The sequence below is a fragment of the Kineococcus sp. NPDC059986 genome, assembly GCF_040702905.1.
Taxonomy (GTDB): Bacteria; Actinomycetota; Actinomycetes; order Actinomycetales; family Kineococcaceae; genus Kineococcus.
On sequence record NZ_JBFBND010000010.1, the window covers coordinates 114,008 to 155,758 of the forward strand.

Here is a 41,751-nt window from a genome sequence, read left to right on the forward strand (position 1 = left end):
CCGGAACTGACGTGGTCGAGCGTCGCGAGCGCCTTGGAGACGTGGAACGGTTCGGTGTGGGTCGTCGTGACGGTGGGGACCAGCCCGATGCTGGTCGTCACCAGAGCCAGCCGGGCCGCGACGAGCAGCGCGTCCAGGCGACCGGCGACGCGGTCGGTGCGGTCGTCGGACGGCCCGAAGTGGCTGCCCTGGAGTCCGAGGGCGTCCTCGATGGTGACGAGGTCGAACAGCCCCCGTTCGGCCTCGCGGACGGTGTCGCGCCAGAACGCGGCGGTGAACAGCTCGTCGGCGCGGGCGCCGGGTTCGCGCCAGGACGCGGGGTGCCAGCCCGTGGACTCCAGGGCCACGGAGAGGTGGAGTTCGGACACGGTTCTCCTCCTGCTGTCATGACGACACGCAGGCGTCCGGCGGGTCATCGCGCTTGCCGTTCCCGTTGCGGGAACGGCCAGGTCGTCACCCGGGGCACCCCACCGCGGAGGAGGGTTGCCGGCCAGCGAGCCGGGGCTTGTCGCTGACGCTCTTGACCTGGGGAGAGACTGCCACGCACGACCACCCGGAATCAAGGACCGGGCCGCGGTGCTCTCGGGGGGCCACCGACCGCTCGTCCGCGACGTCGGCGGGCCCCGACCGCACCGCGGTCGGGGCCCGGGGAACTGTCAGCGAGGCTCGGCGGGTCTCAGCCGCCGCCCATGCCGGTCTCGGCGACCCCGCGCACCAGCCAGCGCTGCAGGACGAGGAACACGAACAGCACCGGCAGGAGCGAGAGGAGGGCGGCCGCGAACAGGCCTGAGTAGTCGAACGTCTGGGCCGTGAGGAACGAGGACAGGTACACCTGGACGGTCACCGCGCCCGATCCGCCGCCGGCGACGACGAGGGGCCACAGGAAGGCGTTCCACGACCCGACGAACCCGAGCACGGTGAGCGCCGAGGCGAAGGCCAGCGTGTTGGGGACGACGATGCGCCGGAACACCCCGAAGTACCCCAGGCCGTCCAGTCGCCCGGCCTCCTCGAGCTCCTTGGGGAAGTTGAGGAAGAACTGCCGGAACAGGAACACGTTGAACGCGCTGAACAGGCCCGGGATGATGAGCCCGCGCAGCGAGTCCACCCAGCCGAGGCGCGCCACGATGAGGAAGTTCGGCAGGAACGTGGTGGCGGCGGGGATGAGCAGCACCACGATGGTCGCCGAGAACAGCGGCTTCGCCGCCCGGTTGGGGATGCGGGCCATGGCGTAGCCGGCCATCGCCGCCAGGACGATCTGCCCGCCCGTCAGGACGACGGCCATGACGGCCGTGTTGAGCATCGCCCGCGGGAACGTCGGGTCCTGCAGGACGCGGGAGAACGACGACCAGTCCGGGTCCGAGGGCCACAGCACGAAGGTGCGGCTCGCGACGTCGGCGGCGGGGGAGACGGCCGTCTTGACCATGATGTAGAAGGGCAGCAGGAACAGCAGCGCCACGAGGGTGACGGCGAGGTACCGGGCGACGTTCACGCCCGCACGGGCGGCCTGGCGCCGTCCGGCCCCTGCAGCCCGCGGGACCGACCGGGTCAGTTGCGCGGTGCTCATGCTCGAACCCCTCCTCGACGGCGCCGGGGCGCCTTGGTGCGGTCCTCCGCGGCGCCGAAGCCGAAGAAGCGCGTCTGCAGCAGTGCCACCACGACCATGATCGCGGTGAGGATGAGCGCCCCCGCCGAACCGAGCCCGAAGTCGCGCTGGGAGCCGAGGGCCACGTTGTAGAGGTAGACCAGCGGCGGCCGCGTCGAGGGGTTGGTCGGGACGAGGTTGATGAACTCGTCGAAGGCCTGGAAGGCCGCCACGAGCAGGAGCAGCAGCACGGCCGCGACCGTGGGTCGCAGCTGCGGCCACGTGATGTACCGGAACCGGCGGAACCCGGCGGAGACGCCGTCCAGCATCGCCGCCTCGTACAGGACCGGCGGGATGCGCTGCAGCCCGGCGAGGAACAGCACCATGTAGAACCCGACCTGCAGCCACAGGCGGACGCTGACGAGCACGATCCACCAGAAGGGCGAACTGCCCAGCCAGGAGATCGAGGAGATCCCGACCGCGCCCAGGACGCTGTTGGCGACCCCCGAGGGCAGGCCCGAGAACAGGGCCAGCTTCCACACCAAGGACCCGACGACGTAGGAGCAGGCCACGGGCAGGAAGAGGGCGGAGCGGTAGAACGCCTGGAAACGGGGCAGGCCGTTGACGAGGACGGCCAACCCCAGGGACACCGCCATCGTCACCGGGACGATCAACAGGGCGTAGACGAAGAACGTCACGAGGCTGTTCGTGAAGGCGTCGTCGGTGAGGAAGTGCGTGAAGTTCCCCAGCCCGACGAACCGGGTCGGGGTGAGGGTGCCGCGGGCCTCGAAGAAGCTCAGGCCCGTGCTCCAGACGATCGGGACGAGCGTGAAGACGACGAGACCGACGAGGAACGGGGTGACGAACACCCAGAACGCCAGCCGGCTGCCCTTCACCGTCGTGCCCCGCGAGGGGGTTCCCGACCCCGCCGGGCGGGACGGGACCGGCGAGGTCCCGCCCCGTCCCGGCGCGGACGCGGTGCTGCTGCTCACGACGCGAGGGAGTCGAGGGTCTGCTGGCAGGTCTTCTGCGCGGCCGCCAGTTCCGACGCCACGTCGGCGCCGTTGGTGAGCATGCGGGTGGCGGCGTCGGTGAGGGCCGTCCCCATCGCCGGAGCCCAGAACGGCCCGGCGGTGTAGCCCCACTGGCCGGTCAGGTCGACGACCTGCTTGGCCAGACCGTCCTGCAGTTCGGTCGTCGATGCGGCGGTGGCCGTCTTCGGCGGCACGTGGAAGCCGAAGCCGACGGCGAACTTCTTCTGGAAGTCGGCGTCGTCGATCCACTGCGCCTTGGCCATCGCCTTGCCCGCGTCGACGTTCGAGGCCTTGGCGGCGACCTGCTCGTTCCACTGCGACACCAGGACGGCCTGCTTGCCCGACCCGCCGACCTGGGGGACGGCCATGACGCCGAGGTCGTCGCCGAGGGCCTTCTTCATGGCCGGCAGCGCCCACATGCCCTGCCAGGTGATGGCGGCCAGGCCGGCGTTGAAGGAGGTGGGGTCGGTCCAGTCGGTCGGCGACCCCGTGAGCATGGCGCCCGCCTTGTAGGCCTTCTGCAGCGCCGTCAGACCCGCGACCACCTCGGGCGTGTTGAACGTGACCGTCTTGTTGTCGGCGCTGAGGAAACCCGGGCCGGCGGCGACCGCGATGGCCTGCGAGAACACGCCCGCGCCGCCGTCGTTGCCGAAGAACAGGCCCTTCTGGTTGCCGCCGGTGAGCTCGACCCCCGCCTGCAGGAGCTCGTCGAACGTCGTCGGGACCGCGATGCCGGCCTTCTGCAGCATGCTCGGGCGGTACCAGAGCAGCTGCGGGTCGGTGATCATGGGGATGCCCCAGATCTTCCCGTCGATCGTGACGGGTTTGAGCGCGACCTCGCTGAACTGGTCCTTGATGGGCTCCATGACGTCGGACAAGTCGGCGTACAGGCCCTTGCGGGCCGAGGCCGGGTCGATGGCGTTGTTCTCGAAGACGTCGACACCGCTGCCGGACAGCAGCCGCGAGGACAGCTTGGAGGCGTAGTCGCCGAGGGTCCACTCCACGGTGACGGTGGCCGGCTTGTAGCTCTTGGCCCAGTCCGTCACCGCCTGCTGGACCCCCTGCTCGCCGTACTGGTGGTACCACTGCGACAGCGACGTGCCACCGCCCCCGCCGCCGCCCCCCGTGCCGCCGTCGTTGCTGCCGCAGGCGCTGAGGGCGAGCGTCGTGGCCCCGGCGCCGAAACCGGCGAGCAGGCTCCGGCGGGAGAACCGGGAGGAGGTGGTGGGCGCCATGTCGTGCTCCTTCGCGAGGGCGCGCCGAGGCGACGCGCGATGTCGGAGACGGTCACCGGTGACCGCCCTCGTCGGTGCCGGCGACCCCGCCGGAAACCTCTGTCGGCGATGTTAGCGCGAACAGGGACCGCGTCAACCCGCCGCGGCGATCGTCACCGAACCGCTACGCTTCTGCGGTCCCCGGCCCTGGTGCACCTCCGGTGCGTCCCGGCGTCCACGACTGCACGCGGGATCGGGCAGGGGCAGACGAGGAAGGGGCCGGCGATGCCCGGTGAGGTGTCCGCTGAGGTGCTGCAGGTGACGTCAGCCACGTCACCACCCGCGTCGCCGCCGCGCCGCAACCCGTCGCTGGCCGACGTGGCCAAGGTCGCGGGGGTCTCCTCCCAGACCGTCTCGCGCGTGGTCAACGGCCACGGGAACGTCGTCGCGGCGACCCGCGAACGCGTCCTGGAGGCCCTGCAGGCCGTCGGCTACCGGCCCAACGCGGCCGCCCGCGCCCTGGCCACCGGCCGCTCCCGCGCCCTCGGCGTCCTCACCTTCTCGGTCTCCCGGCTCGGCGACGTGCGCTCGCTGTCCGGCATCTCGGCGGCCGCGTCGCGGGCGGGCTACTCCATCAGCCTGCTCAGCCTGCGCGAGGCGACGACGACGGGCGTGGACGCCGGCATCGCCCACCTCACGGGCCAGGACGTCGACGGCCTCGTCATCATCGAGGCCGAGGTGCTGGACTCCCCGGTCTTCTCCGTGCCCGCCTCCGTCCCCCTCGTGGTCACCGATGCCGTTGCCTCGCAGCGCTACCCGAACGTCGACACCGACCAGGCCGCCGGGGCGGCGCTGGCCGTGGACCACCTCCTGCGGCTGGGGCACCGCACCGTGCACCACGTGACCGGCCCCGGCAGCTCGCGCGCCGCGCGGGAGCGTCGGCGCGCCTGGGAGGGGGCGCTGCGCTCCCAGGGGCGGCCCGTGCCGTCGGTCCACGTCGGCGACTGGAGCTCGGCTTCGGGGTACCGGATCGGTCGCGTCCTCGCGCACCGCCCGCCCGGGGAGGTCACGGCCGTCTTCAGCGCCAACGACCAGATGGCGCTGGGGGTGCTGCGCGCGTTCCACGAGGCCGGCGTCGACGTCCCGGGGGACGTCTCCGTCGTGGGCTTCGACGACACGGCCGAGGCGGGTGACTACTGGCCGCCGCTCACGACCGTCCGGCAGGACTTCGAGGGGGTGGGGGAGCTGTGCGTCTCGCTGCTGCTCGACCAGATCCAGCACCCCGGCCCGGTCTCGACGCGGACGCACCGGGTGCCCGTGCAGCTCGTCGTCCGGGCCTCCACGGCCCCACCCAGGGCCTGACCGGGTGGCGCGAACCATGTTCGCGCGAACATCTGAGGGGGTAGCGTGCCGCGCGTGACGCTCGCTCCCGCCACCCACCCGCTCGCGGTGGGACCCGACGGTTTCCTCCGTGACGGCCGCCCGCACCTGCTGCTGTCCGGCGCCCTGCACTACTTCCGCGTGCACCCGCGGCAGTGGGCCGACCGGCTCGCCCACGCGGCCGCGCTGGGTCTGAACACCGTCGAGACCTACGTCCCCTGGAACCTGCACGCCCCCCGGCGGGGCGAGTTCCGCACCGACGGTGCCTGCGACCTCGGGGGTTTCCTCGACGCGGTCGCCGCCGCCGGCCTCGACGCCGTCGTCCGCCCCGGGCCCTACATCTGCGCCGAGTGGGACAACGGTGGCCTGCCGGTCTGGCTGACGCGCTCCGGCGTCCGGGTCCGCACGGACGACCCCGGCTACCTCGCGGCGGTCGACGAGTTCCTCGGCGCGGTCTACGACGTCGTCCGCCCGCGCCAGGCCGACCGCGGGGGACCGGTCGTCCTCGTGCAGGTGGAGAACGAGTACGGCGCCTACCCCACGGGGACGGACGCGGCGGCGCGCGCGGCGCACCTGCAGCACCTCGTCGACGTGACGCGGGCCGCGGGCATCACCGTGCCGCTCACGACGGTCGACCAGCCCACGGACGAGATGCTGGCCGCGGGGACACTGCCGGAACTCCTCACGACCGGGTCGTTCGGGGGCCGCGCCGCCGACCGGCTCGAGACCCTGCGCCGGCACCAGCCGGACGGGCCGCTGGTCTGCTCGGAGTTCTGGATCGGGTGGTTCGACCACTGGGGTTCGCACCACGGGACGACGTCGGTCGCCGACGCCGCGGCCGAACTCGAGGCCATGCTCTCGCGCGGGGCGGGCGTCAACGTCTACATGTTCCACGGCGGGACGAACTTCGGGTTCACCAACGGCGCGAACGACAAGGGCACCTACCAGCCCACGATCACCTCCTACGACTACGACGCCCTCCTCGACGAGGCGGGGCGACCGACGCCGAAGTTCCACGCGTTCCGGGACGTCATCGCGCGGTACGCCGAGGTGCCCGCGCCGGTGCCGGTCTCGCACCCGGAACCCGCGCCGGTCCTGGCGGCGAGGTTCTCCGCGGCCCGCCCGCTCGCCGGCCTGCCGACCGGGCCGGAGCTGGCCTGGACCGGGACCGAACCCCCGGTCCTGGACGACCTCGAGGTCGCCTCCGGGGAGGTCGTCCGGATCGCCTGGATCAGCGGGACCTCCTGCGGTGCGCAGGGTCCGACGTTGTTCGAGGTCGGTGAGGTGCGGGACCGCGTGACGGTCCTGCTCGACGGGGTCCGCCTCGGCACGCTGTTCCGCGAGCACCACGACCGCTCCCTCGTCCTGCCCCCGCACGCGGCCGGTGCGCGCGTCGACCTGCTCGTCGAGGACGCCGGCCGGGTGAACTACGGAGCCCGGCTGGGGGAGACCAAGGGGCTCGTGGGTCCGCTGCTGGTCGCGGGGGAACCCCTGCGGGACGCCGTCGTGTGCCCCGTCGACCACGAGGCGTTGGCGGCTCTCGTGACCCCCGACGCCGGGGCGGACGTCGACCGGCTCGTCGGCCCCGTCCTGGCGGCGGCCGAACTGCAGGTGGCCGGACCCGTCGACCTGTTCCTCGACACTTCGCGCTGGGGGCGGGGGGTGGCGTGGTTCAACGGTTTCGCCCTCGGCCGGTACTGGCGGCACGGGCCGCAGCGCAGCCTCTACGTCCCGGCACCCGTCGTCCGCGCGGGCCGCAACGTCGTCACCGTGCTGGAGTTCGACGGGGCGCCGGACGCCGTCGTGACCACCCTGCCGGACCTCGCGCTCGGCCACACGGAGGCCTGACCCGCCCACGGCCCCGGGCGGGAACCGCCCTCACCAGCGCCAGGGGCGGACGGTGAGGGCGTCGGGGGACACGTCGACCTCGTGGAACTCGGCGCGGACCGTCGGGGTCCCCATCCCGCGGTGCAGGACGAGGGCCGTGCGGCCGTCGAAGGTGTCGAGCAGCATCCCGTGGCCGGCGCCGCCGCCGACGAGCACCTCGCGCTGCTCCCAGGGCCCCGTCAGGTCCCCCGAGCGCGACAGCGCCCACGTCTGCACGTACTCGGTGCCCCGCCCCCGGTAGGAGGACCACAGGCAGGCGAGCGCGCCACCGGGGAGCCGGCGCAGTTGCGGCCCGTCCGTGACGTAGGGGGCGAGCGCGGTGTTCCCGGGTGTCCGGTCCGCCTGCCAGGACGCCTCGGACCCGCGGAAGAGGTGCACGGGCGGCCCCGCGGCGCCGGACAGGTCCGGCTGCAGCGGAACGGCTTCGACCGTCCCGTCGAGGAGCTGCACCCACTCGTGGGCGTAGACCATCCACGGCCGGCCGTCCCGGTCGGTGACGAGGGTGCCGTCGAGCGTCATGGCGTCGGCCGGCGGGACGGGCGCGGCGGGGTCGACGAGCGTGAAGGGGCCGTCGGGGTCGTCGGCCACCGCCACGACGGTGCCGCGGGCGGCCGGGGTCAGCCGCCACCGCGCGTCGTCCGAGCGCAGCAGGAAGGACGTCCCGCCCTGCCGGGGGGCCGGCAGTTCCGCCGCGGGCTGGTGCAGCGTCGTGAAGAGGTGGAACCGTCCGCCCCAGGCGTGGACCTCGGGCGCCCAGGGGGAGGACGTCGGATCGGCCCAGCACCCGTCGGGGACGGAGAACACCCGTCGCGGGGCCGACCACGTCCGCAGGTCGCGGCTGTGCCGGACCTCGACGCCGGCCGGGTCGCCACCCACCCCCTGGTAGAGGCGGTACGTCCCGTCGTGCGCCAGGGGCAGGACGTACGGGTCGTGGACGGGCAGGGACGCGAGGGGGACCTGTGGGTCGTCGGCGGCCACGCTCCGACCCTAGTCGGGGCCGAGCGGGTGGTGCGGTGCCGCCGTGCGGGTGAGCCGGACTGGAGTGCGGACGTCCGCCGATCGACATCCTTGGTGTGCAGCAACAGAGCAGAGCCCTCGCCTCGTGGTGGCGCCACGTCAGTCCCGCGGCCCGCGAGGAGCTGGTGACCCTGCGTCCGGACGACCTGCTGCCCGGTCAGCTCACCGACGACCTGCGGGCCTTCGGGGTCGACGTGCCCGACGTCGCCGTGGCGCTGGAGCTGCACGGCCACACCTACCGCGTGCACGCGCAGCCGCCGGCGCTCACCGACTTCCTGGCCGCCGCGCGGGTGTGGGACCAGGGGTGGCGCGAACCCGCCGCCTGAGGAGGACCCGCAGCGCGACCCCCGCGAGCAGGACGAGCAGCCCGACGACGACCGACCGGGCCGGCAGCGTGAGGACGAGCGTGACGCATCCCAGCGCGCCGACGGCTTGCAGCGTCCGCGGGTACCGGCGCTGGGCGGGGGCCTGCCGCCAGGCCGCCACGTTCGCGACGAGGTAGTAGACGAGCACGCCGCAGGAGGAGAACCCGATCGCGGTGCGCAGGTCGACCGTCAGCACCAGCGCGAGGACGACCACCGCCACCGCCAGCTCGGCCCGGTGGGGCACCTGCCACCGCGGGTGCACGGCGGCCAGCGGCCGGGGCAGGTCGCCGTGGCGCGCCATCGCGAGGGCCGTGCGTCCGACGCCCGCGACGAGGGCGAGCAGGACGCCGAGGGCCGCGGCGGCGGCACCGGCCCGCACCACGGTGCCCGTCCAGGGCCAGCCGGCCGTGGCGGCCGCGGCCGCCAGCGGTGCGGACCGGTCCGCGAGCCCGGCCGGGCCCAGGGCGTGCAGCGCGGCCGCGCCGACCGCGGCGTAGACGACGACCGCGGCGGCCAGCGCCGTCGTCACGGCCCGGGGGATGGTGCGTTCGGGGTCGCGGACCTCCTCGCCCAGCGTGGCGACCCGGGCGTACCCCGCGAAGGCGAAGAAGAGCAGCCCGGCCCCCTGCAGGACGCCCAGCGGTCCGGGGTGGGCGACGGGGTCCCCTGCCGCGGGGGTGCCGGTGGCGCCGGGGCCGGCGAGGGCGGCCACGACGACGACCGTCAGCGCGAGCAGCGTGAGGACGAGCAGCACCCGCGTCAGTCGCGCGGTCCGGGCGATGCCGCGCAGGTTCACGGCGGTCAGGAGCACGACCGCGACGGCCGCCGTCGGACGCTGCCAGGGCGTCGGGGCGACGTGCGCGGCGAAGGTGGTGGCGACGGCCGCGCAGCTCGCCGTCTTGCCGACGACGAAGCCCCAGCCCGCCACGAAGCCCCACCACGGGCCGAGCTCCTCGCGGCCGGAGAGGTAGACGCCACCCGAACCCGGGTGCGCGGCGGCGAGCTGCGCCGTCGCCGTGGCGTTGCACCAGGCGACGACGGCGGCGACCGCGAGGGAGAGCAGCACCCAGGGGCCCGCCGCGGCCGTCGCCGGGCCGAAGGCGGCGAAGACCCCCGCTCCCAGCATCGACCCGAGTCCCAGGGCGACGGCGTCACCGAGTCCGAGGCGCCGGGCGAGGGGGGCCGAAGGGGCCACGGGAGTCCTCCGCGGGACGGGGGCGGCGCGCGGCCGGCAGGGCGGGTCCGCCTGCGGCGCCGACGCTAGCGGGTGCCCCCACCTCGATCCCGCAGCGCCGACCGCAGCGCCGGCGAGGGCCGTCCGGGGGAGCGGGGGCCCGTTCCGGATGCGCGTCGGCCCGCCGGGCGGGACGGTGTGCGCCGGTGCACACGTCGTCCCCACCGGGCGACTGCACGGGAGCACGACGTCCAGGAGGGACAACGGCAGTGGTGGCGCGGACAGGCCCGGGGCGAGCTCCTCGTGGGGTGCGGCGGTGAGCGCGGGACGGACCCCGGACGACGACCGGGCGGTGCGTCGGGCCGCCCTGCTGGCCGCCCGGCACGCGGCGTGGCTGCGGCGGCGGGCCCGCGGGTTCCAGCCGCGCCGGTTGCCCCTGGTGCCGCGGTCGGCGGCGGGTCGCGCGGTGCCGCGCCGGGCCCGGGGGACGGGGGAGGGTCCGGCCGACGGCGGAGTCTGAGAGGTGGGTCCGAGGGTCGGGTCTCAGAGGTCGCTACGGCGGGCGACGACGTCGCCGACGTGCACGTGCACGCGGACCCGCTCGGCGGGCGGGCTCAGCCGGCCGAGGAGGTCGCGCAGGGTGGCCGCGAGGGTGGCGTGGACCTCCTCGCCGGCCGACGGCAGGTGCGTCCCGAACAGCGCGGCGACCTCGACCGTGACGCCGGTGAGCACGTCGTCCTCGCCGGTGGCGCAGTGCACGGCCGTGACGGCGACGTCCGGGAGCGCGGCCACGGCACGCCGCAGGGACGAGACGAGCACCTCCGTCGCGACGAGGTAGTCGCCGAGGTCGTGCCGTCCGCGCACGGGGGCGGAGGCGCGGTGCGCGCGGCGCGCGAGGGCGAGGAGGTCCTCGCGGACGGCCGTCCAGCCGTCCGGGGTGTGCCGGCGCAGCGCCGCGGTCGCCTCCGCGAGCGGGCCGGCGGCGTCGACGGGTCCGCGTCCAGCCACCGGTCCAGCCACCGTCCGCACCTCCCGTCCGTCGCCGTCCGCACGCAGCCCGCCGCGTTCCGGTGACGCGCTGGGGTCTCGGAGCAAGTGTCGCAGGCAGGTGCCCGCCCCCGCTCGGCTGAGGGCGCTCGCTGTGCATCTGGTGTGACGCAGGTCACTACTGCCGCGGCGTGAGCTTCCCGGTCCCCGGGACTCCACCTCTCGCGTAGGCACCCGTCCCGGCCTCCGCGGCGGCCGGCGCACCCGAGGAGGACACGTGGACGCAGCGGCAGGCGACCCCCGACCGCCCTCGCGGGGGCTCGACGTCGGCGCGCTCGCCGACGCCCTGTTCGACGCGGTCCGGTCGGTGCCCGGCGTCTCGCACCTGCACGCGGGAGCGCTGGAGGAGATCGGCACCTACCTGCCCGGTCGGCGGGTGGCCGGGGTGCGGGTGCCGCACGACGGCGGTGTGCCCACGGGACCCGTCGAGGTCCACGTCGTCGTGGCGCAGGGCTTCGCGGTGCCGCGCACGGCGGCCCGCGTCCACGACGTCGTGAGCCGCGAACTGGCCGGTCGCTCGGTGCCGACGACGGTCCTCGTGCACGTCGACGACGTGGGCGGTGGGCGAGCGGCCGGGCCGGGGGCACCCACCCGGCCGTGGCGGGACGGGGTCTGGTGACGGACCGCGCGGGGGCAGGACACGATCCCGGGGGTGGTCACGTGGACCCGACCGACCGCCGGCTCCTGGACCTGCTGCGGGCCGGGGCGAGCGGCGCCGAGGCCGCCGAGCGCGTCGGCATCACCCCACGGGCCGCCGCCGCGCGGCTGAAGGAGCTGCGTGACCGCTTGGGCGTGACGAGCACCCGCAGCCTGCTGGACGCGCTGGACCCGGGGGAACCCGACGGCCGGTGACCGTGTGCATCCGTCCGGGACCCCGTCCTGGGGGAAAGATCGCCCGTTTCCGCGACAGAGCGTCACTTTCTAGAACACAATGGGGTCACGGCGGGCGGGGTCTCGCCGCTGGAGGCGTCCCGGTCCCGGTGAGCGCCCGACCGAGAGGGGCCGCCGTGGACGACGCCGTTGCGGACCGTGGGCCGGTGCCCGCGGCACCCTCGACGTCCCCCGGCCCGCACGTCCCCCGGCCCACCCGTCGCGTCCGTGACGACACGCGGCGCGCCGCCGAGCGGCTCACGGCCGACGCCACCCGCACGGCGACGGCCCGTCGCCTGCAGACCCTCGCCTCGCGCCCCGACCTCGACGGCCTGGCCGCGGTCGCCGCCCGGCTCGTGGGCGCCTCGTCGGGGCGGATCCTCCTGTTGGCCGACGCCCCCCTCGTGGTCGGGGCGCACGGCCCGCAACCCGAGGGGGCCGCCGACCTCGCGCTGACCGTGTGCTCGCAGACCGCGGCCGAAGGCCGACCCCTCGTCATCCCCGACACCCACGTCGACCTGCGCGTGCGCGAGCTGCCGGCCGTCCGCGACGGGCAGGTCGGGTCCTACCTGGGCGCACCGCTGGCCACCCGCGACGGTCTCGTCGTCGGCGCCCTGTGCGTCTTCGAGGCGGAGGCCAGGGACTGGGTCGCCGGGGAGGCCGAGCTCCTGCAGCACGTCGCCGACGCCGCCTCCGCCGAGCTCGAGCTCGCCGCCGTGAAGGAGGTCTCCCCCTCGGGTCCCCTGCTGCAGACGGCGGTGCAGTCCGCCGGGGTGGGCACCTTCGAGCTCGACCTCAGCACGGGACGGGTCGCCTGGGACGAGCAGACGTTCGCCCTCTTCGGCCTGCGCAGCGACGAGCTCCACGACGAGGTGGAGGTCGCGATCGCCCGGGTCCACCCCGACGACCGCGACTCCGTGCGGGCCGACCTCGACGTGGCCGTGGCCACCGGCGGCTACACCTCCTCCTACCGGATCGCGCTGCCCGACGGGACGGTCCGCTGGATCGAGGCGCGCGGCCGCGTCCACGGCGAGGCGCCGGGCACCCCGGGACGTCTCGTCGGGACCGTCCTGGACGTCACGGCCCAGCACCGCGTCACCGAACGCATCGCCGGTGCGCTGGAGGGCATGGCCGTCGGGTACGTGGCCGTCGACCGCAGCTGGCGGGTGGCCCACGCCAACGCGGCCGTCGAACGGCTGACGGGCACGGCCCGCGCCGACCTGCTCGGCCGCGACGTCGTCGACCTCTTCGCCGGCAGCGACACCGCTGGTCGTGCGGACCCGGCAGCCGCCGGCGCGGCCGGTCCCGAGGCCCTCACCGAGCTCGTCCGCCGCGCCCTGCGGACGGGGGAGGCCGTGGTGGAGGTCGCGCGCCCCGGCCCGCCGCAGCGCTGGGTCGAGGTCCGCGTCGTCCCCGAGGGGGAGGGGCTGGCGGTCTACCTCCTCGACACCACCCAGCGGCGGGAGGCGGCGCAGGCCGCCGACCGTGCGAGCCGCCGGGTCTCGCTGCTGGCCGAGGTCACCGCCGCGCTCACCCACTCCGGCGACCCCGAGGCGGCCGCCCAGCGGCTGGCCGAGATCCTCGTCCCGGCCCTCGGCGACTGGTGCGTCGTCACCCTCGTCGACGACGACAGTCCCGTGAACGCCCCCGTCCGCGCGGTCCCGCACCCCGAGGACCTGCGCCGGGGGCTGCGCGACGTCGGGGGGTGGCACCACGACCCCGCGCGGCGACCGCTCGTCGCGCGGTACGCCGAGCACCGCCTCCCCGACCTCACCGAGCACGCCTTCCTCTGGCGCGCCCTGCGCGAGCGGACCCCCCTGCGGGTGCTCGACGCGGCGGACGCCGTGGCCGCCGTCCTCGACCCCGACGGCGTCGCCCACGCCGTCCTGGCGGAGCTGGCCCCCTCCTCCGCGGTCGTCCTGCCCCTGCTCGGCCGCGGCCGGACGGCCGGGCTGCTGTCCCTCTTCCAGGACCCGGGCCGTCCGCCCCTGGACGAGGAGGACCTCCAGACCGTCGTCGAGGTCGCCGGCCGGGCGGGACTGGCGGTGGACGCCGCCCGTCTGCAGCGCGACCAGCGCAGCTTCGCCGAGGCGCTGCAGCGCTCCCTGCTCACCGACCCCCCGCCCCCGGTCCACGCCGACCTCGTCGTGCGGTACGTGCCCACCGCGCGGGCCGCGCAGGTCGGCGGCGACTGGTACGACGCCTTCGAGCAGTCCTCGGGCTCGGTCCTCGTCATCGGCGACGTCGCCGGGCACGACACCCGCGCCGCCACCGCCATGGCCCAGGTGCGCACCGTCGTGCACACCCTCGGTGTCGTCGGCGACGACCGTCCCGCCGAGGTGCTCGCCCGGACCGACCGGGTCGTCGCCTCCGCACCCGACGACGTCACCGCCACCGCCCTGGTGCTGCGGCTGGAGGACGGACCGGGGACGGGGACGCGGGTGCGCTGGTCCTCGGCCGGGCACCCGCCCGCCGCCGTCCTGGCCCCGGACGGTTCCGTGGACTTCCTCACCGCGCCCGACGCGGACCTCATGCTCGGCGTCGACCCGGGCACGGGCCGTCACGACCACGTCGTCGACCTGCCGGCCGGCAGCACCGTCGTGCTCTACACCGACGGCCTCGTGGAGCGGCGGGACAGCTCACTGGACGAGGGGTTCGCGGCGCTCGCCGACGCCCTGTCGGCCCTCGCCGCGACCGGGCCCGTGGACCTGGACGTCCTCGTCGACGGCCTGCTCGCCCGCCTGCTGCCCGGGGAGGCCGCCGACGACGTCGCCGTCCTCGCCGTCCGGCTGCGGCCGCGCGCCTGAGCCGGGCTCAGACCACCGCGAGGGAGGCGGCCGCGAGCGCGGCGCCCACGACCGACCCCACGACCACCTGCGCCACCGTGTGCGCGCCGAGCCGCACCCGCGCCGCGGCGACGAGTGGGACAGCGAGCAGGGCCGGGAACGTCACCGGGACGAGCCCGACGAGCACCACGGCCGAGGCGGCGGCGACCATCGCGTGCAGGGAGATCTTCCAGCGGCGCGAGACGGTCAGGCCGACCACGGCGCAGGCGGCCATGAGGCCGAGGAAGACGAGGGAGGAGGTGGCCCCGTCCAGCAGCACCAGGAGGACCGCGGCGAGCGCCGTCAGCCCCGCGACCATCGCCAGCAACGGCGGCCGGTCCTCGCGCCGCGGCACGTGCAGCGACGCGTAGCGCCCCCGCCGGACACCGCGCAGCACCACCGCGACGGGCACGACCGCGCACAGCACGGTGACCAGCAGCCCGGACAGGGCGCCGCGCCAGGGGGGTGTCGTCGTGAGGGTCGAGACGAGGACGGGCATGACGGCCGCCAGGACCCAGGGGGCGAGGACCTCGCTCGTCAGGTGCGCCCAGCGCGGTGCGGGCGTGAGCCGTGTCACGTCGCGTCGGGGCGGTCGTCGGGCACGGGGAAACCTCCTGGACGCAGAAGCGGCGCAGTCACCGGAGTGACTGCGCCGCTTGGCCTTTCCTCTGTGCGCCACCATGGACTCGAACCATGAACCCGCTGATTAAGAGTCAGCTGCTCTGCCAATTGAGCTAGTAGCGCGTGCGAGAAGAACGTTAGCAGACCTGCACCGGAGCGGTGAAATCCGGCTCCCCGGGGGGAACGAGAGGGGGCGTGCCCCCCGGGGGCCGGATGCGGCGGATCCGCTCACGTGCTCACTGTCAGCCCTGGTTCCACCACTCGTCGTCGGGCAGACCCTCGGCGGCCAGCAGCTCCGCGGAGTGCGGACCGTCCGGTGAAGCCATGTCCATGATCAGGGACAGCGGGATGTGCTCCGAGAGCATCTCCATCACCGGTTCGGCGGCGCTGTCGGCGGCCGGCGTCTTCTCCTGCGTCATGAATCCTCCCGAGGACTGAGCGACCCCCTCCACGTGCGGGGGATGCACAGAACGTCGTCCGCCGGGGGCGGTTCCTTGAGACGGGTCCGGCGGGTGGGCCCGTCCGGCGCAGCGACGGAGCCCCGTCGTCACCGGCTGCGCACGGCGCGCGCTGGTTCCGTGCTCCCGGCGGGTGCCACCGGGACCCCCGGACGGTCCCCGCCCTCACGCCGCACGGCCACGACGACCGCGATCCGCCGTCGTCGACGGCGCGCGGCCGCGGCGTCGAGCGGGTAGCGGGTCAGCACCGGGGTGGTCATGGCCCGACCGTAGGTGCGGGCCGTGCGCCGGCACATCGGTCGCCGGCGGGATCCGCGGATCACCCCCAGGGGTGACGCCCGGCCGGCCCCCACCCCCCGTTCAGGGTGGACGCGGGGTGTCCGACCGCGCACAGTGGTGCGATGCAGGACGTCGGAGCCTGGGGGATCGACCTCACCATGCCGCAGTCCCTGCTGCTGGCCCTGCACCTGCGGGACGCCGCCGGACTGACCCCGCCCACCTCGCCCGTCCTGCCGTCGCTGCCGCCGCTGGACCCGCCGGTGCGCCGGCTGCACGTCGAGGACGGTCTGGAGGTGGCGGGCCGGCAGTGGGCGGACTGGTGGCTGGAGAACTTCCCGGGCGGTGCGGACGCGCTGACGTCGATCCTGCCGCCGCGCTACCCGGGTCTGCGCGGCCGCACCGAGCTGCGCGGGCTCGCCGAGCTCGGGATGGACGACGCCGTCGCCTGGTGCGCCCGCGTCCGCGAGATCGAGAGGCGCGTCGTCGCGCGCTCGCCCAGCGCGCTGTTCGAGACGAACCTCGTCACCGGTGTGGAACGCGAGATCGGCTGGCGCATCCGGCCGTTCGACCTGCGGATCGTCGTGCTCCCCGTCGAGGGCGCCCACGCGTGGGACGTCGTCGGGCAGGCCGTCATCTCGCTCGGCCTGCGCGCCGACCGCGACGCCTACCTCGCGTGGTTGCGCGAGCGGCTCGTGGAGATCGGGCGGCTGCGGATCGCGCGCAGCGAGGGGCAGAACACCTGACGCGGGGCGACCCGGGCGGAGAACGGGAGAGGGCGGCCCCGGTGACCCGGGACCGCCCTCTGGACCTGCGTGGGGTGAGTGACGGGACTTGAACCCGCGACTTCCTGGACCACAACCAGGTGCTCTACCAGCTGAGCTACACCCACCACGACACCTGCCGCGAGACGACGCTCACGCACGTGACGGGTCGAGGATACACGCGCGCGGACCCGCCCCGGGACACGGAACCGCCGGCGTGACCCGGCCGGCCCAGCGCCGGTGCGGGCTCACGCCTGGGGCGCGTCGGGCTTCAGCTCGAACTTCGCCCCGGCGGCCTTCGCGGTGTCGGAGTCCGGGCCGGGGTCCTGCACGAAGAGGACCTCGCGGTAGTACTTCAGCTCCTGGATGCTCTCGCGGATGTCCGCCAGGGCGCGGTGCCCGCCGTGCTTGCGCGGGGTGTGGAAGTACACGCGCGGGAACCAGCGGCGGGCCAGTTCCTTGAGCGAGGACACGTCGATCAGCCGGTAGTGCAGGTGATCGGTCAGCTGCAGCATGTCGCGCGCGAGGAACGCGCGGTCGGTGTGCACGGAACTGCCGGCCAACGGGGCCTTGCGCGGTTCGGGGACCCACTGCTTCACGTAGTCGAGGACGATCTGCTCGGCCTCGGCGAGCGTGCGTCCGGACGGGATCTCGGTGAGCAGACCGGACGTCGTGTGCATGGCGACGACGACCGGGTCCATGTCCTGCAGGGACTCCGCGGGCGGCTTGATGACGACGTCGACGCCGTCGCCGAGCACGTTGAGGTCGGCGTCCGTGACGAGGACCGCGACCTCGACGAGCGCGTCGTCGGTCAGGCTGAGACCCGTCATCTCGCAGTCGATCCAGACGATCCGGTCGTTGACCTTGTCCGTGGCCTTGCCGGTGACCTTGTCGTTGCTCACCGGAGCAGCGTAGTGGGGTGACTGCGCGGTGGGTGGTGGACGACGGGCGGTGGTCGGGTCAGCCCGTACGCTCGGGCCCATGCCGGCGCAGCCAGTCCGCGCGTCCGCGCTGGCCCCCGTGACGGCCGTCGTCCTCGTCGTGTGCGGCCTCCTGAGCCTGGCCGCCGTGACGGCCGAGGTGGGCTGGCGCGGCCTCCTGCCCGGGCTCGCGCTCGCGGCCGTGCCCGTCGGACCCGTGCTCGCGACCGTCCTGTGGCTGGACCGGCACGAGGCCGAACCGCCGCACCTGCTCGCCTTCGCCTTCGGCTGGGGCGCGTGCGTGGCCAGCCTCGGGGCGCTCGTCCTCAACACCGGCGCCTCCCGTTTGCTGGACCGGTCCGTCGGCGACGTGACGAACACGTCCGTCGTCGTCGCCCCGCTCGTGGAGGAGGGGCTCAAGGGCCTGGGCGTCCTGCTCCTGCTGCTCACGCAGCGCCGCCAGTTCGACGGGATCGTGGACGGCATCGTCTACGCGGCGTTCGTGGGGGTGGGGTTCGCGTACCTCGAGAACGTCCTCTACCTGGGACGCGCCCTCGGGGACGACCACCCCGACTCCCTCGTCGTCGTCTTCGTCCTGCGCTGCCTCGTGTCCCCGTTCGCGCACCCCCTGTTCACGATGGCCGTCGGGGTGGGGCTCGGGATCGCCGCGCGGAGCCGCTCGACGTCGCGCCGGGTGGGGGCGCCGCTGCTCGGGTTCGCCGTCGCCGTCGTGCTGCACGCGCTGTGGAACGCCTCCGCGAGCTCGGGGGTGGCCTCCTTCGTCGAGCTGTTCCTCCTGCTGCAGGTGCCCGTCTTCGCGGCCGCCGTCGGCGTCGCCCTGGCCGCCCGGGTCCGCGAGGCGCGGCTCGTCGCCCGGCACCTGCAGGTGTACGCCCGCACGGGCTGGCTGGGGGAGTCGGAGGTGGCGATGCTCGCCTCGGCCCGGGAGCGGCGCCGCGCCCGGTCCGCCGCCGCCGCCCGCGGGGGACGGGTCGCCGCGCAGGCGGTCCGGGAGTTCCAGGAGACCGCCACCGAGCTCGCCTTCCGTCGCGACCGGTTGCGCCGCGGGACGGTGGACTCCCCGCCGGAGGAGGAGCTGGAACTGCTCGAGCAGCTCGCCCGCCGGCGGCGCGACGTCCTCGCCCTCCTGCCCTGACGGCGGCTCCGCCCCGGGGGTGACTCGTTGACGCATCCGGCTCGCCCTACGAACCGGCTGCGTCTACGCGCAACCACTCGGCTCCGCCGCGGGCGACGCAGGGTCACGGCCGGTTCACAGGTGGTTCAGGGGCCGGGACGGGGGTGGGGGTCGACGGTGGGGGCATGACCACGACGACCACCGCGCGCACCAGGGACGGCGAGGACACGGGGGGCACCGGCGGTGCGGGAGCGGCTGGCGGGCCACTCCGGCCGCGCTGGGTCCGGTGGGCCACCGTCGCGCTGCTGCTGGCGACCGGTGTCCTCTACGTCGTCGACCTGTCCGCCTCGGGCTACGCCAACAGCTTCTACGCCGCCGCCGTCCAGGCCGGCTCGGAGAGCTGGAAGGCCTGGTTCTTCGGGTCCATCGACCCGCAGAGCTTCATCACGGTCGACAAGCCGCCCGCCTCGCTGTGGGTCGCCGGGCTCGCCGCCCGCGCGTTCGGCTTCAGCAGCTGGACGCTGCTCGTCCCGCAGGCGCTGGAGGGCGTCGGCGCCGTCTGGCTGCTGACGGCCACCGTGCGCCGCTGGCACGGGCCGGTGGCCGGGCTCGTCGCGGGCGCCGCCCTCGCCCTGACCCCCGCGGCCGCGCTCATCTTCCGGTTCGACAACCCCGACGCCCTGCTCGTGCTGCTCATGACGGCCGGGGCCTACTGCACCGTCCGCGCGACGGAGAAGGCGTCCTTGCGCTGGCTGGCGCTGGCCGGCGTCGCCATCGGCTTCGCGTTCCTCACGAAGATGCTGCAGGGCTTCCTCGTCCTGCCCGGCCTCGCTCTCGTCTACCTGTGGGCCGCGCCGACGGGTCTGGGCAAGCGGCTGCTGCACCTGCTCGGTGCGGCCGCGGCCGTCGTCGTCTCGGCGGGCTGGTGGGTGGTGGCGGTCACGCTGTGGCCCGGGGAGAAGCCCTGGATCGGCGGCTCGACCGACGGCACGGTCATGAACCTCGTCCTGGGCTACAACGGGCTCGCCCGCATCCTCGGTCGCAGCGCGACGAGCTCCGCCGCCGGTGCCGGGGGCGGCTTCGGCGGGGGCATGAGCGGGGGCACCCCGGGGTCGAGCTTCGGCGGGGCCGCCACCTGGCAGCGCCTGTTCTCCTCCGAGATGGGCAACGAGATCTCCTGGCTGCTGCCCGCGGCCCTTCTCGCGCTGGTGCTCGGGCTCGTCGCCCGCGGCCGCGCCCCGCGCACCGACCGGGGTCGGGCCTCGCTCCTGCTGTGGGGCGGCTGGCTCCTCGTGTCCGGTCTGACGTTCGCCTACATGGAGGGCACGGTCCACCCGTACTACACGGTGGCGCTCGCCCCGGCGGTGGCGGCGCTCGCCGCCGGCGGTGGTCAGTTGCTCTGGGCCCGCCGCGAACGGGTCCTGGCCCGCGCCGGTCTCGCGCTCGTGCTCGCCACGGCCGGGATCTGGGCCCTGGTCCTGCTGCAGCGCAACGGGACCTGGGTGTGGTTCGGCTGGGTCCTCGCCACGGTCTCGGTGACGTTCGCCGTCGGGTTCGTCGTGACGCCGGCGCGGCTGCGACGGGTGGCCGTCGTCCTCGTGCTGTCCGGGGCGGTCGTCGGGCTGGGGGGCACGGCCTCCTACGCCGTCGCCACGGCGGCGACGCCGCACACCGGCTCGATCCCCACCGTCGGCCCGGCCGGAGCGTCGGCCGGCAGCGGGATGGGCGGGGGCTTCGGCGGGGGCTTCGGCGGCGGGTTCGCCGGCCGGGCGGACGGGGGTGCGCCCGGGTTCGGCGGGATGCGGCAGGGCACCGGCGTGACGGGTGCGACGGGAGGCCAGGCGCTCCCCGACGGGCAGGCGGCTCCCGACGGGCAGGCGGTCGCCGGCGGCCAGGCACGAGGGGCGGAGGGTGGCAGCAACGCCGAGCTCGTCGCGCTGCTGAAGTCCGCGGGGACCACGTGGTCCGCAGCCGTCTCCGGTTCCCAGACCGCGGCGTCCTACGAACTCGCCAGCGGCACGGCCGTCATGGCCATGGGCGGCTGGAGCGACGACCCGACCCCCACGCTGGCGCAGTTCCAGCAGTACGTGGCCGAGGGCGACGTGCACTACCTCGTCGCCGGTGGCGGGATGGGCGGACGGGGCGGTGACTCGACCGTCAGCGAGGTCACGGCGTGGGTCGAGGCGCACTACAGGGCCCGGACGGTCGGCGGCACGACGGTCTACGACCTGACGCAGCCGATCAGCGGCTCCACCACCGGCACGACCGCGAGCTGAGGCCTCGCTGAGACGCACCTCACGTGTGAGGTGGGGCACCGTCGCACCGCCCGGGCGGCGCCCCACCGTGCACAGGTCGTAGCCTCTGGTGGTCCGCAGGTCGACGACGAACGAGGGTGAGCCCGGTGCCCGCAGCGAACCGCTACGACGCAGTTCTCATCGGGGGCGGGGTCATGAGCGCGACCCTGGCCACGATGCTGGCCGAGGTGGAGCCCGACTGGTCCGTGCTCGTGCTGGAGAAGCTCGACACCGTGGGGGCCGAGAGCTCCGACATGTGGAACAACGCCGGGACCGGCCACTCGGCCCTGTGCGAGCTGAACTACACGCCGGCCAAGGCCGACGGGACGGTCGACATCGCCAAGGCCGTGACGATCAACGAGCAATTCCAGTCCAGCCGGCAGTTCTGGTCCCACCTCGTCGAGAAGGGCGTGCTGGCCTCGCCGGGCGACTTCATCAACGCGGTCCCGCACATGAGCTTCGTGCGGGGCGGCGACGTCGACTTCCTGCACGCCCGGTTCGAGGCCCTGTCCAAGCACCCCCTGTTCTCGGAGATGGAGTGGGCCGACGACCACACCCGCATCGCGGAGTGGGCGCCCCTGCTCGAGGCCGGTCGTGCCCCCTCCGAACGCGTCGCCGCCACCCGTTCGCGCAACGGCACCGACGTCGACTTCGGCGCCCTGACGAAGCAGTTGTTCGCGGGAGCGGCGAAGGAGGGGGTCGAACTCCTCACCGGGCACACCGTGAAGGACCTGCGCCGTCGCGGGTCCGGCTGGACGGTCGTGGGGGAGAGTTCCGAGGGCAGCTTCGCCGTCGCCACCCCGTTCGTCTTCGTCGGCTCCGGGGGCGGTGCGTTGCACCTGTTGCAGCGCAGCGGGATCCCCGAAGGTCAGGGTTTCGGCGGCTTCCCCGTCAGCGGGCAGTGGCTGCGCTGCACGAACCCCGAGGTCGTCGCCCGCCACGGGGCGAAGGTGTACGGCCAGGCCGAGGTCGGCGCCCCGCCGATGTCGGTGCCGCACTTGGACACCCGCTACTCCCACGGTGAGAAGGCCCTGATGTTCGGGCCCTACGCCGGGTTCTCCCCGAAGTTCCTCAAGCAGGGGTCGTTCCTCGACCTCCCGCTGTCCGTCCGGCCGCACAACCTGCTGCCCATGCTGGCCGTCGCGCGGGACAACGTCTCCCTCATGACCTACCTCGGCAAGCAGATCGTCCAGTCGATGGAGCAGCGCCTCGACGCGCTGCGGGTGTTCTACCCCGACGCCCGCGGTGAGGACTGGGAACTGCTGACCGCCGGCCAGCGCGTGCAGGTCATCAAGAAGGGCCCGCGCGGCGGCGTCCTGCAGTTCGGCACCGAACTCGTCCACGCCGCGGACGGGTCGGTCGCCGCCCTCCTGGGGGCCTCGCCGGGCGCGTCCACCGCGGTCGACGTCATGCTCCGCCTGCTGGCGCAGTGCTTCCCGGCCCACCAGGAGGCCTGGCGCGACCGCATGCGGACCATGGTCCCCTCCTACGGCACCAGGCTGTCCGACGACCACGAGCTGCTGACGCGGACGCTGGCCCGGACGGCCGACGTCCTCAAGCTGGCGGCCTGACGCACGCTCCCGGCCGCACGAGCGCGTCGACGGCGGCGTCGACGCGGCGGGTGAACTCCCCGTCGACACCCACCACCTTGCGGGCGAAGGGGGCGCCGCCGGCCAGCGCGGCGTTGACGTCGTCGGCGCCCAGTTCCCGGGGGTGGGCGGACCCGACCGTCGGGAAGACCGTGAACGACGTGGCACCCGCCACCGTCCGCAGGTCCGGCCGAGCCGCCAGCACCGAGTGGACGAACGACTCGTCCGGCAGGAGCGTCGTGGCGAACCAGCCGCCGACGCGCGGGTCGGCCGCGGCTTCGACGACGGCGGTCAGGGCGGCCCGGGAGAGCACGCACCAGAACGACCCCTTGACGTAGGGCACCGGTGGTCCGCCCGGGCGCGGGTGGCGGGCGACCCACGTCCGGTCGCCGGCGCGGTCGATCCCGCGGGACGATCCCACGCGCGCACTCACCCGGCTCAGCCCCCACCAGAGCGTGTCCAGCGCGGACTGCGCGGGCAGGACGTGCCAGCAGCTGCGCCAGCGTTCAGCGTGGTCCCGCGGGTCGCGCCGCAGCACCGCGTCGACACCGTCGAGCCCGGACTCCCACACCGCCAGGTCCGTGACCGGGTGGTCCTGGCCGGAGACGAGCACGACGTGGTCGGGGTCCCACAGCCGCTGTGCGGTGGAGAACGTCTCCACGGCCGCGGCGGTGAGCGACCAGTCGCCCCACTGCACGCGGATCTCGCTGCGCAGCAGGGCGATCCCCAGGTCCTGGGCGTCCGCGTCGGACAGCAGGGACCCGGCCGACCGGACGAGCACGTGGGACAGCGGGGCCAGTTCCCGCAGGCGCCGCACCCTGGCCGCGACCGCGGCCGGACCGGTGTGGGCCATGACGACGTACGCGACGCCACCCATCGAGCGTGACCTTCCCCGGAAGTCCCCACCGTTGGGGACGAACTGCGTCACGATGCACTGCGAACGCCACCTCGTGCAACACGGGGTGACTGTGACGTCACGGGAGGTTGTTGTGCCGGTCTTCAGGGCCACGGTGGAACTGCACGGCCGGACGGCCACCGGCTTCGAGGTCCCCGCGGAAGTGCTCGACGCGCTGGGCGGGGGTCGGCGGCCCGCGGTCACGGTGACCCTGCGCGAGCACACCTACCGCACGACGGTGGGGGTCATGGGCGGTCGAGCGCTCGTCCCGGTGAGCGCGCAGGAACGGGCCGCGGCGGGTGTCGCCGCGGGGGACGTGCTGGAGGTCCGGCTGGAGCTGGACACGGCGCCCCGCACCGTCGAGGTGCCCGACGACCTCGCCCGCGCCCTCGACGCCGCCGGCCTGCGGGCGGCCTTCGACGCGCTGTCCACCTCGCAGCGCAAGGCCCACGTCACGGCCGTCGAGGGGGCCAAGGCCGAGGCGACCCGGGCCCGGCGCGTGGAGAAGGTCGTCGCCGGGCTGGGCGGGTGAGCGGCCTCAGCGGGCCGCCGCGCCCCAGCCGTGCCAGTGCTCGACCTCGACGAGGACGCTGACGCGCGGGGAGTCCCGCGTCGGGTAGGGCCGCCCGGTGTAGTGCGTCGAGAGGCGGTCGATGTCGGCGAGCCCCTCGTCGGGACGCGTCTGCACGACACGTCCCTGCACGCTGACGTGGGTGTACCAGTCGCCCTCGGCGAGCGCGGTCAGCGAGACGACGGGGTTCGCCTCCAGGTGGCGCAACCGGGCCCGGCGCGCATCGAGGTTCAGCAGCACCCGGCCCTCCTCGTAGAGGTACCAGGTCGCGACCGTCACCGGGTGGCCGTCGGGGTGGACCGTGGCCATGACGGCCGGGTTCGGACGCGAGAACAGCTCGGCGACGGCGGGCGGAAACGGCGGGCGCGGCACGGGGGACCTCCTGGCGGGGATGCGATCCTGGGAACCGTACCCGGGACGTCCCCGGGCCGGGGAGGAGCGGGCCGTGCGCTGGGGTGTGCTGCCCTCCCCGCTGGGGGACCTCACCGTGGCGCGGTCGGAGAGCGGCCTCACGGGCGTCTGGTTCGACGACCACCGCGGTGGTGCGCGCGTCCCGGACGGCGCCCCGCGGGACGACACCGCCTTCCACGACGTGCGCGACCAGCTCGAGGAGTACTTCGCGGGGGCCCGGACGACCTTCGACCTCCCGCTCGACCCGCCCGGCGACGCGTTCAGCCGCCGCGTGTGGGACGCGTTGACGCGCATCCCCCACGGCGGCACGACGACGTACGGCGAGATCGCCCGGACGCTCGGCGGGATCGGGCACGCGCAGGCCGTCGGGGTCGCCAACGGCCGCAACCCGCTGTCGGTCCTCGTCCCGTGCCACCGCGTCGTCGGCCGCGACGGCGACCTCGTAGGGTACGCGGGTGGGTTGTGGCGCAAGCGGTTCCTCCTCGACCTCGAGCAGTCGGCCGACGAGCGGCTGTTCTGAGCACCTCTCTGCGAGGCTGGGGCGCGTGCTGCCCGGACTGACCTGCCGCCCGCTGACGACCGACGACGTCCCCGTGTGGGCCGACCTGCTCGACCGCGCCGCCGCCGTCGACCGACCCCACGTGCGGGACTCCCCGGAGTGGTTGCGGCGCAGCCTGACCGCCGACGGGTTCGACGCCGGGACCCAGTCCCTCGCGGGCTTCGACGCCGACGGCGTCCTGCGCGCGGCCGCGGTCGTGGAACTACGGCTCGGTGACCTGGCGCACCTGCGCCTGCCGTGCGGCGGCGTCGTCGACCCGGGCTGGCGCGGTCGCGGCGTCGGGCGCGCCCTGCTGGCCTGGGCCGAGCGCGCCGCTCGGGACCGGGTCGCGCGACGACGCCGCGAACTCGGCCGGGACGTCACCGCGGACCTGCAGGTCTGGGCCGCCGACCACCGCGACGACCTCGCCCGGCTGTGCGCCCGCGCGGGACTCACACCGCTGCGGTACTTCAGCACCATGCGGCGCACGCTGCCGAGGGACCGGGAGCTCCCGGCGCCGGAGGTCCCCGCCGGGTTCCGCCTCGTGCGGTTCGACGAGCACGGCGCCACCGGGCTGCGCGACCTGCACAACGTCGTGTTCGCCGACCACTGGGGTTCCCAGCCGCTCACCGACGCCGACTGGGAACGGTTCGTCGTGGGCAACCCCGACTACCGGCCCGGCTGGAGCTGGGGGCTCCTGGCCGAGCGGGCCGACGGCGCCGCCGCGGTCGACGGGGCGGCCGAACTCGTCGCCTACGCCAACGTCTACGCGCACGAGTCCGACTGGCCCGCGCTGGGGTTCGCCCAGGCCGACCTCGGGAACCTCGGCGTGCGGCGCGACCACCGTGGCCGCGGACTCGCGCAGACGCTCCTGGCCGCGGTCGCCCGGCGCGCCCACGAGGTGGGGACGGCCGCCGTCACCCTCGACGTCGACAGCGAGAACCCCTCGGGTGCCGTCGGTCTCTACGAACGGGCGGGGTACGTCCGCGTCCACGGTGACGTCCTCTTCGCCAAGGCCCTCTGAGGCCCCGCCGGGTTCAGTCGAGCATCCGGCGGACGTGGTCGACGACCGCGTCCGCGGCGGCCTCCACCTGGGTCAGCGTGCGCTCGAAGTCCTCCCGGCCGCCGTACCAGGGATCGTCGATGTCGAGGTCCGCCTCGTCCGCCACGTCCAGGACCTCGGGGGCGGCCGGGTCGAACGAGCGGTACATCCGCACCCGCGCGGCCGCCTCGTCGTCCGGAGCCTGCGTCCGCAACCAGCGCGCGTGCCGGGACGTCATGGCCAGCAGCAGGTCCCGGTGCGCGATCTCCTCCGAGCTCACCTGGTGCGCCCGGTGCCGCGGAACCTCGTAACCGTGCTCGCGCAGGACGCCCGCCGCGCGCGGGTCGACGGGGTTGCCGTCCTCCTCGTCGGAGATGCCGGAGGAGTCCACGACGACGCGGTCCTGCAGCCCCGCGGCGCGGATGCGGTCGCGCAGCACGACCTCGGCCATGGGGGAGCGGCAGATGTTGCCGGTGCAGACGGTCATCACGCGCAGCGGTTCGCGGGTGCCGGGTTCGGTGCTCACGTCGACAGTCTGTCGAATCCGCGGGCCGCCGACCCTTGTGGGTCGGCTGTGAGTGGTGGAAGCTCACGCTGAGCAACGCACGGTCGAACCACGGAGGAACTTCGCATGGGGATGAACTCACGGCGCGGAGGGCTTTTCGCCCTCGCCGCGCTCTCGGCGACGGCGCTCGCCGTCCCGGCCACGGCGGCCTCGGCCGCCCCCGCCCCCACCCCGGCCCGGCAGAACGTCCCCACGGACGTCCGGCTCATCGACGGCGACTACAAGGGCGGTGCGCCGCTGCCGTTCACGCAGACGGCGGCCGCGAAGCTCGGCGCCGCGGGGACCGCCGGGGAGCGCAGCACGCTGTCCAGCCCCCGGACGGCGGCGGGCACCTCCTCCGACGCCGACCTCGAGGTCGGGGAGCAGAAGGACTGGCTGTCCCTCGTCGACGGTGGCGTCACCCCGGACGGGGAGGAGGTCGCCGGCGGCATCGACGTCCGCGGGTACACGCTGCGCGGCCTCGGCGACCACATCGAGGTCTGGGTCGCCGACGACCTGAGCTTCCCCGCGGGGGACTGCCGCAACACCCTCGACGGCGGGGCCCTGACGAAGGTCACCGACGAGCAGGCGCAGGGCTTCGCCGACGAGTTCGACGAGAACATGCTGCCCAAGGAGTCCGAGGCCTTCTCCGTCGCGCCCGACCGCGACGGCACGAAGGGCGTCATGGGCGAGGTGTTCCCCGACGCCGGGTACCCCGCCGACTACTGGGTCGGCAAGGGCGACCGCACGGTGGCCCTCATCGACAACGTGCGCGACCAGAACTTCTACGACCCCACGAACGCCAACGGCCGCACGTACATCGCCGGGTTCTTCTTCTCGACCTTCAACGAGCTGCTCGACCGCAACGTCATGACGATCGACGGATTCGACTGGTTGCACCGCACCGGGACCAACCCGCCGGACGACTCCGGCGACGCCGACTACCTCGCCTGTGCCGACTTCCTCGGCCGCCCGGGCCTCGGCGAGCCGAGTCCCCGCACCTACGAGGGCACCTTCGCCCACGAGTACCAGCACCTGCTGGAGTACTACGCCGACCCCGACGAGGTGAACTGGGTCAACGAGGGGCTCTCGGACTGGGCGCAGACCCTCGTCGGCTACGTCGACCCGACGATCCCGCTCGACGACCCCGCCGCCGACAACCACCTCTCGACGTACTACGGCTGGAACCCGCAGGAGAGCTTCGGCGGTCCCGAGCAGTCGCTCACGCAGTGGGGTGACCAGGGCGACCCCGAGATCCTCGCCGACTACGGCGCGGCCTACGCGTTCATGTTCTACCTCCACGACCACTTCGGTGGCGACGCGTTCATGAAGGCGCTGCACGACGAACCCGCCAACGGGCTCGTGGGGCTGCAGACGGTCCTGGACCGGACCGGGCACCGCGTCAAGGCGACCGACGTCCTGCACGACTTCCTCGCCATGAACGCCGTCGACGCGGCGATCGACGCCGGCGCGAAGGTCAAGCGGGGCAACACCGGGCGGCTCACGACGGCGTCGCTGTCGGCGAAGGTCAACTGGGACAACCCGCAGGCGTACGAGTCGCCCGGGGCCCCCGTCAACGGCGCCGACTACGTCCGGCTCCGCTCCCTCGACGGCTGGCTGAGCGACGGTCTCGTCGACTTCACGGGCGCCAAGAACTACCCCGTCGCCCCCGTCGAGTGGACCGCGGAGGACGGGAACCTCGTCTCCGGCAGCGGGGACAACCTCGACCGGGCCGTCGTCCGCACGTTCGACGTCCCGGCGGCCGACCCGACCGTGACGCTCGGCCTCGACTTGGACACCGAGGAGGGCTACGACTACTTCTACGTCCAGGTCTACGACGCCGCGACGGGGACGTGGGTGAACCTGCCCACCGAGGGCGCCGACGAGAACACCGGCGGCCTGTCGGGCACGTTCCAGGGCGAGAAGACCTTCGACGCCTCGCAGTTCGCGGGCCAGACCGTCGACGTGGCCCTGCGCTACGTCACCGACGGCGGGGTCTCCAACCCGGGTGTCACCGTCACCTCCGTCAGCGTCGGCGGGACGCCGGTGGCCGACGCCGGGGACCTGTCGACCTGGAAGTCGCTGACGCAGGCCCACCCGGTCCCGGTCGCCGGCTGGACCGTCCAGCTCGTCGGCTACGACGAGAAGAAGGTCTCCGTCGTCAAGCTGCCGGTCGTCTCCACGCCGTGGGGCTGGAAGACGGTGACCCCCGTGAAGCTCGCCCTGGGGTTCCGGCCCGACGTCGCGGCCGTCCTCGTCACCGCGGACGACCCGACGGAGACCGCGCCGTCGTACGCGCCGTACCAGCTGTTCGCCAACGGCGTGCTCCAGCCCGGGGGTGGGTCGGGCGCCTGACGCCCGGCAGCACGAGGGCCCCGGAACCGCATGGTTCCGGGGCCCTCGTGCGTGCTCGGGGGGCGCGGTCAGACGACCGCGAAGAGCACGTAGCCGCCGACGGCCAGCGTCAGGACGATCACGGACAGCACCGTCGGGTTGCGGTACCAGCCGGCCTCACGCGGTACCGCGCGCACGTCGGCCGGGGTGAGGCTCCACACCAGCCCGCGCAGGTCGGCCTCGGGTTTCGGTGTCCCGCCGCGGGAGGTGAGCCAGCCGACCAGGACGGCCACGACGGTGGCGACGCCGCCGCCGAGGAAGCTGGACCCCTGACCGGACAGGGAGATGACGCCGACCTGGTTGAGGACGAAGACGAACACCGCGCTCACGGTGCCCGAGAGCAGCCCCCAGAACCCGCCGTTGCCGGTGAGCTTCTTCCAGAACAGCCCGAACGCGAACACCGCGAACAACGGGACGTTGAAGAACGAGAACAACGTCTGGATGTAGTCCATGATGTTCGAGAACCCGGCTGCGATGAACGCGGTCCCGATCGCCAGCGCCGTCCCGACCACGGTGACCAGCCGGCCGACCTTGAGGTAGTGCGCGTCGTCGCGGCCCGGGCGCAGCCAGTCCTGCCACAGGTCGTAGGTGAAGACCGTGTTGAAGGAGCTGACGTTGGCCGCCATGCCGGCCATGAACGCGGCGAGCAGACCGGCGAGCGCGACACCGAGGAACCCGCTGGGCAGCAGTTCCCGCAGCAGCAGCGGCACGGCGTCGTTGTAGGTGGCGTCGCTCGGCAGTCCCCGCTTGAGGGCCTCGATGCCCGGGATGAGCACCGCGGCGATCATGCCCGGGACGATGATGACGAGCGCGATGAGGACCTTGGGGATCGCGGCGATGAGCGGGGTGCGCTGCGCGGCCGAGGCGTTGCGGGCCGAGAACGCGCGCTGCACCTCGGTGAAGTTCGTCGTCCAGTACCCGAAGCTCGTGACGAAGCCGAGCCCCAGCACGACGCCGAACGTCGACCCGATCGCCGAGCCGATGCCGGTGAGGTCCTGACCGGGGAAGGCCTGCAGCATGTTCGCGTCGCCGTTGGCCGTGAGCTTGTCGACGAGTCCGTCCCAGCCGCCGACGCGGTGCAGGCCGACGAGCGTGATGGGCACCATCGTCACGACGATGACGAAGAACTGCAGGACCTCGTTGTAGATCGCGGCGGACAGGCCGCCGAGGAACGTGTACGCCAGGACGATGACCCCGGCGACGACGATGGCGAGCCACGTCGGCCAGCCCAGCAGGGCGTTGACGACGATGGCCATGGCGTAGAGGTTCACGCCGGCCAGCAGGACGGAGGCGATCGCGAACAGCAGACCCTGCAGGCGCTGGGTCTTGGCGTCGAAGCGGCGGCCGAGGAACTCCGGCACCGACCGGACCTTCGACCCGTAGTAGAACGGCATCATCACCAGGGCGAGGAACACCATCGCCGGGATCGCGCCGATCCAGTAGTAGTGGAACGCCTGCTCACCGAACTGCGCGCCGTTGGCGGCCTGGCCCAGGAGTTCCGTCGCGCCGAGGTTCGCCGAGACGAACGCCAGACCGGTGACCCACGCGGGCAGGCTGCGCCCCGAGAGCAGGAAGTCCAGGCTCGAGGAGACGCTGCGCCGGGCGATGAGGCCGATGCCCAGGACGATGAGGAAGTAGAACCCCACGAGCAGGTAGTCGATGAGGTGGGCGTCGATGCGCAGGGTGCCGGTCGCCGAGGCGACGGCGCTGCCCACCGCGGCGGGGAACGAGGAGCTCACGCGTCCTCACCGTCCGCGGTGGGGTCAGCGGTGGGTTCAGCGGTGGGTTCCGCGGGGTGCAGCGGGCGCAGCAGCGTCCAGCCGATGAACACCGCGGCCAGCAGCAGCATGCCGATGCCGGTCCAGAGGTTGAGGTTGACGCCGCCGGTCTTGGCGCGGTCGGCGGCCGTGAAGGACACGAGGCCCCAGACGAGGCAGACGACGCCGTAGACGGCGAACAGGCCTCCGATGACGGTGCGGATGTCGAAGAGGACGTCGGCCTTGCGACCGGACGCGGGGGTGTCGGGGTGTCGTGCAGACACGGGATCTCCAGTGACGGGCGGTGGTTGTGCCCGAGCACTTTTGCATGAGGCAACCACATTCGCGAACCCGGGGGTTCCCGGACGCACCCGGACGGGGGTCCTCCGGCTCAGCGTCCGCGGACCGCCGGGCAGGTCGACTGCAGACGTTCGACGACGGCGACGAGGGCGGGCGGAGCGGCCGCGCTGGTCGTGTCGAAGACGACGCCGAGCCCCCAGGCGCCCGGCGCACCCGTCGCGCGGGCCACCGCCCCCGCGAGGTCCAGCGTGCGGCCGCCCTCGGGCCAGTGGACGACGATGCGCGTGCCCACCCCGACGCGCTGCGGGCTCGCGGTCTCCACGCGCGCGCCGCCGAGCCCGAGGTCGAGCACCGTGGCGGGGTGGTCCTGCCCCTCCACGCGCAGGACGACGGCCTGCCGGCACGGGTAGCGCTCGACGCGGCGCCGTTCCATCGTCGCGGCCAGGTCGCCCATGCTGCGGGCGCCGTCGACGGCGGCCGCCACCGAGCCCTGCAGCACCACCAGCGCGCCGCGCTGGGTCTCGGCGACGGACCGCAGGCCCTCGGCGGCCTCGTCGATGCCGGCGATCCGGTCCTGCACGGCGCGCAGGCTCCGCAGGACGGCCTGGGCGTTGGCCTGCACCGCGGCGACCGTCTCGGTGATCTCGTCCGTCGACCCGGCCGTCGTCGCCGCGAGGTCCTTGACCTCGCCGGCCACGACGCGGAAGCCGTCGCCGGCGGCGCCCGCCCGGGCGGCCTCGATCGTGGCGTTGAGCGCCAGCAGCTTCGTCTGGCCGGCGACCTCGGCGATGACGGTGGCCATCGAGCCGACGGAGCGCAGCGAGTCCTCGAGCGCGGCGACGTCCTGGTCGGCTTGCGCGGCCCGGGCGAGGATCTCGCGGGTCGCGGCGGTCGCGGCCGTCGCCTTGTCGTCGATGACGTCCGTGGAGGACTGCACGCTCGCGACCTGGTCCTCGACCTCCGCGAGGCGCTGGACGATGGCCGAGCTGGAGTCGTCGACGACCTCCTGGGCGCGGACCCGCGACTGGCGCTCGGTGAACTGCAGCTGCACGAAGGCGCCGCGGACCTGCTCCTCGAGCCGGTCGGTGGCCGCCTCCTCGGCCCGGGAGGCGCTCGCGAGGAGCTCCTCGTGGGCGCAGCGGGCGGCCCGCTCGGCGCGTTCGGCGCGCACCGCCGACCAGGCCAGGGCGCAGGTGCCGGGCAGGACGGCGAGCCCGGCGGCGGCCGCGAGGGCGGTCGACCAGCCGCCGTCGGTGACGACGTGGCCACCCGCGAGGACGGCCGCGGGGGCCAGTGCGGCCACGACCCGGCCGAGCGGACCGCGACCGGCCGACGCGGCGAGGAAGGGGCGGAGCGCCGCGGGGGGCGCGGGGGTGGACGGTGTCGCGTCGGTGCCCATCGGTCCCCTCCCGTCGACGGTGGCGGGCGACCGGTGGTCCCGGCCGTCCTCGACACTCCATCGGCTCGTCCGGGGCTGAGATCAACCCCCGGGTTGAACGTCTCAGCTCCGGGCCGTCGCGAGGGGGTCCGGGTCAGGCCCGGGTGGCGAAGACCTCCTGCTGCATGAGGGGCCGCAGGGTGCGGGACAGCTCGGCCCCGACGTGCCGGCGCAGGACGTCCCCGCCGAGGGCGTTGCCGAGCGAGGCCATGACCATGCCCTGGTCGAGCGCGAGGAAGCGGTCCGAGACCCGGCCGCTGCGGACGGCGATCGCGTCGAGGAACCCGCCGTCGGTCGTGCAGTCGAAGTCCGCCGCCAGGTTCCTGAGGTTCTGCACCGCCTGGTCGGGGGCGTAGCGCAGGGCGAGGAACGAGGCGTGCGGGGTGACGACACCGTCCCCGTAGGAGGTCGGGGCGGGGGAGCCGGGACGGCAGCCCTCGAAGGCCTGGTCGACGGTCGTGCGTTCCTCGTCGGAGGTGTAACCGGGACCGTCGAGGCCGAGCTGGTCGACGCCGTACTCGCGGTAGCCGCCCGCGGGGTCGTTCGAGGGCGAGAACCCCCAGTAGCCGTAGCGGGCCTCGTCCAGGCCGTGCTCGATCTGGCACTGCACGTAGAGGGGGTGGTTGAGCTTCCACGACCGCGGACCCCACTCGTCCTCGGGGACGAGCAGCGGCACCATGAGCGCCTCGAACATCGAGCCGCCCCAGGTGGGGACGACGAGCTTGCCGCGGTAGGGGAGCGCGCCCTCGAACACGCGGACGCCGCCGTAGGTCCGCCAGGAACCCTGCGGCTTCGTCTCGGTCCAGGAGTAGTCGCAGGAGTCGTCCGGGAACGTGCGGACCGGACCCCAGTAGTGCTCGGGCGGGATCTGCCCGGCGGCGATCCCGAGGTAGGACGCGATGCGGGGTTCGGTGTTGAACGCGCCGTAGTGGTGACCGGTGTACCAGACGGGGTCACCGCCCCGGTAGTTCCCGACGACCGCGGCGTCCTCGTCGGGGTCGACGTCCCAGAAACCCCCGCGCAACTGCCCGCCGGGGGCGTTCTCCGCCGCGTCGTAGTAGTACCCGAAGTCCATGCGGCGGCGCAGGTCTCGCGCCTGCCGGCGCAGCGACGGCTCGGCGCGCTCGACGACGAGCAGCGCCGCGGCCAGCCACCCGTTGTCGACCGAGGAGAGGAAGGGTTTGACGACCTCACCGGAGGAGGGGAACACCGTGAGCTTGCGGCCGTCGGCCGGGTCGTACCAGTTGTAGTACATCCCGCTCGGCTCGTGCCGTTCCAGGTGGGCGATCGAGTCGAGCGTGCGGGCCAGCCGGCGGCGGGCCTCGCCGCGGTCGAGGAGGCCGATCTCGCGGGCCGCGACGGTCGACCACAACCCGCAGCCGATGTTCGTCGGGGACGTCTGGTGCCCGCGCGAGGCGGCGGAGAGGTCGGCGCCGATGTCGTCGGCGGCCAGGCCGGAGGCGGGGACGGTGAGGGCGTCGAGGCAGCGCCAGGTCTGCGCGGCCCAGGTGCGCAGTTCGGGGGCGGGCCGGGGGCGGGGGGCCGCGAGGGCACTCGGGGCGGCCGTGGCGAGGGCCCCGGCGGCGAGGCTGCCGGTGAGGAACGTGCGGCGGTGCATCGGGCTGGTCAGCGGGCTGGGCATCGGAGCTCCCGTGGGGTCGTCGGCGGTGACGTCGCAGCGATGTATGCGCTTACTGCGCGTCCCAGCCTGCCCCCGACCCGTCCCGCCGTCAACCCCGACCCCCACCCTCCCCGCTCCCGCACCCCCGGCGGAAAACACTCTTTCCGCCCTCTGAGATCGATCCCAGAGGACGGAAAGAGTGTTTTCCGCCTCGGGCTGGGGTTGGGGGCCGGGGGCAGGGTCAGGGGATGCGGACGCCGGCGCCGCGCATCTTCTTCTTCTGGCGCTGCAACGACTCCTTGAACGACCGCAGCACCTTCGTCCCGCGGCGGCGGTAGCCGAGCAGGTCCATCGCGGTGTCGAGGACGGCGGCGTCGGCCGCGGTCACGCCGAGGTCGGCGTAGGCCAGGGCCACGGCCGCGTCGACCGTCGCGGGCGGCGTCTGGTCGATGTTCGGGTTGCCGCCTCCGAGCACGGCGACGAACTCGCTGACGGCGCGCTGCGCGTCCTGGGCCGACCCCAGCCCCTTCGGGAACGACTCGACGGGGACGGGGGCGGCGAGGACGGCGGGCACCGGGGCCTCCTCGACCACGGGGGCCAGGGCGCGCACCTCCTCCGCGAGCGCGCGGGCGACGGCGCGGGCGTCGGTCGACCAGTCCGCCACCCGCACCAGGCGGTAGGGCAGACCGGCGGTACGGGCGCGGGCGGGCCGCACCACCTCCCGGTCCTGCACGCGCCAGGACGCGAGCGCGTCCTCCAGACCGACGAGCAGCCGGGCGCCGCCCTCGCGCAGTTCGAGGTCCGCGGCGGTCGGCGGGCCGGCGACGACCTCCACCCCGGTGCCGGACACGGCGGCGGTGACCGCCTCGACGAGCGTCGACGGCTGCGTCCGCAGCGGCACCGACACCGTCCCGACGGCCGCCCCCACGCGCTCCCAGGCGGACCCCTCGACGCCACCCGCCGTGCCCAGCAGCACGAGCTGCGCGGCCCGGCCGGCCGCGTCCGCGAGTCCGGCCGCCGGGAGGAGGTGGGCGTCGTCGACGACGAGCACCTCGTCCGCCTGCTCATCCGACTGCTCGTCCGACTGCTCGTCCGACTGCTGCGGCCCGGCCCCCACCTGCACCGGCCGGGCCCGGGCCCCGGACAGGGCCAGCTGCAGCTCCCGTGCCCCGCGCGCGCGACGCTGCTCGTCGAGCCGCCGGAACTCGTCCGCGACCCTCTCGACGGGTGCGCCCCCGGGGGCGGAGTCCTCCAGCGCCGCCCGCCAGTGGGTCCCGTCGACGAGGCGGGTGATGTCCGACCGGCCGGACCCGGCGGGCACGGCCGCGGCGAGGTCGCCCAGACCCTCGGCGTCGACGGCCGCGCGGTCGCCACGGGCCTGCGCGGCCCGGCTCACGTCCCGGAGCCGGTCGACGACCTGGCCCAGCCGGTCGAGCTCCGGGTCCACGGGCACGTCGGGCACCACGTCGGCGACGGCGGACAGGTTGCGGCGCAACGGCTCCAGCAGGTCCACCAGCTCGCGGCGGGACGCGGCCGGGGCGGGGGCGCCACCGAAGGCGGCGGCCCAGTCGCGCTGCAGGGCGCCGAGGACCTCGACGTCGGCGGGCCCGAACGAGGCCCCGTCCTGCCGCAGGGCGGCGAGCCGCTTGAGCTCGCGCCGCCGCTCCCGCTCCTCGGCCGACAGGAGCGAGCGGGGCTGGCGGGCCAGGACGGCCGAGGCCTGGGCGAGGTCGGTGCGCAGGGCGGCGGGGACGTAGGTCCGCAGGACCTCCTCCACGCGGGCCAGCAGCGGCAACCCGGCCGCGAGGTCGGCCGTCGTCCGCGGCCGCCAGCCCGTCTCCCCGGCCAGGCGCTGGACGAGGGCGGCGAGCCGGTCGAGCCGGCCGGGGAGCTCGTCGAGGTCACCGTCCACGGCGGCGAGGCGGTCGTCGGGGACGCCCCGCAACGGGTCCTCACCGGCGGTGCGGGCCCTGTCGAGGAGGTCCACGACGCGGGCCCGGTCGGCCGCGGACCACGAAGCCGCGGCAGGCAGCAGCGGCGGGTGCAGGTGCTCCGCCCACAGCGCCGCGAGCCCGGCGACCTGCTCGGCCCGGCTGGCCCCGGCCGCCTCGGCGCCCCCGCCGAACCAGGCGCGGTGCCGGCCGTCGAGGTCGCGCAGCACCGTCAGCCAGCGGTTCGGGTCGGCGGCCGGCAGGTCCGCCCCGCGACGGCTCGGGTCCTCCGGCACGTCCGCCAGCAGGTGGGCGAGCCCGAGCCGGGCGAGCTCGGCCCGCGCCCCCTCCGTGCAGGACCCGGGGAGCAGACGCACCGAGCGGCCGGTCGCGGCGAGCGCGGCCAGCAGCCCCGCCAGCAGCACCGGTCCCTCCTCGGCCCGGTCGACGACCACGGGGCGGCCGGCCAGGGCGAGGTCGGCGACGAGCTGGTGGCGCGAGGTGGCCCCCTCCGGCAGCAGCGACACCGTCGCGGGCGCGGCGGGGACGGGCACCGGGGACGCCTGCGGAGAGGCGCCGCGCAGGACGGCCAGGACGTCCCGGTGGTCAGCGCCGGCGGGGTCGTGGGGTGCGGTGCTCACGCGGCGAAGCTACCGGGTGCCGGGGTGGCCGACCGGTCGGCACGGAGGGCGGTCGGAGGGTCACACCGCGCGCAGGTACCGCAGCACGGCGCTCACCCGGCGGTCCTGCTCGTCGGCGGGGGAGAGGTCGAGCTTGGCGAAGATGCTGCGGATGTGCTTGTGGACGGCGCCGTCGCTGACGACGAGCCGGCCGGCGATGGCCGCGTTCCCCAACCCCTGCGCCATGAGGCCCAGCACCTCGCGCTCGCGGGCCGACAACCGGTCCAGTCCTGCGTCGGTGCGGGTGCGGGTGAGCAGCTGGGCGACCACTTCGGGGTCGACGGCCGTCCCGCCGTCCGCGACGCGGTGCAGGGCCTCGAGGAACTCCTCCACCCGTCCGACGCGCTCCTTGAGCAGGTACCCGACCCGCCGCGCGCCGCCGGCCAGGAGGTCGGTCGCGAACGCCTGCTCGACGTGGGCGGACAGCACGAGGACCGCGAGGTCGGGGTGGGTGCGGCGCGCCTGGACGGCGGCGCGGATCCCCTCGTCGGTGTGGGTCGGCGGCATCCGGACGTCGACGATCGCCACGTCGGGCCGGTGCTCGTCGACCGCGGCCAGCAGCGCGTCCGCGTCGGCCGCCGTGGCGACGACGTCCAGCCCTTCCGCCGCGAGCAGCAGCGCCAGCCCTTCGCGCAACAGGGCGTCGTCCTCGCCGATCACGATCCGCACGGCAACCGCACCTCCACTCTCGTCGGCCCGCCCGGCGGGCTGCTCAGCCCCAGGGTCCCGTCGAGGGCCTCGACACGGCGCCGCACCCCCGTCAACCCCGACCCCGACCCCGACGCCGTCGTGGCACCACCGCGACCGTCGTCGGTCACCACGACGTGCAGGACCTCCCCGCGCCGGTGCACCGACACCGCCGCGGCCGCGGCCCCGGAGTGCCGGGACACGTTGGTCAGCGCCTCGGCCACCACGAAGTAGGCGGTCGCCTCCACCGACGCCGGACAGCGGGGTTCGACGGCCACCGCGACGCGGCAGGGAACACGACAGTCCGCGGCCAACCCGGCGACGGCGGCGGCCAGACCCCGGTCCAGCAGGACCGGCGGCAGGATCCCGCGCACGACCGCGCGCAGTTCGGCGAGCGCCTCCTCGGCGGCGGTCTGCGCGCGGGCCAGCAGTTCGTCGGCGGTGGCGGGGTCGCGCACGAGGGAACGTCGTGCCGCCCCCAACAGCACGCTCACGCCGACGAGCCGGTTCTGCGCGCCGTCGTGCAACGACCGTTCGATGCGCCGCAGTTCCGCGGCGTGCGCGTCGAGGGCACCCGCGCGGGTCGCGGTGAGTTCGGCGACCCGCAGCGACAGGTCGACGTCCGCGGGCGGCCGCAGCAGCGCCCGGGACACCCCGGACTGGGCGCGCGCGAGGGCGGGCAGGCCGGGAACGGAGAGCAGCCCCCACCCGAGTCCCAGGCCGGCGACCGCGAGGGCGTCCGGCCAGGTGCGCACGGTCCACCACCACGGGGAGGGGTCCTGGCCGTCCGGGACGAGCCACCACCAGAGGGGGAACGACAGGTCCCGCACGGCGTAGACGGGCAGCAGGACGCCCGCGAGGCCGAGCGCGAGACCCACCGTCGCGTGCGGGAGCAACCACCGCAGGTCCCTGCGCCACAGTCGGTCCGCCACGGCATCGCGGATCCGGTCCGGCCCCGCGCCGAGCGTGGGCGCCCCGGTGCGGGCGCGTTCGCGGTCGGCCAGCCGACGCACCCCCCGCAGGGCCGGCGGGGCCACCAGCACCCCGACCCCCACGGCGCACAGGACCAGCACGACGAGCAGCCACGCGCTCAGCAGGAGGGCGACGAGTGCGGTGCCGAGCCCTCGGCCGAGGTCGAGGAAACCCTCGCGGGAACGGTCGTGGAACCGCCGTCCGGCGGACTGGCGCATGGGACCTCCGGTCGTCGCCGTGCGCCGACCGTACCCACGCCGCGGGCTCGTCGTCGGTAGCGCCTGCACCACCGGCCGACGGCAGCGCGCGGGATGTCCCGCACCCGTCCGTTCCGGCGACGGTGGTGGTCAACCCATCCAGACACCAGGAGGAACCCGTGGACGACCCGCAGAACCCCGCACCGCAGGAGCACCGCGCGACCGTTCGGACCGGCAGCTGGTTGCTGCTCGTCCTCGGGCTGACCGTCAACGTCGCCGGTTCGCTGGGGTTCCTGCCCCTGGCGGCGGGTGTCGCCGGCGGGGTCGTCGTCGCCGTGGCGGTGGCGGTGCTCGTCCGCGGGGGGCGCGCGGGGCGCCGGTTTCCCCGGCCGTGACCGCCGCACGGGTGGGGTGACCTCTCCGGTCACCCCACCCGTCGTCAGGAGTTCAGCAGTTCGTGGTCAGCAGTTCGTGGTCAGCAGGTCGTGGTGAGCGCCTCGGGCGTGACGGACGTCGGGCCGCCGAGCACGATCTCGGCGGAGATGTCCTTGTTGCCCTGGACGTACGTCGCCAGCGAGGCCGGCGTGCACGCCTGGGGCAGCAGCAGGACCGGAGCGGCGTTGACGGCTGCGGCGGGAACTCCGGCGAGGGCGTCGGGGAAGTTGTCGCCCGTCGCGATGACCACCGTGGTGGCGTCGGGGAACACGGCCGTCGCGACGGCCGCGGAGGTGTCGTAGCGGTCCGCGCCGCCGATGCGCGTGGCGTTCGCCGGGTCGCTCGTGCGGCCGGCGACGGTCGCGGCGACGGCGTCGCTCACGGACGAGGAACTGCCGACGACGAGGCTGGAGGCGAACGTGTGCTGCGCCATCCACTGCGCCACGGGCGCAGGGATCGAGGTGGGTTCGGTGATCATCACGGGGACGCCGGCGGAGGCGGCCGCGGCCCCGCCGGAGAGGGCGTCGGGGAACGTGTCGCCGCGCGTGACGACGACGCCCTCGGGGTTCGGGAAGAACTTCTCGGCGACGTCGACCGCGGTCTCGTAGCGCGACGCCCCCGCGATGCGCGTCACGGTGGCTCCCGGTGCGGCCGTGCCGATCGCGGTGAGGACGGCGTCCGAGACGCGGTCGGTGCCGCCGACGACGTAGACCGTCGTCGGCGTGAGCCGGGCGAGTTCCGTCGCCGTCGCGGCGGGCAGGTCACCGGCGCGGGTCAGCAGGAGCGGTGCGTCGAGGGAGGCCGCGGCCGGACCGGCCGTGAGCGCGTCGGCCGGGGCCTCACCGCTGGCGATGAACACCGTGCTGCCGCTGGAGGGCTGGAACGAGCCCTGCGCGATGACGGCGGCCGTCTCGTAGCGGTCCGCGCCGGCCGCGCGGACCAGGCCGACGTACGGGAACGGCGTCCCCACCTTCGGCACGGGGGTGGCGGCCTGCGCCGCGCCGATGCCCACGGTCGACAGGAGGGCGGTGGCGGCGAGGGCGGACAGGGTCGAGCGGCGGACGAGACGCATCGTGGTTCCTCTTGTCGCTGGAGACGGGGCGTCGTCGCCCCCGCGATCGCGAAACTAGGACATGGTTGCCCGCGGCGCCCTTCGAGAGCGCGGACTCACCCGGACGGCGGAACCGCACGACGTGCGCCGAGAGGGATGAGCACGAGGGGTGGCAGGAAGAGGATCCACTGCGGCAGCGTCAGCACGTCGGCTCCGGAGGCGTCGACCCCGACCAGCAGGAGGACGACGGCGAAGCCCGCGCACAGCGGGGTCCGGGTGGGGGGTCGTCGTCACGGAGCGCCGGACCTACCGGCCCGTCGTGACGACGATCCCCCGGGGGTGAGGGCTCTTCAGAGCTTCTCGGCGACGGTGCGCGTCACCAGCGCGAGCGAGACGGCCCCGGCGTCGGGGTGACCGATGGAGCGTTCGGCCAGCGGCCGGGCGCGCCCGATCTGGGGACGCAGCTGCTTCGTCGCCTCGGCGGCGTCGGTGGCCGCCTGCGACGCCGTGGTGAAGGCCGTCTTCAGGTCGTCACCGGCGGCGATGCGTTCCGCGAGGGTCTCCGCGAAGGGGACCTGGGAGTCGAGCATCGTCTTGTTGCCGACGCGGGCACCCGCCAGTCGCATCACGGCCTCCACCGACGCCGTGGCGCCTGCGGAGACCTGCTCCGGCGTCGGGGTGCCCTCGTCACCGAGCTTCTCGGCGAACGCGTGCAGCAGCACGCCCCAGATCACCCCGGACGTCCCGCCGGCCCGGTCGGCCCAGGCGCCGCCGGCCGCCGACAACGTCGACGCGGCGCCCGCCCCTGCGTCCGCGGCGGCCCGGGCTGCCTGCGCGGCCGCGACGGAGCCGTTGACCATGCCGGTGCCGTGGTCGCCGTCACCGGCGATGGCGTCGATGCGGCCCAGTTCGGCTTCCGCGTCCTTGAGGACGTCGCGCACGGCTTCGATGAGCCCGGCGATCTGCTGCCCCGACTCCTGCGCCGCGGCGGGGGTGCCGCTGTAGTCGGCGACCTCGTCCTCGGGGACGACGTAGGTCGGCGCCGGGGTCGTCTCGATCGTGGCGCCGACGCTCAGCGCCGGGCACTGCGCCGGGTCGGTCCACAGCTTCTCCAGCTCCTCGTCCAGCCACGTCACCGTCAGCGAGCAGCCAGCCATGTCCAGACTGGTGACCAGTTCCCCGACCTGCGGGGCGACGATCTCGTAGCCCGCCGCCCGCAGCTGCTTCGCGATGGGGACGTAGAGGAGGAACAGTTCCTCGTACTTGGTTGAGCCGAGGCCGTTGACCAGCACCGCGACCTTGCCGGAGTCCGGGGCGCCCTCGGGCCTGCCGGCGAGGACCTTCTCGACCAGCAGGGTCGCGATCTCCTCCGGCGTGCCGATGGGCTCCTCGGAGATCCCCGGCTCGCCGTGGATGCCCAGGCCGATGGCCATGTTCCCCGGTGTCACGGTGAACAGGGGTTCGCTCTCACCGGGCAGGGTGCAGCCGGCGAAGGCGATGCCCATGGAGCGGGTTACGTCGTTGGCGTGGCGGGAGATGCGTACGACGTCGTCGAAGGTGTAGCCGGCTTCGGCGGCGGCGCCGGCGATCTTGAAGGCGACGACGTCGCCGGCGATGCCGCGCCGTTCCCCGTTGGCGCCCTGGCCTTCGGAGGCGACGTCGTCGGTGACGACGAGCAGTTCGGCGCGGATGCCTTCGGAGCGCAGGCGTTCGGCGGCGAGGCCGAAGTTGAGGATGTCGCCGGCGTAGTTGCCGAAGCCGAGCAGGACGCCGCCGCCGCGGTGGGCGGCCTTGGCGACGTCGTAGACCCAGCGGGTGGAGGGGGAGGCGAAGAC

The 41,751-nt window shown here is 74.6% G+C and carries 39 protein-coding genes, 2 tRNA genes and 1 riboswitch (1 of these 42 running past the window's edge); of the genes, 16 read left to right on the forward strand and 25 right to left on the reverse strand.

What is annotated here, in order from left to right; genetic code table 11:
* The 4 genes from AB0637_RS10140 to AB0637_RS10155 form a co-directional block, all read right to left on the reverse strand.
* Nucleotides 1-368: the 5' end (the start) of an LLM class flavin-dependent oxidoreductase gene (locus AB0637_RS10140; RefSeq protein ID WP_366171878.1), read on the reverse strand. The gene continues 826 nt to the left of window position 1, outside the view; only the first 368 of its 1,194 coding nucleotides appear in the window; its start codon is at nucleotides 366-368; its stop codon lies beyond the left edge, outside the window.
* A gap of 44 nt (nucleotides 369-412) precedes the next feature.
* Nucleotides 413-526, reverse strand: a riboswitch (SAM riboswitch).
* 150 nt (nucleotides 527-676) lie between these two features.
* On the reverse strand, nucleotides 677-1,564 hold the full coding sequence (locus tag AB0637_RS10145; protein WP_366171880.1) for a carbohydrate ABC transporter permease: 888 nt from the start codon (nucleotides 1,562-1,564) through the stop codon (nucleotides 677-679).
* On the reverse strand, nucleotides 1,561-2,574 hold the full coding sequence (locus tag AB0637_RS10150) for a sugar ABC transporter permease (RefSeq protein ID WP_366171882.1): 1,014 nt from the start codon (nucleotides 2,572-2,574) through the stop codon (nucleotides 1,561-1,563). Before AB0637_RS10150 ends, AB0637_RS10145 begins: the two co-directional genes overlap by 4 nt.
* Nucleotides 2,571-3,851, reverse strand: coding sequence for a hypothetical protein (locus AB0637_RS10155; protein WP_366171884.1), 1,281 nt, complete (start codon nucleotides 3,849-3,851; stop codon nucleotides 2,571-2,573). Before AB0637_RS10155 ends, AB0637_RS10150 begins: the two co-directional genes overlap by 4 nt.
* Before the next feature lie 297 nt (nucleotides 3,852-4,148).
* On the opposite strand from AB0637_RS10155, the gene AB0637_RS10160 reads away from it, so the two are divergent.
* Nucleotides 4,149-5,192 (forward strand): LacI family DNA-binding transcriptional regulator, encoded by a 1,044-nt coding sequence (locus tag AB0637_RS10160; protein ID WP_366171886.1) that lies wholly within the window; start codon nucleotides 4,149-4,151, stop codon nucleotides 5,190-5,192.
* Nucleotides 5,193-5,246: 54 nt separating this feature from the next.
* The gene (locus AB0637_RS10165; protein ID WP_366171888.1) at nucleotides 5,247-7,058 is read left to right on the forward strand and encodes a beta-galactosidase family protein; all 1,812 of its coding nucleotides are present in this window, start codon (nucleotides 5,247-5,249) and stop codon (nucleotides 7,056-7,058) included.
* A 30-nt stretch (nucleotides 7,059-7,088) separates the two neighbouring features.
* Here the strand turns inward: AB0637_RS10165 and AB0637_RS10170 are convergent, their stop codons facing one another.
* The gene (locus AB0637_RS10170; RefSeq protein WP_366171890.1) at nucleotides 7,089-8,075 is read right to left on the reverse strand and encodes a family 43 glycosylhydrolase; all 987 of its coding nucleotides are present in this window, start codon (nucleotides 8,073-8,075) and stop codon (nucleotides 7,089-7,091) included.
* A 164-nt stretch (nucleotides 8,076-8,239) separates the two neighbouring features.
* On the opposite strand from AB0637_RS10170, the gene AB0637_RS10175 reads away from it, so the two are divergent.
* Complete coding sequence (locus AB0637_RS10175; protein WP_366171892.1) at nucleotides 8,240-8,440, forward strand: hypothetical protein; 201 nt, start codon at nucleotides 8,240-8,242, stop codon at nucleotides 8,438-8,440.
* Here the strand turns inward: AB0637_RS10175 and AB0637_RS10180 are convergent.
* Entirely contained in the window at nucleotides 8,379-9,674 is a 1,296-nt protein-coding gene (locus tag AB0637_RS10180) for an APC family permease (protein ID WP_366171894.1), read from the reverse strand. The two genes, AB0637_RS10175 and AB0637_RS10180, sit on opposite strands and share 62 nt — an antisense overlap.
* Before the next feature lie 295 nt (nucleotides 9,675-9,969).
* On the opposite strand from AB0637_RS10180, the gene AB0637_RS10185 reads away from it, so the two are divergent.
* Nucleotides 9,970-10,173, forward strand: coding sequence for a hypothetical protein (locus tag AB0637_RS10185; protein ID WP_366171896.1), 204 nt, complete (start codon nucleotides 9,970-9,972; stop codon nucleotides 10,171-10,173).
* Between the two features lie 23 nt (nucleotides 10,174-10,196).
* On the opposite strand, the gene AB0637_RS10190 is transcribed toward AB0637_RS10185, so the two are convergent.
* The gene (locus tag AB0637_RS10190) at nucleotides 10,197-10,661 is read right to left on the reverse strand and encodes a hypothetical protein (RefSeq protein ID WP_366171898.1); all 465 of its coding nucleotides are present in this window, start codon (nucleotides 10,659-10,661) and stop codon (nucleotides 10,197-10,199) included.
* A 256-nt stretch (nucleotides 10,662-10,917) separates the two neighbouring features.
* Between AB0637_RS10190 and AB0637_RS10195 the strand changes: the two genes are divergently transcribed.
* From AB0637_RS10195 to AB0637_RS10205, 3 genes are all read left to right on the forward strand, one after another.
* Nucleotides 10,918-11,319 carry a hypothetical protein gene (locus AB0637_RS10195; RefSeq protein WP_366171900.1) on the forward strand — a complete coding sequence of 134 codons (402 nt, stop codon included), beginning with the start codon at nucleotides 10,918-10,920 and terminating at the stop codon, nucleotides 11,317-11,319.
* 41 nt (nucleotides 11,320-11,360) lie between these two features.
* On the forward strand, nucleotides 11,361-11,552 hold the full coding sequence (locus tag AB0637_RS10200) for a winged helix-turn-helix transcriptional regulator (protein ID WP_366171902.1): 192 nt from the start codon (nucleotides 11,361-11,363) through the stop codon (nucleotides 11,550-11,552).
* Between the two features lie 185 nt (nucleotides 11,553-11,737).
* Complete coding sequence (locus AB0637_RS10205) at nucleotides 11,738-14,377, forward strand: SpoIIE family protein phosphatase (protein ID WP_366171904.1); 2,640 nt, start codon at nucleotides 11,738-11,740, stop codon at nucleotides 14,375-14,377.
* Nucleotides 14,378-14,384: 7 nt separating this feature from the next.
* Here AB0637_RS10205 and AB0637_RS10210 read toward each other — a convergent pair whose 3' ends face one another.
* The 4 genes from AB0637_RS10210 to AB0637_RS10225 form a co-directional block, all read right to left on the reverse strand.
* The gene (locus AB0637_RS10210) at nucleotides 14,385-14,972 is read right to left on the reverse strand and encodes a phosphatase PAP2 family protein (RefSeq protein WP_366171906.1); all 588 of its coding nucleotides are present in this window, start codon (nucleotides 14,970-14,972) and stop codon (nucleotides 14,385-14,387) included.
* 94 nt (nucleotides 14,973-15,066) lie between these two features.
* A tRNA-Lys gene (locus AB0637_RS10215) sits at nucleotides 15,067-15,139 on the reverse strand.
* Nucleotides 15,140-15,258: 119 nt separating this feature from the next.
* The gene (locus tag AB0637_RS10220) at nucleotides 15,259-15,435 is read right to left on the reverse strand and encodes a hypothetical protein (protein ID WP_366171908.1); all 177 of its coding nucleotides are present in this window, start codon (nucleotides 15,433-15,435) and stop codon (nucleotides 15,259-15,261) included.
* Between the two features lie 128 nt (nucleotides 15,436-15,563).
* Nucleotides 15,564-15,734: a hypothetical protein gene (locus AB0637_RS10225; RefSeq protein WP_366171910.1), complete on the reverse strand. Its 171-nt coding sequence runs from the start codon at nucleotides 15,732-15,734 to the stop codon at nucleotides 15,564-15,566.
* A gap of 141 nt (nucleotides 15,735-15,875) precedes the next feature.
* Between AB0637_RS10225 and AB0637_RS10230 the strand changes: the two genes are divergently transcribed.
* Nucleotides 15,876-16,496 (forward strand): hypothetical protein, encoded by a 621-nt coding sequence (locus tag AB0637_RS10230; RefSeq protein ID WP_366171912.1) that lies wholly within the window; start codon nucleotides 15,876-15,878, stop codon nucleotides 16,494-16,496.
* Between the two features lie 70 nt (nucleotides 16,497-16,566).
* Here AB0637_RS10230 and AB0637_RS10235 read toward each other — a convergent pair.
* Together AB0637_RS10235 and orn are read right to left on the reverse strand one after the other, a co-directional pair.
* A tRNA-His gene (locus AB0637_RS10235) sits at nucleotides 16,567-16,642 on the reverse strand.
* Between the two features lie 120 nt (nucleotides 16,643-16,762).
* Nucleotides 16,763-17,344 (reverse strand): oligoribonuclease, encoded by a 582-nt coding sequence (gene orn / locus AB0637_RS10240; RefSeq protein WP_366171963.1) that lies wholly within the window; start codon nucleotides 17,342-17,344, stop codon nucleotides 16,763-16,765.
* 151 nt (nucleotides 17,345-17,495) lie between these two features.
* Between orn and AB0637_RS10245 the strand changes: the two genes are divergently transcribed.
* From AB0637_RS10245 to AB0637_RS10255, 3 genes are all read left to right on the forward strand, one after another.
* Nucleotides 17,496-18,590 (forward strand): PrsW family intramembrane metalloprotease, encoded by a 1,095-nt coding sequence (locus tag AB0637_RS10245; RefSeq protein WP_366171914.1) that lies wholly within the window; start codon nucleotides 17,496-17,498, stop codon nucleotides 18,588-18,590.
* 164 nt (nucleotides 18,591-18,754) lie between these two features.
* On the forward strand, nucleotides 18,755-20,845 hold the full coding sequence (locus AB0637_RS10250; RefSeq protein ID WP_366171916.1) for a glycosyltransferase family 39 protein: 2,091 nt from the start codon (nucleotides 18,755-18,757) through the stop codon (nucleotides 20,843-20,845).
* Between the two features lie 125 nt (nucleotides 20,846-20,970).
* Nucleotides 20,971-22,434 carry a malate:quinone oxidoreductase gene (locus tag AB0637_RS10255; RefSeq protein ID WP_366171918.1) on the forward strand — a complete coding sequence of 488 codons (1,464 nt, stop codon included), beginning with the start codon at nucleotides 20,971-20,973 and terminating at the stop codon, nucleotides 22,432-22,434.
* Here AB0637_RS10255 and AB0637_RS10260 read toward each other — a convergent pair.
* A complete protein-coding gene (locus tag AB0637_RS10260) occupies nucleotides 22,418-23,329 on the reverse strand; it encodes a beta-1,6-N-acetylglucosaminyltransferase (RefSeq protein ID WP_366171920.1) in 912 nt (303 codons plus the stop codon). The genes AB0637_RS10255 and AB0637_RS10260 overlap by 17 nt on opposite strands.
* Nucleotides 23,330-23,441: 112 nt before the next feature.
* Here AB0637_RS10260 and AB0637_RS10265 point away from each other — a divergent pair, with 112 nt between their 5' ends.
* Complete coding sequence (locus tag AB0637_RS10265) at nucleotides 23,442-23,879, forward strand: YdeI/OmpD-associated family protein (RefSeq protein ID WP_366171922.1); 438 nt, start codon at nucleotides 23,442-23,444, stop codon at nucleotides 23,877-23,879.
* A 6-nt stretch (nucleotides 23,880-23,885) separates the two neighbouring features.
* Here the strand turns inward: AB0637_RS10265 and AB0637_RS10270 are convergent, their stop codons facing one another.
* Nucleotides 23,886-24,290 (reverse strand): TIGR03618 family F420-dependent PPOX class oxidoreductase, encoded by a 405-nt coding sequence (locus AB0637_RS10270; protein WP_366171924.1) that lies wholly within the window; start codon nucleotides 24,288-24,290, stop codon nucleotides 23,886-23,888.
* 73 nt (nucleotides 24,291-24,363) lie between these two features.
* On the opposite strand from AB0637_RS10270, the gene AB0637_RS10275 reads away from it, so the two are divergent.
* Both AB0637_RS10275 and AB0637_RS10280 read left to right on the forward strand, forming a co-directional pair.
* A complete protein-coding gene (locus AB0637_RS10275) occupies nucleotides 24,364-24,849 on the forward strand; it encodes a methylated-DNA--[protein]-cysteine S-methyltransferase (RefSeq protein ID WP_366171926.1) in 486 nt (161 codons plus the stop codon).
* A 25-nt stretch (nucleotides 24,850-24,874) separates the two neighbouring features.
* Entirely contained in the window at nucleotides 24,875-25,891 is a 1,017-nt protein-coding gene (locus AB0637_RS10280; protein WP_366171928.1) for a GNAT family N-acetyltransferase, read from the forward strand.
* 13 nt (nucleotides 25,892-25,904) lie between these two features.
* Here the strand turns inward: AB0637_RS10280 and AB0637_RS10285 are convergent, their stop codons facing one another.
* Nucleotides 25,905-26,396, reverse strand: coding sequence for a low molecular weight protein-tyrosine-phosphatase (locus tag AB0637_RS10285; protein ID WP_366171964.1), 492 nt, complete (start codon nucleotides 26,394-26,396; stop codon nucleotides 25,905-25,907).
* A gap of 150 nt (nucleotides 26,397-26,546) precedes the next feature.
* Here AB0637_RS10285 and AB0637_RS10290 point away from each other — a divergent pair, with 150 nt between their 5' ends.
* The gene (locus AB0637_RS10290; protein ID WP_366171930.1) at nucleotides 26,547-28,808 is read left to right on the forward strand and encodes a peptidase M6; all 2,262 of its coding nucleotides are present in this window, start codon (nucleotides 26,547-26,549) and stop codon (nucleotides 28,806-28,808) included.
* 68 nt (nucleotides 28,809-28,876) lie between these two features.
* Here AB0637_RS10290 and AB0637_RS10295 read toward each other — a convergent pair whose 3' ends face one another.
* The 7 genes from AB0637_RS10295 to AB0637_RS10325 form a co-directional block, all read right to left on the reverse strand.
* Nucleotides 28,877-30,586: a sodium:solute symporter family protein gene (locus AB0637_RS10295; protein WP_366171932.1), complete on the reverse strand. Its 1,710-nt coding sequence runs from the start codon at nucleotides 30,584-30,586 to the stop codon at nucleotides 28,877-28,879.
* The gene (locus AB0637_RS10300; RefSeq protein WP_366171934.1) at nucleotides 30,583-30,888 is read right to left on the reverse strand and encodes a hypothetical protein; all 306 of its coding nucleotides are present in this window, start codon (nucleotides 30,886-30,888) and stop codon (nucleotides 30,583-30,585) included. Before AB0637_RS10300 ends, AB0637_RS10295 begins: the two co-directional genes overlap by 4 nt.
* Nucleotides 30,889-30,995: 107 nt before the next feature.
* Entirely contained in the window at nucleotides 30,996-32,303 is a 1,308-nt protein-coding gene (locus tag AB0637_RS10305; protein WP_366171936.1) for a methyl-accepting chemotaxis protein, read from the reverse strand.
* A gap of 133 nt (nucleotides 32,304-32,436) precedes the next feature.
* The gene (locus AB0637_RS10310; protein WP_366171938.1) at nucleotides 32,437-33,984 is read right to left on the reverse strand and encodes a glucoamylase family protein; all 1,548 of its coding nucleotides are present in this window, start codon (nucleotides 33,982-33,984) and stop codon (nucleotides 32,437-32,439) included.
* A 220-nt stretch (nucleotides 33,985-34,204) separates the two neighbouring features.
* Nucleotides 34,205-36,535 carry a hypothetical protein gene (locus tag AB0637_RS10315; RefSeq protein WP_366171940.1) on the reverse strand — a complete coding sequence of 777 codons (2,331 nt, stop codon included), beginning with the start codon at nucleotides 36,533-36,535 and terminating at the stop codon, nucleotides 34,205-34,207.
* A 60-nt stretch (nucleotides 36,536-36,595) separates the two neighbouring features.
* A complete protein-coding gene (locus AB0637_RS10320) occupies nucleotides 36,596-37,243 on the reverse strand; it encodes a response regulator transcription factor (RefSeq protein ID WP_366171942.1) in 648 nt (215 codons plus the stop codon).
* Nucleotides 37,231-38,451, reverse strand: a complete 1,221-nt coding sequence (locus tag AB0637_RS10325) for a sensor domain-containing protein (protein WP_366171944.1) — start codon at nucleotides 38,449-38,451, stop codon at nucleotides 37,231-37,233. Before AB0637_RS10325 ends, AB0637_RS10320 begins: the two co-directional genes overlap by 13 nt.
* Before the next feature lie 158 nt (nucleotides 38,452-38,609).
* Between AB0637_RS10325 and AB0637_RS10330 the strand changes: the two genes are divergently transcribed.
* The gene (locus AB0637_RS10330; protein ID WP_366171945.1) at nucleotides 38,610-38,825 is read left to right on the forward strand and encodes a hypothetical protein; all 216 of its coding nucleotides are present in this window, start codon (nucleotides 38,610-38,612) and stop codon (nucleotides 38,823-38,825) included.
* 80 nt (nucleotides 38,826-38,905) lie between these two features.
* Here the strand turns inward: AB0637_RS10330 and AB0637_RS10335 are convergent, their stop codons facing one another.
* A complete protein-coding gene (locus tag AB0637_RS10335) occupies nucleotides 38,906-39,937 on the reverse strand; it encodes a cell wall-binding repeat-containing protein (protein ID WP_366171947.1) in 1,032 nt (343 codons plus the stop codon).
* A 329-nt stretch (nucleotides 39,938-40,266) separates the two neighbouring features.
* Nucleotides 40,267-41,751 (reverse strand): dihydroxyacetone kinase family protein (locus AB0637_RS10340; protein ID WP_366171948.1); only part of this gene is annotated, 1,485 nt, incomplete at its 5' end.

What these genes read in the sequence shown, in the direction of transcription:
- orn (WP_366171963.1), bottom strand. Translation starts at nt 17,344, where the DNA reads ATGACGGGTCTCAGCCTGACCGACGACGCGCTCGTCGAGGTCGCGGTC.
- AB0637_RS10230 (WP_366171912.1), top strand. Translation starts at nt 15,876, where the DNA reads ATGCAGGACGTCGGAGCCTGGGGGATCGACCTCACCATGCCGCAGTCC.
- AB0637_RS10245 (WP_366171914.1), top strand. Translation starts at nt 17,496, where the DNA reads ATGCCGGCGCAGCCAGTCCGCGCGTCCGCGCTGGCCCCCGTGACGGCC.
- AB0637_RS10145 (WP_366171880.1), bottom strand. Translation starts at nt 1,564, where the DNA reads ATGAGCACCGCGCAACTGACCCGGTCGGTCCCGCGGGCTGCAGGGGCC.
- AB0637_RS10310 (WP_366171938.1), bottom strand. Translation starts at nt 33,984, where the DNA reads ATGCCCAGCCCGCTGACCAGCCCGATGCACCGCCGCACGTTCCTCACC.
- AB0637_RS10290 (WP_366171930.1), top strand. Translation starts at nt 26,547, where the DNA reads ATGAACTCACGGCGCGGAGGGCTTTTCGCCCTCGCCGCGCTCTCGGCG.
- AB0637_RS10155 (WP_366171884.1), bottom strand. Translation starts at nt 3,851, where the DNA reads ATGGCGCCCACCACCTCCTCCCGGTTCTCCCGCCGGAGCCTGCTCGCC.
- AB0637_RS10250 (WP_366171916.1), top strand. Translation starts at nt 18,755, where the DNA reads ATGACCACGACGACCACCGCGCGCACCAGGGACGGCGAGGACACGGGG.
- AB0637_RS10305 (WP_366171936.1), bottom strand. Translation starts at nt 32,303, where the DNA reads ATGGGCACCGACGCGACACCGTCCACCCCCGCGCCCCCCGCGGCGCTC.
- AB0637_RS10335 (WP_366171947.1), bottom strand. Translation starts at nt 39,937, where the DNA reads ATGCGTCTCGTCCGCCGCTCGACCCTGTCCGCCCTCGCCGCCACCGCC.
- AB0637_RS10260 (WP_366171920.1), bottom strand. Translation starts at nt 23,329, where the DNA reads ATGGGTGGCGTCGCGTACGTCGTCATGGCCCACACCGGTCCGGCCGCG.
- AB0637_RS10225 (WP_366171910.1), bottom strand. Translation starts at nt 15,734, where the DNA reads ATGACCACCCCGGTGCTGACCCGCTACCCGCTCGACGCCGCGGCCGCG.
- AB0637_RS10325 (WP_366171944.1), bottom strand. Translation starts at nt 38,451, where the DNA reads ATGCGCCAGTCCGCCGGACGGCGGTTCCACGACCGTTCCCGCGAGGGT.
- AB0637_RS10220 (WP_366171908.1), bottom strand. Translation starts at nt 15,435, where the DNA reads ATGACGCAGGAGAAGACGCCGGCCGCCGACAGCGCCGCCGAACCGGTG.
- AB0637_RS10285 (WP_366171964.1), bottom strand. Translation starts at nt 26,396, where the DNA reads ATGACCGTCTGCACCGGCAACATCTGCCGCTCCCCCATGGCCGAGGTC.